This window comes from Bradyrhizobium sp. CCBAU 53351, from assembly GCF_015291745.1.
Taxonomy (GTDB): domain Bacteria; phylum Pseudomonadota; class Alphaproteobacteria; order Rhizobiales; family Xanthobacteraceae; genus Bradyrhizobium.
This window is the reverse complement of the sequence record NZ_CP030059.1, coordinates 3463001-3519290: the sequence shown is the minus strand read 5'-3', so window position 1 is coordinate 3519290 and position 56290 is coordinate 3463001. Positions and strand designations below refer to the sequence as shown.

Here is a 56290-nt window from a genome sequence, read left to right as displayed (position 1 = left end):
CCGCAGGTCCACGCTGGTCTTGGCGCCGATCTGCCCGCCATAGAACGTCGTGATCTGGGCTCCCGGGGTCTGCGTGGCGATGATCTCGGCAAGCGTCTGCGACGGCGCATGCGCGATATCCGCGGCCGTGATGACGGTCGTGGCTGCTCCGATGATGCCGCCGTCACCGGCGACAGCCCCGGAGCCCGGGCCGGATGAGCCGGTGCCATTGCCTGCCGGCGCGACATTCGCGGCTCGCCGCGGCCTCGTCGCCTCACCCTCACCGATCGCCCTGGCCCGCGTGCGGTTCTGATCGTCGGGCTTGCTCACCTCGACCGGCGGCAACTGCTCGGCGACAGCATGCTGGGCGAAGGCCGCGGAGAGACCGAGCGAATGGAGCGAGACGGATGCGAACAGGCCTACGCTGAGGCGCCGGGCAGCAGAAGCGAGACGGGACAATGTTGTAACCTCGGTATGACGTCGGTGGCACGTCACAGCGAACGAGGTTTCACGGCAGAGCAATGGGCTGCTCCGGTGAAGCCAATGTCTGTACTCCCCGACCGACATCCTCGCGTGTGACCACGGCTGACGGCAGGTCTCCTGGCTCGCGGGTCGTTACCTTGCGTCGCCTTCCCAGGACCGAGATTCCCAGTGGCACAGGACGAAAGATTCACCGCTTACAGTTGCGGGGGCAGCCGTGGCGTTGAGACAAATCCCGGCGTTGGGACGCCCCGCACCACATTCCCTTTTGATCTCCATGAGGAGAACCGTCGCGATCATCTACGTGCCGTTCCGCCGGAGAGTCAATCGGCAGTCGGTGTAGCAACTGCGGCTCAAGTCCGCCCTCGCAAACGCTGGGCCTGGGCCCAGGCGGCAGCGACATCGCGAGGCGGAACATCGACGCGCTTGATCGGGGTCAATTCGCCGGAGGCCGAGACGATCGCAGTCTCCTCGCGGCGGCAGCGCGTGCAGACAAAGCGAACCTCATGCGGCGACGCCGACCAGCTCGACCGCTTCACGTTGGCCGCCATCGGCCAGGCATCGCAATGCGAGCACGACACCAGAAATCGGCCGGGATCGAGCATACCCATTCCATCGGACTCCGCGTCCTGCCCGCGTCTCAATGGCTAACCCACGTGAATCGTTCCGGTGCCCCAGCACCGCCGGTTCCGTTAGACCTCGTCGGCGACGGCATTGCGAAGGAGGCCGACCTTGTCGATCTCGACCTCGACGACATCGCCCGCCTTCATCCAGAGCGGCGGGGTGCGCCGCGAGCCGACGCCGCCCGGCGTGCCGGTGGCGATGACGTCGCCGGGCTCGAGCCGGGTGAACTGCGAGCAATATTCGATCTGGCGCGGGATATCGAAGATCATCTGATCGATGGTGGTGTCCTGCACCACCTCGCCGTTGAGCCGGGTCTGCAGCCGCAGCGGCCCGACCTCGCCGACCTCGTCGGGCGTCACCAGGAACGGACCGAAGGCGCCGGTGGCGGGAAAGTTCTTGCCCGGCGTGAACTGATGGGTATGGCGCTGGTAGTCGCGGACGCTGCCCTCGTTGTAGCAGGCATAGCCGGCCACATGGCCGAACGCCTCGGCGCGGGGGATGTAGCGGCCGGCCTTGCCGATCACGACGGCGAGCTCGCCCTCGAAGTCGAGCTGGGTCGAGACCTTCGGGCGGATGATGTCGGTGAGATGCCCGGTCTGGCTGTTGGCGAAGCGGCCGAACACGGTGGGATTCTCGACCTCGGTACGCCCGGTCTCCTTGCGGTGATTCTCATAGTTGAGCCCGATGCAGAGGATCTTGTCGGGGTTCGGGATCACAGGCAGGAAGGCGATGCTGGCCAGCGGATAGCGCTTCGCCCGGGCTGCCGCGGCGGCGACCTCGGACAGAACGCCCGCGGCGATTGCCGATTTGAGATCGGGATAGCGATCGCGCAGCACCGCGCCGAGATCGGCCACGGTGTCGCCCTCCACCAGACCCCATGACGCCGCGCTGTTGATTTCGAAGCTTGCGAATTTCATCCGATGTCCCCCTGCTCAACCGACCCTATCAGGTCGAGATGGCGGGGACGATGGCGGCCGGGGATGGCGCGGTTGCGATCCCTGCAAGGCAGCAGGCGATGCGCTCAGCGCGCGCCCTTGAGGCTGCAGGAGGTCGTGCAGGTGACGGTCGTGCCGCGATCGCATGATTTACAGGCATTGACGCACTGGTTCATGTCGCGGGGGTTGTAGCTGTAGTTCCGCAAGGGACAGACCGGCGTCGAGCCGGTGATGTCCTGCTCCTGGTCGCAGGCCGCCGTCATGAGCGCGATGATGATCACGGCAACGAGGCGCATGGGATTGCCCTGTGAGGCATGGCAAAACGACGTTCACGGCGCACGCTGCATTGCAGCGAACCCCGGCCTTCCCAACACGGGCACCGCCGATCAGCGACGCCCGCATGCCATCAGGATGCGCGCCAAACGTTAAGAACGGATTGCAGCCGGCCTCAGGCCGCCGCCTGAGTTTCCGCCGCCTTGGTCGCGATCGCCTGCCGCATGTCCAGCGCCAGCTGACGGTACTGGTCCGAAAGCTTCAGATAGAACTCGCGCTTGGTGCTGTCGGTGGCGAGCTTGGCGATCAGCTCGCATTCGGCGGTGAGCGTCTCGAACCGTTCCAGCCTGTCCTGAAGTTCTGGCATCGGCGTGTCCCCATCAAACGCCTCAAGGACATCCAACCTAAGCCCGGGAAATAGGTCACGGCGAACATCGTTATCCCGTAGAATGAATTTTTCCGGTGCGGCAGCCTATTTGCTGTCGAGGCGCCAGGCGCCGTCCCATCCCTGGTCCGGCGGGCCCGCCTCGAACTGCGCGATGCGGCCGAGCATCGTGCGCGAGGGGCCGTCGCCGGGGACGGCTTCGAGCGCCGCGCCAAAGGCCGCGCGCGCCGCGTCGAAGCGCCGGGCGCGATAGGCGGCGAGCGCCTCGGCATAGTGTGTGCGCAAGCCAAATTGCGCATCCGTGAGCGCGCCAGCCCTCGCCATCACCTCGAAGATCGCCTGCGGCGCGGTCTGGCCGGCGACTGCCAGGCGATCGATTTCGCGCAGCTCGAGCTGCGATCCGATCGCCTCGGCGGTGGCCTGCGAGATCAGGATGCGGGTGCCGTAGACCTTGTTGACGGCTTCCAGCCGCGAGGCCAGGTTCACGGCATCGCCCATCACCGTGAAGCTCATCATCAGCTCCGAGCCGATGCTGCCGGTCAGCACCTCACCGGTGGCGATGCCGATCCGCAAATCGCACGGCGCGGGCATGGCGCGAATGCCGAGCAGGTCCGGCAGCTGGCGCTGCAGCGCGGGCACCTGGTCGGCCATCTCGATGGCCGCGGTGCCGGCAAGCAGCGCCTGCTCGCCCTCCTCGATGAAGGGCGGGCCCCAATAGGACATGATGGCGTCGCCGATATATTTGTCGATGACGCCGCGATTGCTTCGGATGGGCGCGGACATCACCGTGAAATAGTGGTTCATCACCCTGACGAGGCCGCGCGGCGTCATGCCTTCGCTCATCGAGGTGAAGCCGCTCATGTCGCAGAACATGATGGTCATGACCCGGCGCTCGCCGTCGATCGCGACCTCCGGCCGGTCGATCAGCCCCTGCACCACCTTGGGATCGATGTAGCGGCCAAAGGTCTCGCGGATCCGCTCGTTGTGGCGGAGCTGCTCGGTCATGCGGTTGAAGGCCGCGGCGAGCTCGCCGATCTCGTCCTGGGTGGAGACGGTGATGGTCTTGTCGAAGCGGCCGGCCTCGACCTCGCGGGCGCCGGCGAGCAGCAGCCGCACCGGTCGCGTGATGCCGCTGGACACCAGAAGCGCAAAGACCAAGCCGACGATCGCGGCGAGCAAGGTCACGACGCCCGAAACGACGATCGCCTGATGCTGGCGGCTGATCACCTGCGACGTCGAGAAGAACACCTGCGCCAGCATGTCGGCGCGGATCGCGTCGATCTTGCGGTTGAACGCATCGCGCAAGATATCGAGATGCTCCAGCGTGCCGCGGGCCGCGGGCATGTCCTTGGCGTCGACCTGCTTGACCAGTCTGGCATTGCCCTCGTCCAGATCGCGCCGCAGCTCGGCGACGGCACTCTCGATCCGAACGTCGAGCCGCGCCAGCGCGGCATTGTCGGAATAGGTTCTGGGATCGTCGATGATCGCGTTGATGAGCTTGCGCGCGGTCTCGGCCTCCTCCTCGAACTTGCGGTCCAATGCCTGGAAGTCGCGAAGCCGCGCCGCATAGGCCTCCTCGTCCGACGAGGATCCCATTCGGGTCATCACCATCTGCCGCAGCGCAAGCGCCCGCTCCAGAGAACGGATGTTGGCGCGGGCGAGATGGCTGTAGGCGGGGATGTAGCGGTTGGTCAGCTCGTCCAGGAGGACGCCGACCTGGCTCGACATCACCATCGACAGGACCGAGGTGACCAGCATCAGGACGATCAATCCGAGGGCGATGCCGACGATCTTGCGCCGGATCGACTGGTTGAAAATCGGCATAGGTGCAGGGGGCAAAGGGTGAAAGGACGGAACCGGGAACTCAATACACCGGATTTGGTCCAGGGAACACGCGCATCTGCGCATCCATGACGCGGTGAGCCGTCGGCAAGCGGCGCGCGAGCCCAATGCGTTAACAATGGTTAAAGGGACTGTCCCTTCCCAAGTTCCCCGGTTCCAATCCGTATTTTGCCGCATTGTTGCGACAGCGTGAAGGATGCGAAACGATGCCGTGGCATCGTTTGCCGTCGTCTTTGATTCTCAAGCCGCATGTCGTCGCGGACCTTGGTTTGTAATGGTTTCGCAGGGGGACCATGGAATGAACCAGTGCCTACGCTCGCTCGCGTGTGTCGTTGCCGTGGCCGCATTGGCCCTCCTTCCGACCGAGCTCGCGGCGAAGAGCAGTCACAAATCGTCCGCGCCGAAGAAGTCTCATGAGGCCAAAGCCGGCAAGTCGCGTCATGCAGCTAGCGGCAAGGCGCGGCATGTCAAGCAAGCAAATGGCAAGCATGCCGAGGCCAAGCGCAAGTCGAAGAGCAGCGACGAGCCGTCCAGCAAACCGGCGTCGCCGCCGCTGACCGGCGACCTCGCCGCGCTGAAGGACGCAATCGACCTCGCGCGCAAGGGCAAGACCGAGGACGCAAGCGCGGCGCGCGATCGCATTGCCGATCCTGCGGGGCAGAAGCTCGCCGACTGGTTCATGCTGCGCCATTCCGAGAGCACGGCGAATTTCAAGCGCTACGCCGCCTTCCTCGCCGCCAATCCGGACTGGCCGAGCCGCACCCTGCTGCGCCGCCGCGCCGAGGCGCGGCTGTGGCAGGAGAAGAGCGACGCCGCCATCGTGCACACATTCACGATGGACCGTCCGATCAGCGCCAAGGGCAAGTTCGCGCTCGCCCGCGTGCTGCTCGCCGAAGGCGATACCGACCGGGCCACGCGGCTGGTGCGCGAGGCCTGGCGCACGGACGAATTGTCCGAGCGCAGCGAGGAGGATTCCTACGAGGCGTTCCGCGATCTCCTGACTGCGGACGATCATCGCGCCCGCATGGACAGGCGGCTCGGCGCCAAGGACTACGCCGGCGCCCGCCGCGCCGCAAGACGGCTCGGCGAGGATGCGCTCGCAATCGTCAAGGCCTGCGCCGCCGTGACCGGCAAGGCCAGCAAGGCCAAGGATTATCTCGACGACGTGGCGACCGATGCACGCCGCGACCTCGGCTATGTGCTGTGCCGCGCTCAATGGCACCTGCAGAAGGATCGCATCGACGATGCCGCCGAGGTGATCCTGGCCGCTGCACCCGAGACCATGGCGGCGCAGGATACCGATGCCTGGTGGCGCGAGCGCCGCCTGCTCGCGCGCAAGCTGCTCGACCAGGGCAAGGCGAAGACCGCCTACGACGTGGTACGCACTGCGGCTGTGCCGGAGAAGGAGGTCTACCGCGTCGACTACCACTTCATGTGCGGCTGGATCGCGCTGCGCTTCCTCGACGATCCCAGGACGGCGATGGTGCACTTCGCCGCCATCGACGAAGGCTCGGCCAATCCGATCGCGCTATCGCGCGCCCATTACTGGCGTGGCCGCGCCGCCGAGGCGATGGGTGCTGTGGCCGATGCGCGCATGAGCTATCGGGCGGCATCGCGCTATCCGACCGCCTATTACGGCCAGCTGGCCCGTGCAAAGCTCGGCCTCGACCGCATCGAGCTGCGTCCGCCCTCGCCCGTCCTGGCCGCCGCCGATACGCCGCCCACGGACGAGCGCGTGCGTGCCGCCGACATGCTCTACGGCATCGGCGAGCGCGACATGGTGTTCTACTATGCCGAAGACTTTGCCAAGGAGAGCACCGACGTCACCGCGCTGGAATCGCTCGGCGAGCTCGCCGGACGGCGCAGCGATGCGCGCGTCATGCTGGAGGTCGGCAAGACGGCGCTGGCGCGCGGGCTCGCGCTCGACCATTACGCGTTTCCGACCATCGGCATCCCTGAGCACCGGCAGGTCGCGCCTGCGATCGAGACCAGCGTGATCTATTCGGTGGCGCGCACCGAAAGCTCGTTCGACCAGCGCGACAAGTCGGCCGCCAACGCGGTCGGGCTGATGCAGGTGACGCCGGAAGCGGGACGCGATACCGCCAAGCGTTTCGGCCTGACCTATGACTGGGACAAGATGGTCTCCGATCCCGTCTACAACACGCAGATGGGCGCGGCCGAGCTCAGCGCGCTGTTGTCGGAATATCGCGGCAACCAGATCATGACCTTCGCCGGCTACAATGCCGGCCGTGGCCGGGTGCGCGAATGGGTGCAGGCCCGCGGCGACCCCAGGGATCCCAATGTCGATCCGGTCGACTGGGTCGAGCGCATCCCGCTGTCGGAGACGCGCAACTACGTCCAGCGCGTGATCGAGAACGTGCAGGTCTACCGCGCAAGGTTCGAGGACAGCGGCATGATCGCCGCGAAATCCGAGCAGCGCGTCACGACGCACGAAGTGAGCGCGGAACCAACGGCATCGGCCGCAGCCCCATCGCCCTAGCCTCGCGACCGCCGGGGCTGGACGCGGCGCGAAGCTGGACGCGGGAACTGCGGCCGACGGATCTGCGCGGCCGGCATCGTGAGGCTAGCCGTCACCTCCTTCCAGGGTTCGAAGGTTGTGCACGCGCAGATATGCCTCAGCCAATGAGCGCGAGAGCGCGCCCATCTGCATCATCCAGCTCCAGCTCGTGATGGCCGTCAGCACCGCGACCGTCTCGATCGCGCTGCGGTAAGGCCACAGCACGTCCATGGCCGTCTGCTGGCGGTAGCAATCGTAGCCGCAATACCGCTCTTGCCTGGACACCTGCCGGACGTAACTCGAACCCAGCGGCCGGGCGCATGCGCTGCAGGCCGCGCCGTGGCGGGGATGTTCCTGATTGACGAGCATGAATCTCAATGCCGTGTCCTCGCCTCTTTCCTGCCCGTCTGCTCAGGACGCCGCGCGCGTACGCTCCTGGATCACCGGCGCCGCTTCCTGGTGAATTGCGTAGCACTCGTAGCCGCAGTAGCGCAGCAGCGTCCTGGCATCGCGCAGATAGCCACCGTCGATCTCCTCGCAGCACCACAGACACGACGTCTTGCGGAACGGGGTTCTGCCGTTCACCAATATGAATCTCACGTGGCACCTCCCAGCGCGAAGCAGTAGACCGTATCGACCAGAGAGGCGGCCGGCGGGGGCGCGCAGATATGGTTGCGGCCGTCGGGATTGTCCCTGTTGCGCTCGACCTTCTGGGACGGGATCAGGATGTATTTCCCGTCTTCCCGGCGCCGGGCGTAGATCTTGCCTTCGACGTAGCGTATCTCGGTCGGGTAGCAATCCGCATTGTTGCAGCAGCTCAGAACCGGATTGTCCGGCATGCGCCAGTTCGAATAGAACTTCTCGTGCAGCGCTTGATCCTGAGGCGGATGGTGACGATGCGATCCATCCCGTCCAGCGTCCTCGGCCTTCAAGCCCGTTGCCAGCGGAAGCGGCAGCGTGATCGCCAACAGGAGCTTGCAGCCTCGGTTCAACTCACAGCCTCCGGACGAGAAAATGAACCTGACGGGTTAGGTGCGGCGGCCGATCCTCATGCCACCTGACATTGGAACAGCCAGCGGCGGTCGCGTTCGCGACGTGCCCTGAACCGGTCGAGGCATTTCCGCGAGCAGAGCGGCGTCCGCCAGGAGTAGTATCGGATCAAGCCAAACTTCCCGGCACAGAGGGCGCAGCTTTTGGACTCGAGACGGCGCTCGGAGTCATCGGGGCTATCGCACATGATCCTCTCCTCTTGACCTCTGGGGTCCTGGCCTCCTCCTGCGCAAAAGGCAGGAGGCGCCACGGTCGTCACGGAAAATGCGGCTTCTCAATCGCGACCGCCAAATCATGCGGCAAGTCGGGGCAACGGACGCAGAGCCTGGTTCTTCGGGTGCAACACGCCGAGCTTTTCGGCAATTTGTGCTCCGCAATCGACTTCTCTCGATTGGCCGCAAGACTAGGCTCCTTGCAACGCACCGCTCAATTGTACGGAGGTAAATTCACGCTAGAACTAGGGTTGTGCGAGCTATACGTAGGTTTGTGCCGTGGTTTTGCGGACTTCCGCTCACCTGCGCAACGTGACGGCGTAATGTGCGCAGGCTGCACGGCAATCGGGAGTTTTGCCGACAATCCGACTTTGGTCGGAGGCAATTGCCCCTGTAATGGCAAAGTGCTCTACTCACCTTGGACGCCAGCGAGCCGGGGCAATTGCGATGATGCCTGGCCAGATCACGAAAATCGGGAGTTCGGCCGCACAATTCCTGCTCGGCGGCCTTGCGGCGCTTCGATCATTCGGCAACGGCGAGAAGGACGGCCCCGCCGTCGTAGACGCCTCGCGGCAGAATACCGACCTGCGTGATGCCGTGAAGCAATGGCGCGAGGTGTTCGAGCACAATCCCGTCATGTACTTCATGGTCGATCCCGCCGGAACGGTGCTCAACGTCAATACGTTCGGCGCCGCCCAGCTGGGCTACACGACGGACGAACTGATCGGCCAATCCGTACTGAACGTCTTCTTCGAGGAAGACCGCGAGTTCGTACGTCAATGCGTCGCCTTGTGCCTGACGACCGTGGACCAGTCGCATACCTGGGAGATTCGCAAGTTCCGGAAGGACGGGTCGGTGCTTTGGGTCCGGGAAAACGCCAAGGTGATGCTGCGCGGCGACGGCACGCCGATCCTGCTGGTCGCCTGCGAGAACATCACCCAGCGCAAGGAAGCGGAGGATGCGCTGCGGCAGAGCGAGGCCTATCTCGCCCAGGCCCAGGAACTGAGTCACACCGGCAGCTTCGGCTTGAACTTTGCGACCGGCGAAGCCGTCTGGTCGAGGGAGACCTTCCGCATCTTCCAGTGTGATCCGGCGACCAAGCCGAGCCTGGGCTTCGTCTTCCAGCGCATCCATCCGGAAGATCGCGATACGGTCCGCAGCACCCTCGAACGGGCCTACCGCCTGGCGGAGGATTTCGACCACCAATATCGCCTGCTGATGCCCGACGGGTCGGTCAAATATCTGCATTCCGTGGCGCGCGCGGTTCGACATCCATCCGGGCGCATCGAGTTCGTCGGGGCGGTGACCGACGTCACGATGGCCAAGGAAGCCGAACAGCGGCTGCGGCGCAGCGAAGCCTATTTGACCGAAGCCCAGCGCCTCAGCCAAACCAGCAGCTGGGCCTGGGACGTTCATCGCCAGGAGTTCGCCTACCGATCGGCTGAGCTCTACCGCCTGTTCGGGTTTGAGCCGGACCAGACCGATATTCCGGCCAAGGCTTTTCAGCAACGTATCCTGCCGGAGGACTTTCGGCGGATTATCGAGGTCGAGCGTGAAGCGGTTCGGCAGAAGCAGCCCTTCCAGGTCGACTTCCGGATCGCGCGCCCCGACGGTGCGATCAGGCGCATCCACAGCGAGGGCCATCCCGTGATGGGCAGCGACGGCGAGGTGATGGAAATCATCGGTACGCACGTGGACGTCACCGAGCAAATCGCGGCGAAAGATGCGCTGCACAAGGCATTCGACGAGCTCAAGGCATCCGAGCAGCGATTCCGCGACTACGCCGAGACCGCATCGGACTGGTTCTGGGAGACCGGGCCGGACCACCGCATCACCAGGATATCGGAACATGCCGACAGCTCCAGCGCTCCGCCGACGGGCGTGATCGGCCTGCCCCGCTGGGACATTCCACCCGATGCCGAGCTCGAGCCGGAGAAATGGGAGCAGCATCGCGCGGCGCTCGATGCCCACGTTCCGTTCCGCGATCTGATCTACCGCAGCAAGGATCGCAACGGATCTCCCATCTACGTGCGCACCAGCGGCAAGCCATTTCACGACGCGAATGGCAATTTTCTCGGCTATCGCGGCGTCAGCAGCGACATCACGGCGGCGATCCGCGTCGAGCAGGCGGAAGAGGCGCTGCGCAAGGCACAAGGCGAGCTCGCCCACGTCACGCGCGTCACGACGCTCGGCGAACTCACCACCTCGATCGCCCACGAAATCACCCAGCCGCTTGCCGCGGTGATCTCCAACGCGGACGCCTGCATCGCCTGGCTCGACCGCGAACCGGCCGATCTGAAAGCCGCGCGCCGTTCCGCCGAATGGATTGTCGAGGACGCCAATCGCGCGAGCGAGGTGATCCGCCGGATCAGGGCGCTTGCGAAGAAGACCGAAATCGAAGTCGTTGCACTCGACATCAACCAGGTCGTCAGGGAGGCGGTGGCGCTCGTTCGGCGCGAGCTCGCGACCCATGGGGTGTCGGTGCGCATGGAGCTGGCGTCCGACCTGCCTCAGGTTTGCGGCGACCGGATCCAGCTCCAGCAGGTGCTGATCAACCTCGTGATGAACGGCATCGAGGCCATGCAAGCCAATGTCGATCGTCCGCGCGAACTCGCGATCCGCTCGTGTCGTGCTGATGACGACGACTGCCTGCTCCTCACCGTGACGGACCGCGGTGTCGGTCTCGGCAAAGACGTCAAGGAGCGCATCTTCAGCCCCTTCTTCACGACGAAATCCGGCGGTCTGGGCATGGGACTCTCGATCTGCCGATCGATCATCGAGGCTCACGCAGGCCGGCTTTCCGCCTTTCAGAACGAGGGACGCGGTGCGACATTCCAGATCGCCCTGCCCTTGTTGCACAAGGACACGTCGTGACCGACCATGCCAAGCAGGACGGCCCGAGCGCCGGCGATCCGATCGTACTGATCGTGGATGATGATCCGTCGATGCGACGTGCGCTCACCAATCTCTTTCAATCCGTCGGTCTCAAGGTCGAAGCCTTCAGCTCGGCGGCGGAGATCATGGAAGCCAAACCGCCCGCGGTCCCCAGTTGCCTCGTGCTCGACATCCGCCTGCCGGGCTCGAGCGGCCTCGACCTCCAGGCGGACCTCGCCAAGGCCAATATTCACACGCCCATCATCTTCATCACCGGTCATGGCGATATCCCCATGACCGTGAGAGCCATGAAAAGCGGCGCCGTCGATTTTCTGACCAAGCCGGTGCGCGACCAGGACATGCTGGATGCGGTGCAGGCGGCGATCGAGAGAGATCGCAAGCGCCGCGATGCGGAGAAGTCGATCTCGGGTATGCGATCCCGTTTCGAGGCGCTGACGGCACGCGAGCGCGACGTCCTGGCCCTGGTTGCATCCGGGCTGATGAACAAGCAGGTCGCCGCCCAGCTTGGATTGGCCGAGATCACCGTGAAAATCTATCGCGGACAGATCATGCGGAAGATGGGGGCGAAGTCGCTCGCCGATCTCGTCAGAATGACGGACGCGCTCGGAATCCCGCGCGACAGGGGTCATTTGCAAACCTAAGTATGCTTTCCAAGCTCGCTCCGGTGGCCCACTTTGCCTCGGGCGGCTGAACCGCGGCAGGCGGCTCGCCGTTCAGGAGCGATCATATTGCCAGCGCCTTCGATCATTTCCGTCATTGACGACGATGCCTCCGTTCGCCTGGCGACGAACAACCTCCTGACGTCGCGCGGATACACGGTCTACACCTTTGGCTCCGCTCATGAATTTCTCCAATCCGCCCACCTGGAGACGACCTCCTGCGTGATCGCGGACGTGCAGATGTCGGTGATGAGCGGCGTCGAGCTGTTGACGCATATGCGCAGTCACGGGCGCATCACGCCCTTCATCTTCATGACGGCTTTTCCGGACGAGGCCGTGCGCGACCGCGCGCAGAAGGCCGGTGCGACCTGCTTTCTCGCCAAGCCGTTCTCAACGCCAACCCTGCTTCAATGCCTGGAGACGGCCCTGTCGGGCCCCGGTGACGCCACGATGTGATGCGGCGCCGGCGAAGCGCTCAATCCGCCTTGTCGGTGGGATCGCCGGCACGACGCTTGGGTGCAGGTGTCACTTCCTCTGGAGCAGACCCATGCCTTGGGGCCGTAGGTCTCCAACGCTTCGGCGCACTGCTTGGCAGGGTTCGCCTTGAACTCGTCGTATCGCTTGTCGCGCCACGCTCCGCCCTGTTCAGAAACGTCGAACGCCTTCAGCACCCCCGGTCCGCCCAGCTTGTGGACTTCGCCATCCCACTTCTTGATATCCAGTATGACACCCGGACACTGCTCCGACGCAATCACGACGTCAGTGTACTCCTGGTGCAACTGCGCAGCGTCGGCAATGCTGGTGCCGGGCGGCGCTGCGTTGGCGGCTGCGGCGATCGAACACAGTGACGCCGCCAACATGGTCTTCAACTTCATCTTACGTCCTCTTCGAGAGGCAGCTGAGCGATATTGGCCTGGCCAACATACCTCTCAATCGACCTTGATGTTCGCGGCCTTGATCATCGGCCACCATTTTGCGATCTCGGCCTTCTGACGGGTGCCGAGCGCTTCGGGCGTGAGCTGATCTTTCGGCGTCATCTCCAGCCCCTGGCTTTCGAGCTGCTTCCTCACGGCGGGATCGTTCAGGGCCTCCACGGCCGCGGCATTGAGCTTGGCCACGATGTCCTTCGGCGTGCCCTTCGGCACCCACATGCCCGACCACAGCGTCATGTTGAAGCCTTTCAGGCCCGCCTCCTCCGCGGTCGGAATCTCCGGTGCCGAGGACAGGCGCTTGTCGTCGGTGATCGCATAGGCGCGGATGGTGCCGGCGCGCACCTGATTGATGGAGTTGGAGGTCTGGTCGACGATGATGTCGATCTGGCCGGCGATGAGATCGTTCAGGGCGGGCGCCGTGCCGCGATACGGCACGTATTGCAGCTTGATGCCGGAGACGCTCTCCAAATAGACGCCGGCGATGTGGCTGCCAGAGCCGGCACCCGCGGTGCCCGCCGTCGGCGGCGACGGCCGCGACTTCAGCCACTCCAGAAGCTCTTTCAGAGACGTCGCGGGCACCGCATTCTTGCTGACGACGATCATCGGATTGCTCGGCAGCAGCACCACCGGCTCGAGATCGGCGACCAGATCGTATTTGAGCTTGTAGACCGCGCCGTTGGCGACGTGGGTGCCGAGATGGCCGAACGAGATGGTGTATCCGTCCGGCGGCGATTGCACGGCGCGGCCGACGCCGATCGAGCCGCCCGCGCCGGTGACGTTCTCGACCACGACGGCCTGGCCAAGCGAGGTGCGCATCCGCTCGGCCAGCACGCGGGCCATCGCATCCGACGGGCCGCCCGCCGCGAACGGCACGATGATGGTGATGGGACGGGTGGGATAGTCATCGGCGCGCGCGGCGCCTGAAACAGCGAGAACAGCAAACAGCGCAGCCCAGACGGCCTTTGTCATTGTCTTCTCCCCAACGATGTCGTTATTGTTTTTGCTCTTCCCGCGTACGGGAAGAGAGATCTTTCGCAGCGTATTGCCGCGCTAGAATTGGGTGTAGTCGATCGGCTTGTGCCGGTCGAGCGTGCGGTCGACCTTCGGCAGCGGGTATTTCAGGCCGGTGGCGCAGTTGAACAGCATGACGCGGTCACCCTTCGAGACGCGGCCGTCGGCAAGACTCTCCTTGTAGGCGGCGTAGGTGGCGGCGCCCTCCGGACACAGCAGCAGCCCCTCCTCGCGCGCGACCTCGTTCAGCGCCGCCGAGATCTTGTCGTCGTCGACCGCGATGGCAAAGCCCTTGCTCTCGCGCACCGCACGCAGGATGAGGAAATCGCCGATCGCCTGCGGCACGCGTATGCCCGAGGCGATGGTGTGGGCATCCTCCCAGCGCGTCGCATGCTCGGTGCCGGCCTCGTAAGCCCGCACCATCGGCGCGCAGCCCGAGGCCTGCACCGCGACCATGCGTGGGCGCTTCGAGCCGATGAAGCCGATCTTCTCCAGCTCGTCGAACGCCTTCCACATGCCGATCAGGCCGGTGCCGCCGCCGGTCGGATAGAAGATCACGTCGGGCACGTCCCAGCCGAGCTGCTCGGCGAGCTCGAGGCCCATCGTCTTCTTGCCTTCGATGCGGTACGGCTCCTTCAGCGTCGAGGTGTCGAACCAGCCGACTTTCGCCTTGCCCTCGCCGACGATCTTGCCGCAATCGTCGATATAGCCGTTGACGCGGTAGACGGTCGCGCCCTGCAGCTCGATCTCGCTGACATTCACTTCGGGCGTATCGGCCGGGCAGAAGATCGTGGTTTTGATACCGCAGCTCGTCGCATAGGCGGCCAGCGCCGCACCGGCATTGCCGTTGGTCGGCATCGCCATGTGCTTGATGCCGAGCGCCTTGCCCATCGACACTGCCATCACGAGACCGCGCGCCTTGAACGAGCCGGTCGGCAGCCGTCCCTCGTCCTTGACGATGATCTCGCCGCCGCCGAGCTTCGCAGCCAGCTTGGGCAACCGGATCAGCGGCGTCGTCACTTCGCCCAGCGAGACGATATCCTTGCATTTGCGCACGGGCAGCAGCTCGCGGTAACGCCACATGTCAGCTGGGCGCTGGGCGAGCGCATCCTTGGTCAGCGCCTTCTTCACACCGGCGAGGTCGTAGCGCACCAGCAGCGGCTTGCCGGCCTTGGAGAGGTTGTGGACCTGATCGGCGGCGTAATGGTCGCCCTCCATCGCGCATTCCAGATGGGTGACGAAGGTCGGGCGTTCGATGGTGAGATTGTCGTTGTCGTGCATGGCTAGCTTCTTTCTTCTTCCTTGTTTCGCCAGTTTCCTGCGGCCGTCATTGCCGGGCTTGACCCGGCAGTCCATCATTTGAAGAGCGCTTCGCTTGTCATGCGCGGGTCAGGCCCGCACATGACAAGCGGGAAAGCGATTAGATGTTCAACACCCGTCCATACGCATCCAGCACGGCTTCCTTCATCATCTCCGACAGCGTCGGATGCGGGAAGACCGTGTGCATCAGCTCTTCTTCCGTGGTCTCCAGGTTCATGGCGACGACGTAGCCCTGGATCAGCTCGGTGACCTCCGCGCCGACCATGTGGGCGCCGAGCAGCTGGCCGGTCTTCTTGTCGAAAATCACCTTGACCAGGCCCTGGTCCTCGCCGAGCGCGATCGCCTTGCCGTTGCCGACGAAGGGGAAGCGGCCGACGCGGATCTCGCGGCCGCTCTCTTTCGCCTTGGCTTCCGTCAGGCCGACGGAGGCGACCTGCGGATGGCAATAGGTGCAGCCCGGGATCATATTCTTGTCCATGGGATGCGGATGCAGGCCCTTGATCGCCTCAACGCAGATCACGCCCTCATGCTCGGCCTTGTGCGCGAGCATCGGCGGTCCGGCGACGTCGCCGATGGCGTAGATGCCGGGGATATTGGTCTTGCCGTAGCCGTCGATGACAATGCAGCCGCGGTCGGTTTTGACGCCGAGCTTTTCGAGGCCGAGATTCTCGATATTGCCGACGACGCCGACCGCCGAGATCACGCGCTCGAACTCTGATGTGACAGGCTTGCCCTTGCCGTCGTCGATGGTGGCGACGACGCTGTCGGCCTTCTTCTCCAGCTTCGTGACCTTGGTCGAGGACATGATCTTGATGCCCTGCTTCTCCAGGCGCTTGCGCGCAAGGCCGGCGATCTCGGCATCCTCGACGGGCAGGATCTGCGGCAGTACCTCGACCACCGTGACCTCGGAGCCCATGGTGTGGAAGAACGAGGCGAACTCGATGCCGATCGCGCCCGAGCCGACCACCAGCAGCGACTTCGGCATCCGCTCCGGCACCATCGCCTCGAAATAGGTCCAGATCAGCTTCTTGTCGGGCTCGAGCCCCGGCAGCACGCGCGGCCGTGCACCGGTCGCTACGATGATGTGCTTGGCCTGATAAGCCCCCTCGCCCAGCGTGCCCTTCGGCGCTTCGACGTCGGACTTCTTCACCGTGACCTTGCCGGGCGCGTCGATCGAGGCCGCGCCCCAAATCACGCTGACCTTGTTCTTCTTCATCAGGAAACCGACGCCGTCGTTCAGGCGCTTGGAGACGCCGCGTGAGCGCTGCACCACCGCCTTCGGGTCGAACGAGACCTTCTCAGCCGACAGGCCGTAATCCTTGGCGTGCTGCATGTAATGGTAGATCTCGGCGGAGCGCAGCAGCGCCTTGGTCGGGATGCAGCCCCAGTTAAGGCAGATGCCGCCGAGATAGGATTTCTCGACGATCGCGACCTTGAAGCCGAGCTGGGCGGCGCGGATCGCGGTGACATAGCCGCCGGGACCAGAGCCGATGATGATGATGTCGAAGGATGTATCGGCCATGGCGGCTCCCGTTCAACTCACGTGGACGCACCGCGGGCGCGGCGCCTGAAAATCAAAACCCGGACCAGCCATTCGAGCAGGATCGCGCCGGCCATGATGGCCAGCGCAATCATGACGACCGCCTGGCCGATGCTCCTTGCCAGCTGCTCGCCGGCAAAGAACGCGGAATGCAGAATATCGAGCCCGACTGGATTGAGCGCAAGCGCGGCCGAGAGCAACAGGGAGATCCAGGGCCAGCGCGTTCGCATTCACCCTGCGCCTCCCCGTCAGACCATCATCATCACAGGGTTTTCGATCAGCTGCTTGAACGCGCCGATCAGCTCGGCGCCGAGCGCGCCGTCGATGGCGCGGTGATCGCACGACAAAGTCACGCTCATCATCTGCGCGATCTCGATCTTGCCGCCGCGCACCACAGGCCGCTCCTCGCTGGTTCCGACCGCGAGAATGGTCGCATGCGGCGGGTTGATCACGGCGGTGAAATGGCTGATGCCGTACATGCCGAGGTTGGAGACGGCGGTGGTGCCGCCCTGATATTCCTCGGGCTTCAATTTGCGGGAGCGAGCGCGCGCGGCAAAATCCTTCATCTCGTTCGAGATGGTCGAGAGCGTCTTGGTCTCCGCTTTCCGGATGATCGGCGTGATCAGGCCGCCCGGCATCGCCACGGCGACGCCGACGTCGGAATGGTGGTGCTTGACCATGCCGCTTTCTGTCCAGCTGACGTTGCAGTTCGGGATCTTCTGGAGCGCGACCGCCATCGCCTTGATGACGAAGTCGTTGACCGAGATCTTGTAGAGCGGCTTCTTCTCCTTGTCCTTGGGCGCAGCCGCGTTGATCTCCTCGCGCGCGGCCATCAGCTTGCCGATGTCGCAGTCGATGGTCAGGTAGAAGTGCGGGACGTTCTGGATCGACGCGGTCAGGCGCTGCGCAATGGTGCGGCGCATGCCGTCATGCGGGACGATGTCGTAGGAGCCGGGCTCGAACAGCGACAGGATCTGCTTGTCCGACATGGTGGGCGCGATCGAGGGCGCGCCGGACGGCGCGGCGGCGGGGGCCTTGAGACCCTTGCCGGACTTGGCCTGCTCGACGTCGCGGGCGACCACGCGACCGTGCGGACCGGTGCCGGTGACCATGCCTACATCGATGCCTGCTTCCTTGGCGAGACGTCGCGCCAGCGGAGAGGAGAACACGCGGCCGGCGTGGCCGTTGCTCTGCGCGGCCGGAGCCGCCTGGGGCGCGGGTGCGGCGGCAGGCGGCGGTGCGGCCTTCGGCGCTGCCGGCGCGGGAGCCGCAGCAGCAGCCGGAGCTTCAGCGGGCTTCTCTGCTTTCGGAGGTGCGGCCGAAGCGCTGGGCTTGGCGCTACCGGCCGCCTTCACGTCCTCGCCCTCACCGGCGAGCACCGCGATCACGTCGTTGACCGGGACGTCCTGCGTGCCCTCGGGCACCAGGATCTTGGCGATCGTGCCCTCGTCGATCGCCTCGACCTCCATGGTGGCCTTGTCGGTCTCGATCTCGGCGATGACATCGCCGGATTTGACCTTGTCGCCTTCCTTCTTCAGCCATTTGGCGAGGTTGCCCTTCTCCATCGTCGGCGAGAGAGCGGGCATCAGGATGTTGATGGGCATGCTGACCTCAAGACAAACTTTGCAAAAATTCATCTTCGACAGCCGAAGACGAACAGACCAGGTTTAGTTGCCGATGTCGCCCTGCCACAGGCGCTCATTGGCGGGATTGGAACGCCAATTCTTCATCATGGCGATGGAGCGCTCGTCGGCAAGGTCGATCCAGGGGATGCCGAACTTGTCGAGGATATCCTTGGAGCCCTCGAAGGTGACGGATTCCCCGATCACGACAAGCTTGACCTTGAACAAAGCGAGCGCGCCGGCACACATCGAGCATGGCGACAGCGTGGTGTACATGATCGTGTCGTGGAACGAGATCACACCGGCCTCGCGCAGGCAGCTCATCTCGCCGTGCAGGATCACGTTCTTTTCCTGCACGCGGTTGTTGTGGCCGCGGGCGATGACCTTGCCCTCGCGCGTCAGCACGGCGCCGATCGGCAGGCCGCCCTGCGCGATCGAGGCCTCGGCTTCGCGGATCGCCTCCAGCATGAAATCGAAATGGTGGGCTTCGACTGTCACGGTCAGTGCCCCTTGCCGCGCGGCGTCGTGGTGCCGGTGTCGGTGGGACGCTCGATCTCGGCCTGGAACATCTCCAGGATCCGGCTGAGCGCGTCTTCCTCGGTGTATTCGCTCTCGCGCGCATAGGCGCGCGCGGCGTGGCGGGCGAGATCGACGAGCAGCAGGCCCCACATGTCGGGCTCTTCGAAGGCCCGCTGGAACGCCATCGACAGCCCGCCGTCCAGCACGAACACGCGCAGGATCTCGACCGCGTCGTCGCGGGTCATGACGTCGGGCGGCAGTGGCTGCTCCTTCGGGCCCGCCATGGCCTACCTGTAGCAGACGGCTTTGGCGGCTTCGACGACTTCAGCCGCCGAGGGCAGCGCGAGCTTCTCCAGATTGGCGGCATAAGGCATCGGCACGTCCTTGCCGGAGACGCGCGCGACCGGCGCGTCCAGATAATCGAAGGCGTTCTCCATGATGCGCGCGGCGATCTCGGCGCCGACGCCGCTTTGCGCCCAGCCCTCTTCCACCGTGACGGCACGGCCGGTCTTCTTCACCGAATTGATGATGGTCTCGGTGTCCATGGGGCGCAGCGTGCGCAGGTCGATCACCTCGGCCTCGATGCCCTCCTTGGCGAGCTCGTCGGCGGCCTTCAGCGCATAGGTCATGCCGTTCGACCAGGAGATGATGGTGACGTGGCTGCCGGAGCGCACGATGCGCGCCTTGCCGATCGGAATGATGAAATCGTCGAGCTTCGGCACTTCGCCGGTGTGGCCGTAGAGCACCTCGTTCTCGAGGAAGATCACCGGGTTGGGATCGCGGATCGCGGCCTTGAGCAGGCCCTTGTAGTCAGCCGCCGAGAACGGCGCGACGACCTTGAGGCCGGGGACGTTGGAGTACCAGGCCGAGTAATCCTGGCTGTGCTGGGCGGCGACGCGCGCGGCGGCGCCGTTCGGCCCGCGGAACACGATCGAGCACCCCATCTGGCCGCCGGACATATAGAGCGTCTTGGCCGCGGAGTTGATGATCTGGTCGATCGCCTGCATGGCGAAGTTGAAGGTCATGAACTCGACGATCGGCTTGAGGCCGGTCATCGCGGCGCCGACGCCGACGCCGGCAAAGCCGTGCTCGGTGATCGGGGTGTCGATGACGCGCTTGGCGCCGAACTCCTGGAGCAAGCCTTGGGTGACCTTGTAGGCGCCCTGATATTCGGCGACCTCCTCGCCCATCACGAAGACATCCGCATCGCGGCGCATTTCTTCGGCCATGGCATCGCGCAGCGCTTCGCGGATGGTCTGCGTGATCATCTCGGTGCCCGCGGGCACTTCCGGATCGGGTTCAGCGACGGCCTGCGGCGCCGGCGCAGCCTTGGGCGCAGGCGCTTCGGCCTTTGCGGCAGCAGGCGGCGCAGACTCGGCCGCCTTCGCAGCCGGTGCGGGCGCCTTGGCAAGATCGGCCGCGCTCTCGCCGTCGGCGAGAATGGTCGCGATCGGCGTGTTCACGGCGACGTCGGCAGTCCCCTCGGGGATCAGGATCTTGCCGAGCGTCCCCTCGTCGGTCGCCTCGACCTCCATCGTCGCCTTATCGGTCTCGATCTCGGCGATGACGTCGCCCGATTTGATCGTCTCGCCCTCTTTCTTCAGCCATTTGGCGAGGTTGCCCTTCTCCATCGTGGGCGACAACGCGGGCATCAGCACTTGAATTGGCATATCGACTCCAAGAGAAAGCTTGCGCGCGTTCAGCGGTAAACGTCGGTCCAGAGCTCGGCGGCATCCGGCTCGGGATCATGCTGGGCGAAATCGGCGGACGCATTGACGATGTCGCGCACCTCGGCGTCGATCGCCTTGAGATCGGCCTCGCTGACCTTCGCGGCCAGGAGGCGGTTGCGCACCTGCTCGATCGGGTCCTGATCGTGGCGGACCTTCTCGACCTCCTCGCGTGTGCGATATTTTGCGGGGTCGGACATCGAGTGGCCGCGATAGCGGTAGGTCTGCATCTCCAGGATGTAGGGGCCCTTGCCGGCGCGGCACCAGGCGGCGGCTTCGTCGCCGGCGGCCTTCACGGCGCGGACGTCCATGCCGTCGACCTGCTTGCCGGGGATGTTGAAGGACACGCCGCGCTTGGAGAAATCCTGCTGCGCCGAAGCGCGCGAGACCGAGGTGCCCATGGCGTAGCGGTTGTTCTCGATCACGTAGATCACCGGCAGCTTCCAGAGCTCCGCCATGTTGAAGCTCTCATAGACTTGGCCCTGATTGGCCGCACCGTCGCCAAAATAGGTGACGCTGACATTGTCGTTGCTGCGGTAATGATTGGCGAAGGCGAGACCGGTGCCGAGCGAGACCTGGGCGCCGACGATGCCGTGGCCGCCGTAAAAGTGCTTCTCCTTGCTGAACATGTGCATGGAGCCGCCCTTGCCCTTGGAATAGCCGCCGCGGCGGCCCGTGAGCTCGGCCATGACGCCGTTGGCGTCCATGCCGGTGGCGAGCATGTGGCCGTGATCCCGATAGCCGGTGATGACCTGATCGCCCTGCTTCAGGGCCATCTGCATGCCGACCACCACGGCCTCCTGGCCGATATAGAGATGGCAGAAGCCGCCGATCGCGCCCATGCCGTAGAGCTGGCCGGCCTTTTCTTCGAACCGCCGGATCAGGAGCATGTCGCGGAGCGCCTTGAGCTCCTGCTCCCTGGTGAATTCCGGAGGCGAACCGCCGTCGGTCTTGTCCTGTGGAGTGTTTGCGGCGGCTTTCTTGGGTGCGGCCATAGGAATTCCGGGTCAGAGAAAACTCACGCCCTCTCTAACCCAACTCAAACGCCCTTGGAAAGCACCGCGGCGACATGGCGCGACTTTCATTATGCCGCACTGCAACGTGGTCGAAATATTGGAAAATCTTTGGCGCTGATCGGGCAACAAATCTACGCGCGACGCAGTGCCTGCGGCTTCATGGCCGGATCAAGAACTATGGACCATGCTGGCCCGGTCGTCGGAGCGGACGGCGCCGGACATGGCGCCGCCCTCTCCGGCCATCCGATCAGAAGAAGCCGAGCTTCTTCGGGCTGTAGCTGACCAGGAGATTCTTGGTCTGCTGATAATGATCGAGCATCATCTTGTGGGTCTCGCGACCGACGCCTGACTGCTTGTAGCCGCCGAACGCCGCGTGAGCGGGATAGGCGTGGTAGCAGTTGGTCCAGACCCGGCCGGCCTGGATCGCCCGGCCGAAGCGGTAGCAGCGGTTGGCATCGCGGCTCCAGACGCCGGCCCCGAGGCCGTACAGCGTGTCGTTGGCGATCTCGAGCGCCTCGTCGTCGTTCTTGAAGGTCGTGACCGAGACCACGGGCCCGAAGATCTCCTCCTGGAAGATTCGCATCTTGTTGTGGCCCTCGAACACGGTCGGCTTGACGTAGAAGCCGCCGGCGAGATCGCCGCCGAGCTCGGCACGTCCGCCGCCCGCCAGCAACTTGGCGCCTTCCTGTTTGCCGATGTCGATGTAGGACAGGATCTTCGCCAGCTGCTCGCCCGAGGCCTGCGCGCCGATCATGGTGGTGGCATCGCGCGGATCGCCCTGCTTGATCGCGGCGACGCGCTTCAAGGCCCGCTCCATGAAGCGGTCATAGATGTCGGCGTGAACCAGCGCGCGGCTCGGGCAGGTGCAGACCTCGCCCTGGTTCAGCGCGAACATGACGAAGCCTTCGATCGCCTTGTCGAAGTAGTCGTCGTCCTCGGCTGTGACGTCCTTGAAGAAGATGTTCGGCGACTTGCCGCCGAGCTCCAGCGTCACCGGAATGAGGTTCTGGCTGGCATATTGCATGATCAGCCGGCCCGTCGAGGTCTCGCCGGTGAAGGCGATCTTGGCGATGCGCGGGCTGGAGGCCAGCGGCTTGCCGGCCTCGAGGCCGAAGCCGTTGACGATGTTGAGCACGCCGGGCGGCAGGATGTCGGCGATGATCTCGGCCCAGACCATGATCGAGGCCGGAGTCTGCTCGGCGGGCTTGAGCACCACGCAATTGCCGGCGGCGAGCGCGGGCGCGAGCTTCCAGCAGGCCATCAGCAGCGGGAAGTTCCAGGGGATGATCTGACCGACCACGCCGAGCGGCTCGTGGAAATGATAGGCGATGGTGTCGTGGTCGATCTCGCCGATGGAGCCTTCCTGGGCGCGGACGACGCCGGCGAAGTAGCGGAAGTGATCAATGGCGAGCGGGATGTCGGCGGCGCGGGTCTCACGGATCGGCTTGCCGTTGTCCCAGGTCTCGGCGATGGCGAGACGCTCGAGGTTCTCTTCCATGCGATCGGCGATCTTGTTGAGGATGATCGCGCGTTCCACGACGCTGGTCCGTCCCCAGGCGCCCTTGGCCGCATGCGCCGCATCGAGCGCGGCCTCGATGTCCTGCGCGTCGGAGCGCGCGATCTTGCAGACGACCTGGCCGGTCACCGGCGAGGCATTGTCGAAATATTTGCCGGACTTCGGCGCGACGAACTTGCCGCCGATGAAATTGTCATAGCGTTCGGCAAAGGGAACTTTGGTGACGCTGAGAAATTCGACCTTGTTCATTGATCACTCCCGTTGATTGCTGTTTGCGCAATTCGTCGCGTGGTCGCGACTTGCGCGGACGATGATCCGGGAGGCGATTTCTGTCAGCCCAGGCGGAAGCGATGGCGGAGCCGACCTGTCGCAGTTCTGCGACAGTCGTGGGGCGAGGCAGGGCGAGATTGAGCGCTCGCAGATTCCACGGCGTTGTTGGGAAGATAGCCCGTGACGAAGATAAGCAGGCTCAGTGGTTCAGCTCGAACCGCTTGAGCTTTCTGTGCAGCGTGGCCCGGCTGACGCCGAGAGCCTTGGCGGCCGCCGAGACGTTGCCGCCGGCACGGAGCAACGCCCGTTGCACCACGCCGCGCTGACCGCCGGCAAGATGATCGCGCGCGGTATCGCCGCCGAGCAGATCGGCCGCGGGCACCGGCTGCAAGGCCCGGCCAGGGGCAATTCCGAGCGCCACCCGGGCGGAGCGGGTCGCGCCGATCACGAGGTCGTCCGCATCGACCGCGACAAGGCCTCCGCATTGGCCGTCCGCAGCTTGCGTCAGCACGATGCGGGCATGGGCGAAGGCCCTGCGGAACAGATCGGCTTCGATCCGCTTGGCCGCCTCGCCCGCCGCAAGCGCGATCAGACTGGAAAACGCATCGGTCCGGTCGGCCCGGCAGGAGGAGACGTCGAGCACGCCCGCCAGCGCCGCCACGTGGTCGTAGATCGGAACGGCGGAGCAGCTCAACAGCGTGTTGCGGGCGAAGAAATGCTGGTCGCGGTCGATGGTGAGCGGACGCTGCTCCACAAGGCAGGTGCCGATGCCGTTGGTGCCCTCGTGCTCCTCGCTCCAGAGCGCACCGGTCCACAGGCCCCAGGACTGAAACGTTGCGTCGTCCGCCGGCGTGCCGCGACGATCGACCGGCACGCCCTCGCCGTCGGCAAGCAGCACGCAGCAGCCGCTCGCGCCGACCGCCTGATAGAGCCGGTCCATCGCGCCTTGCGCGGCGGCCAGCAGCGGCGCGATGCGCTCGCGCGCCTGGTGCAGCTCGGCTTCGGTCAGCCGGATCGGCGAGGTGCGGCCGCCGGGATCGAGATGATGCAATCTGGACGAACGGCGCCACGAGGCCACAAGCGCGGATCGTGCCGCCTGGCCTGACGCAATGGCGGCCTCGACACGGGCCGCGTGATGGCGGGGCATTGACCCATTCATCACAGTTTCCTCCGATGACAGACTATGACGTGCCCGCGCCGCCTGTTTGATCTTCGTCAACTTCAGTGAGCGTCGCAGAAGCCATGAGCCCGCCGCCGGGCTGCCGTCAAGGCAACTTGCGGTTCCGAAATTACGACCTTCGAAGGAGGAGCCGGATTTCGGCAGCTTCTTTCGCCGTCGGTTTCGGAGCTTGCGGAAAGCGCTACTTCGCCGGGATCATCCGAACGAGATCGCGCGGATTGACATAGTCGAGCTGGAAACGCGCCCGCTCGTCCAGCATGTCGGGATCGATCCGCTCGGACCGCAACAGCGACACCCGCTGCTCGCTCCTGGCGCGCTCGCGCTTGAGCTGGGCCAGCTCGCTGGTCAGCGCGATGATTTCCTGGTCGAGCTCCTGGCGCGCGTTGAGGCCGTATTTGCCGGTATAGGCGTTGACGCCGAAATAGCCGACGATGGCGGCCGCCATCGCGTAGAGGGCAAGTCCGGTCAGGATCGATTTCAGGCGCGCGCGGGAGACCATCTTGGGAAGATGGGACAAGTTGGTTAAGGGAGTGCTAATTCAGGTTGGCGAGTCATTCCGGGGCGATGCGAAGCATCGCCCCGGAACGACACCACGAGCCTCAGCCCTGGTTCTTCGCCACGTGCGCGGCGAAGGCGTCGATGTACTGCTGCAGCACCGTCTTCAGGGAGTCCTTGGTCAGGTTGCCGTTCGCGTCAAACGCATCGCCGACGGCGTTGAGATAGATTTCCGGCTGCTGCAGCAGCGGACCGGAAATGCCCGGCAGGATGTTCTGCAGGTGCTTGGCCGCGCTGACGCCGCCGAGCGGTCCCGGCGAGTTCGAGATGATGCCGACCGGCTTGCCCAGGAGCGAGCTCTTGCCATAGGGGCGCGAGGCGACGTCGATGGCGTTCTTGAGGACGCCCGGGGTCGAGCGGTTGTATTCGGGGGTGACGAACAGGACGCCGTTCGATTTCTGCAGCTTGTCGCGGAAGGCCAGCCAGTCCGCGGGCGGCGCACCCTCGAGGTCCTGATTGAAGAACGAGATGCCCGCCGGCGTGACCACCTCGAGCTTGAGCGTATCAGGCGCAAGCTTGGCGAGCGCGTTGGCGATCTTCAGCGAAAAGCTCTCCTTGCGCAGGCTGCCGGCGATCGTGACGATGTTGTAGGCCATGAGGTGTCCTTGAAACCGTGAGGGAGAAGTGCCGTCGGCACTTAAGCGATCTGGACCGATGGATGCAAGTGCATGCACCGGCCCGATTTGGAAACGCTGTGTTTCGCGAAAGCAAATGGTTGGGCCGGTAGCCCGGATGGAGCGAAGCGTATTCCGGGCTGCGAACCAAAACAATCAGGCCGCCCTGGGGCGGCCTGACATTCGCGCGGACCTCGAAGTCACTCAGATCGTCGGATTCCACGCCGACGGGATCAGGCGATACTTCGCGCCGTCCTTCTCGACATGGCCGACCGACGGGAACGTGAAGTGGAAGCCGATCACGGTCGCCTTCTCCGCGGCCGCCATGTCGTAGAACTTGTGGCGCGTCTCCTGCGCCAGCGCGGCGTCGGCATCGAACATCACGTGCCAGTCGGGATTGCGCAGGAAGAATTCCGGGATGTTGGTGACGTCGGACTGGATCAGCACCTTCGCATCGCCCGAGGCAACCGCGAACGAGGTGTGGCCCGGCGTGTGGCCCGGGGTTGCGATCGAGGTGATGCCCGGCGCGACCTCCTTGCCCCATTCGTACTTTGTGACCTTGGACTCGAGGCCAGCGAAGGTCTTCTTCACGTTGGCGAAGTAGTTCTTCATCATCGGATTGGACTCGGCCTTGCCGGCGTTCTCCTCGCTGGTCCAGAACTCCCAGTCCTTGCCCGGCACCATGATCTCCGCATTGGAAAATGCGAGCGCGCCGTCAGCGAGGCGGATGCCGTTGGTGTGATCGGGGTGCAGATGCGAGAGCAGAACCACGTCGATGTTCTTCGGATCGACGCCGGCGGCCTGGAGGTTTTGCAGCGTGCGGCCGACCGCGCCCTTGCTCGCCTCGAAATTCGCAATGCCGTTGCCGGTGTCGATCAGGACCAGCTTGGAGCCGGTGTTGACGAGTTGCGGGTTGAACGGCACCGTGACCATGCCCTTCGGCATGTAGGCCGCCTCGCCCGCCGCCAGCGCTTCGTCCTTCGACAGATTGGCGACGAACTTGTCCGGCATCGGGAAGGTGCGCGCACCGTCATTGATCGAGGTGCACTCGAAAGCGCCGACCTTGTAGCGATAGAAGCCCGGCGCCTGCGTCCCGGCTGGCGGCACTGCGGCCTTGGCGGTGGTCGGTCCAAGCCCGGTCGCAGCAGCCGCCCCGAGGGCGGCTGCGCCAGCGAGCAGATGACGGCGATTGAGATCGGTCATGGAAATGTCCCCTTCTGAGCCCTTGCGGTTTTCCGCATTCGATAGCGGCGGAATAATCCGCCGCTGGGCTCAGAAGGCAAGACCTTCTTGCGGTGACCTGCCGTCGCAGATCACGATTATTTATTTGGGTTGATGAGGAATTTTTCGCCGGTGGCGCGTTTGGCGTACACCGCGATGTTGGCGGGATCGAGCACCTCGGTCAGCGACACCACCTTGGTGTAGTGGCTGGCGAAGGTGGTCTTGAGCTCGGACGCGACGCGCTGGCGCAGGCGGCCGATCTCGGCCGGACCGATCTTCTGGAGGAACGGCGTGAGCAGCCAGCCGCCGACGCCCCAGGTCAGGCCGAACGACCGGCTCAATTCGGTCGGCCGATTGTCCAGGCTGCCGTAGATATAGACCTGCTTGTACACGTTGGAGCCGTAGCGGCTGTATTCCTTCGCGGTCTTGTTGGCCGCAACTTCCATGGCGGTCAGGATCTGGCTCGCCAGCTTGCCACCGCCGATCGCGTCGAAGGCAATCGTGGCGCCGGTCTCGACCAGCGCATTGGTGAGATCGTCCGTGAAGCTGGGCGCGCTGGAATCCACGACGTGCTTGGCGCCGATCTTGTGCAGGATGTCGGCCTGCTCCTTGCTCCTGACGATGTTGACGAGCCCGATGCCGTCCTTGATGCAGATCTTGTTGAGCATCTGGCCGAGATTGGACGCCGCCGCGGTGTGCACCAGCGCCTTGTGGTTCTCCCGCCGCATCGTCTCGGTCATGCCGAGCGCGGTCAACGGATTGACGAACCAGGACGCGCCGTCGGCGGCCGTGGTGCCCGCCGGCAGCTCCATGACGTCGCGGACCTTCAGCACGCGGTATTGCGTGTACATCGCGCCGCCGATCATCGACACGGTCTTGCCCATCAGCGCTTTCGCCGCGTCCGACGATCCGGCCCCGATCACCGTGCCGGCGCCCTCGTTGCCGACCGGCAGCGACTGATCGAGCCGGGCTCCCATCATCCGCATCGCCGCCTCCGGCATCGTCGCGGTGATGACCGGCATCTCCTTGGTGCCGGAGGCCTTCGCGGCCGACATGTCGGCCGGCCCGATCAGCAGCCCGAGGTCGGAGGGGTTGATCGGCGTCGCCTCGACGCGAACCACGACCTCGTCGTCGGCCGGCTCCGGCGTGGGGACATTCACGAGGGACAATTCCAGCTCGCCGCTCTTCTTGAGCAGCGAACGCAGTTGCAGTCCGGTCTTGCCGTCGCTCATGTCGATCCTCCCCTGTCCTTGTTCTTCGCGCGGTGACGCTGGCTTATGCCAGCGCCTTCAATGCCGCCTTGCCGCCGTAGAGCGCCTGCTTGCCGAGCTGCTGCTCGATGCGCAGGAGCTGGTTGTATTTGGCGGTGCGATCGGAACGTGCAAGGGAGCCGGTCTTGATTTGACCGCAGTTCGTGGCAACCGCGAGGTCGGCGATGGTGGAATCCTCGGTCTCGCCCGAGCGGTGCGACATCACCGAGGTGTAGCCGGCCTTGTGCGCCATCTCGACGGCGGCGAGCGTCTCGGTCAGCGTGCCGATCTGGTTGACCTTGATCAGGATCGAGTTGGCGCGGCCGGTCTTGATGCCGTCGGCGAGGCGCTTGACGTTGGTGACGAAGAGGTCGTCGCCGACCAGCTGGCACTTCTTGCCGATGAGGTCGGTGAGCTCCTTCCAGCCGTCCATGTCGTCTTCCGACATGCCGTCCTCGATCGTGACGATCGGATAGCGCGAGACGAGGTCGCCGAGGTACTTGGCCTGCTCGGAGATCGAGCGGGTCTTGCCCTCGCCCTCATAGACGTACTTACCGCCCTTGAAGAACTCGGTCGAGGCGCAGTCGAGGCCGAGCACGATGTCGCTTCCCGCCTTGAAGCCGGCCTTGCCGATCGCGTTCATGACAAACTCCAGCGCGGCGTCGGCCGACGGCAGGTTCGGGGCAAATCCGCCCTCGTCGCCGACATTGGTGTTGTGGCCGGCCTTCTTGAGCTCCGACTTCAGCGTGTGGAAGACTTCCGCGCCGTAGCGCAGGCCCTCGGCAAAGGACGAGGCGCCGACGGGGAGGATCATGAATTCCTGGAAGTCGATCGGGTTGTCGGCATGCACGCCGCCATTGATGATGTTCATCATCGGCACCGGCAGCAGTCGCGCCGAGGTGCCGCCGACGTAACGGTAGAGCGGCATGTCGAGCGAGTTCGCGGCCGCCTTGGCGCAGGCGAGCGAGACGCCGAGGATGGCGTTGGCGCCCAGCCGGCTCTTGTTCGCGGTGCCGTCGAGGTCGATCATGATCTGGTCGATCTGGGCCTGCTGCTCGACATCGAGGCCGCTCAAGGCCTCGAAGATCTCGCCGTTGACGGCGCCGACGGCCTTGGTGACGCCCTTGCCGAGATAGCGGGCCTTGTCGCCGTCGCGCAGTTCCACCGCCTCATGGGCACCCGTCGATGCGCCGGAGGGCACGGCAGCGCGGCCGAGCGCGCCATCTTCCAGCACGACATCGACCTCGACGGTGGGATTGCCCCGGCTATCGAGGATTTCGCGGCCGATGATGTCGATAATGGCGGTCATGATGTGCACTTCCGTTCGTTAGGGCTGATCGGTGCCGCGGGTCTTACACGGGCCGCAAGCAAATGTGAACGCTTGGACGGCGGGCTTCGCCTGACGCGCGAAGCGGCCAGGGCTAAGCTTGAACCCGACTGATCTGCGCGTCCAACCTCAATCTCAAGCAGCCGGGGTAACGCCATGAATCGACGCCAGTTTCTTGCATCGAGCGCCGCCCTGTTGGCGGCCCGCCCATCTTTTGCCCAGGAAGGCCCGTTCCGGACAAAATACTTCCCGGTCAGCGCCGGCATCGGCCTGCACGATCTGGCGCCCGCCCCTGACGGTTCGGTCTGGTTCACCGCACAGGGCAAGGGCCTGCTCGGCAGGCTCGATCCCCGGGATGGCGGTTTCAAGACGGTCAGCCTCGGTCAGGGCGCGGCTCCCCATGGCGTGACCATCGGCCCGGATGGCGCGCCCTGGAATACCGAGGGCGGCCAGAACGCGATCGCACGGGTCGATCCTTCCGATCTCAAGGTCACCCTGTTCCGCCTGCCCGAGAAGTTCGCTGCCGCCAATCTCAACACCGGCGTGTTCGACAAGCAAGGCACCTACTGGTTCACCGGCCAGTCCGGCTATTACGGCCGCCTCGCGCCGAGATCGGGCGAGGTGAATGTGTTCAAGGCACCCAAAGGCGTCGGTCCCTACGGCATCACTGTCACTCCGCAAGGCGATGTCTGGTACGCCTCGCTCGCCGGCAGCCATATCGCCAAGATCGATCTGGCGACGGGCAGCGCCAGCGTTGTCGAGCCGCCGACGCCGGACCAGGGCTCGCGGCGGGTATGGTCGGATTCGAAGAGCCGGATCTGGGTCAGCGAGTGGAATAGTGGCCACGTCTCGGTGCACGATCCCGCCGATGCGTCGTGGAAGACGTGGAAGCTCCCCGGCAATCGTCCCCGCCCCTACGCGGTCTATGTCGACGACAAGGACAAGGTCTGGCTGACCGACTTCTCCGCGAACGCCATCGTGCGCTTCGGTCCTGCGACAGAGACGTTCAACGTGTTCGCCAGCGACAAGGCCAATGCCAATGTGCGCCAGCTCGACGGCCGGCCGGGCGAGCTCTGGGGCTGCGAGTCCGGCAACGACCGGATCGTCATGATCCAGACCATCGCGAGCGGTTGACGACAGCGGCATTTGCGTCCATCCCGGCATCGAAACAGGATGTGACGACACAATGGCCAAGACATCGGCGAAGACATCGGCGAAGAAATCCCTACAGCTCGGCCGCGCGGTCGAGTGGCCGCACACACCGGAAGACGCCCAGCTCGACCGCGTGCCCAATCCGCAAGCCGGCACCGATTATCTCGTCCGCTTCACCGTGCCGGAATTCACCTCGCTCTGCCCGGTCACGGGCCAGCCGGATTTCGCGCATCTGATGATCGACTATGCGCCCGGCCCGTGGCTGCTGGAGTCGAAATCGCTAAAACTCTACATCGCGAGCTTCCGCAACCATGGCGCCTTCCACGAGGACTGCACCGTGATGATCGGCAAGCGCATCGCCAGCGAGATCAAACCGAAATGGCTGCGCATCGGCGGCTATTGGTATCCGCGCGGCGGCATTCCGATCGACGTGTTCTGGCAGACCGGCCGCGTGCCCAAGGGCCTGTGGGTGCCGGAGCAAGGCGTCGCGCCCTATCGCGGACGAGGCTGAGAACAACGCGAACAGACGCGCGTGGATATGCTCACACGCGACGCGCTACTTGGTCACGGATGACCTTTCCCAGGGACGTTTGCCGTTGGCATCTCTGTCCCATGGACGCGTGGTCGGCGCGTTCTTTTCCTCGGCAGCAGCTTTCGCGCGGTCGGCTTGCACCTGCTCGCGATCGGTCACGGGCGGCTTGGGCTGTGCTTCAGACGCCTGCGCGGCGACCGGAGCCAAGGCATGCAGCATGGCGAGCAGCGCGGCGATTACAAACTTTGTCATTCCCGGCTGTAGCACGCTGAAGGTCAGTCCGTCCGATTTAGTTGCAGGGTTCCCGAGCGACTTTCGTCAGACCCGCGCATCAGACGGCGCACGCTGCTTGAGCAACCGGGCACAGACGACGCCCAGCACCACCATGACCGCGGCGCTGGCAAACAGGGTCGGCATCTTGCCGGCATGCTGGAGCCCGAAGCCGTAGGCGAGCGGTCCGACGGTCTGCCCCATGAAGAAGAAGAACGAATGCAGCGACAGCGCGGTGGCGCGCGCTTCGACCGAGAGCTCGCTGGCGAAGACCTGCAGACAGCCGTGGGCGATGTAGAAGCCCCATCCCATCACGATGAGATTCAGCGCCTGCACTTCCCAGCGCGGGCCGAAGGCGACGGCAATGAGCTGCGAGGCCACCAGCGTCATGCCCGCGATCATCATGCCCTTGACGCCGAGCCAGGGCAGCAGGCGCGACACCGTCAGCGTGTAGAACAGGCCGCCGACCGCAAAGCCCGCGATGACCATGCCGGCGATCGAGAGCGAGGTCTGGCCGAGCTCGAACAGGAACGAGGCGATGTAGGGAAACAGGCCGAGCACGCAGCAGCCTTCGATGAACACCGCCGAATAGCAGACATAGGCGTTCGGATTGGTGAAGATGGTGCGATAGCCGGCCTTCAGTGCCGACAGGCTCGTCTTCGGCGGATGCTGGACCTTGGCGCCGCGAAAGCCGGCGGCGACCGCGATCGAGGCCACGATGACGAGCGCGCCGAGCACTGCGAGCACGCCGCGCCAGCCGAGCAGATCGCCGATCAGGCCGGAGGCCGAGGCGCCGAGCAGATTGCCCGTCATGGCGCCGGCCAGCGTGCGGCTGATCGCGACCTGGCGTTTCTCGGGCCCGACCAGATCGCTGGTGAGGCTGAGCGCCACCGGAAACACGCCGCCCGAGCCGATGCCGGCGAGGATGCGGGTCGCGAACAGAACCGAGAATGAGGACGAGAGCGCGCCCAGGATGTTGGCGAGGCCGAGCAGCGCGAGGCAGCCGATCATCAACCGCGTCTTGCCGAACAGATCAGCGGCAGCGCCGACGATGGGCTGGATGATCGAGAAGGTGAAGGCGAACACCGCGGCAAAGCCGGCGGCCGTCGCGATGCTGACGCCGAAATCCTCGGCGACGTGCGGCAGCACCGGATCGAGCGCGCGCGCCGACAGCGCTGCGGCAAAGCTTGCTCCTGAGATGACGTAGAGCGCCGTCGGCAGACCGTGATCGTGCGGCCGCGCCTCGCTCTTCTGCATCAGCGCGGGTTCTTTGCCAGCGCGTCGAACGCCATCAATCTCGCGATCAATGCCTCGAACTCGTGCAGCGGCACCATGTTGGGCCCGTCGGAGGGGGCGCGATCAGGATCGGGATGGGTCTCGATGAAGACGCCGGCGACGCCGACCGCGACGGCGGCGCGCGCCAGCACCGGCACGAATTCGCGCTCGCCGCCCGACGAAGTCCCCTTCCCGCCCGGCTGCTGCACCGAATGGGTGGCGTCGAAGATCACGGGCGCGCCGGTGGTGCGCGCCAGGATCGGCAGCGCGCGCATGTCGGAGACCAGCGTGTTGTAGCCGAACGACACCCCGCGCTCGGTGACGAGCACGTTGGGATTGTCAGCACTGGTGATCTTGGTGACGACATTCGCCATGTCCCAGGGCGCCAGGAACTGGCCCTTCTTGACGTTGACGACCTTGCCGGTCGCGGCAGCCGCCAGCAGCAGATCGGTCTGCCGGCACAGGAAGGCCGGGATCTGCAGGATGTCCACGGCCTGCGCCACCTCGGCGCATTGCGTGGCCTCGTGCACGTCGGTCAGGACAGGCAGGCCGAGCGAGGAGCGGATCTCGGCGAAGATCGGCAGCGACTGCGACAGGCCGAGCCCGCGCGCCGCCGACGCGCTGGTGCGGTTGGCCTTGTCGAACGAGGTCTTGTAGACGAGGCCGATGTTCAGCCGCGCCGCGATCTCCTTCAGCGCGGAAGCGACCTCCAGCGCGTGCTGACGGCTTTCGAGCTGGCAGGGTCCGGCAATGATCGAGATCGGCAGATCATTGCCGAATTTGACGCTGCCAATGGTGACGACCGGCGCCGCTGAATGCGAAGAGCTCAATGCAAATCCCTCGTTTCGGCGCGACCATAGCCGCGATGAGGGTCGGATCAACCCTATTCGGCCCGGACGGTCAGAATATCAGGGTTGCGCCGGGGGGCCCGGCGCGCCCCCTTGCAGGACCGCGGTTACTTGACCGAGGAGAACGCGGTCGGCATCAGCAGTTGACTAACGATGTTGCCGACGATCTGGCCGTCGGCTTCGCTCTCGGCTCGCGCCTTCATCCAGTCGGGATCGGTCATGAACGCGCCCCACTTCTTCTCGCGCTCGGCGAGCGACTCCCAGGCCAGGAAATAGGTCAGCTCCTGGTTGGATTCACCGATCACGGTCGTGAAGAAGCCGGCCTGCTTGATTCCGTGCTTCTCCCAGATCTTCAGCGTAGCGGTCTCGAACCGCTTCAGCAGCGCCGGCAGGCGGCCGGGCACGCAGCGATAGACGCGCATTTCGTAGATCATTCATGTTCCTCCCTGATCAGGTCCGGCGGTTATAGCGGCCGGGCCCGACGGTGTCTTGAGCCCGCCCGGCCGCCCCATATGGCGCTCTGCGCATGGCTTGAGCTCGAGCCACTGCCGGATCCCGCAATGCTGCCGCAATGATCGGGCCGCTAGAAAGGCTCAGTTGCGGTTCAGGTGCCTGTCAGATGCGGATTTTGCTGGTCGAGGATGAAGCGGAAATGGCCTGCGCGCTAGCATCAGCGCTGAAGCGCTACGACATGGTGGTGGATCATGCCCGGACGCTGGCCGAGGCGGAGGAAGCCATTTCGGCCGACGTCCATGCCGCCGTCCTGCTCGACCGCCAGCTTCCCGACGGCGACGGCCTCGCTTTGATCCCAAAACTCCGCGCGCGCGCCGAGGGTGTGCCGATCATTGTCCTGACTGCGCGCGGCGAACTCGCCGATCGCATCGCCGGACTCGACGGCGGCGCCGACGATTATCTGGCAAAACCGTTTGCAGTCGAGGAGTTGCTGGCGCGGCTGCGCGCCGTGCTGCGGCGGCCGGCGGGGCTCTCTCCCGAAATCATTCATGCCGGCCGGCTTGCCTTCGACCTCAGTCATCGCGAGGCCAGCATCGACGGCACCCCGTTCGAGCTGCCCCGCCGCGAGCTGCTGGTGCTCGAAAAACTGGTCCGCCGCATCGGCCGGACCGTGCTGCGCTCGGCGCTGGAAGAGGCGGTTTACAATTTTGACGACGAGATCCAGTCGAACGCTCTCGACACGCATGTCTCGCGTCTCAGGCGGAAGCTTGCGGACGCCGACGCCGGGATCGAGATCCACGGCATCCGCGGCGTCGGCTATCTCCTGAAGAGGCTGCCATGAGCACGATCAGCCTCCGCGACGATCCTTATTGCCTGCGCTCGCGGCTGAGCTGGCGCCTGCTGTCGCTCCAGGCCGCGATCCTGGTCGCGCTGCTTGCCATCGTCCTCGCCGGGCTTTGCGCCTCCGGCTTCGTGCTCGCCGAGCGCGATGAGGACCGCGTTATCGATGTCGTCCAGCGCGCGCTCACGCGCGAGCCGCAAGGCGGACTGGCGTTGCGGCCGACGGCCGAGCTGCAGCAATTGCGCAGCGAGACGCCCGACCTCTGGTTCCTGGTGCGCGACCGGCAGGGCCGCGTCCTCAGTGAAGGCACCGTGCCGGCGGAATTCGCCGCGATCGGCAACGGCCTCGACCAGATCAGCCAGGCCCGGCTCGGCTGGCAGCTGTTCGAGGACGACCCCCACAAGCCCGCGGCGCGGCTGAAGCGGGTCGACACCGATGCCGGCAATGTGCAGGTTATCACGGCAACGCAAGGGCGGCTGACGGGTGCGAAAGCGCTGGTCATGACCTCGCTCGCGTTTCTCGGCATCGCCCTGCCCGGCCTGCTGCTGATGGGAACGGCGACGTTCATCGCGACGCCGATGATCGTGCGACGCGCGTTCAGGGGCCTCGATTCCGCGGCGAACGAGGCCCGGCGCATCGACATCCACCAGCGCGGCGCGCGGCTTCCGCTGGAGCGCATCCCGCTCGAGGTCGTGCCGCTGGTGACCGCGATCAACGACGCGCTGGCGCGGCTCGACCAGGGCTATGCACGCCACAAGCGCTTCGTCGCCGACGCCGCGCACGAGCTGCGCACGCCCATCGCAATCCTGAACACGCGCCTGGAGTCACTGGCCCCGGGGCCGGACAAGACACGCCTGCTGGAGGATACCGCGCGGCTGGCGACGCTTGCCGAGCAATTGCTCGACATCCAGCGGCTCGACCGCTGCAGCCATCCCTTCGCGCGCATCAACCTCGTCGCGGTCGCACAAAGTGTTGCCGCCGACCTCGCGCCGCTGGCGATCGCGGCCGGCTACGAGCTGGCGCTCGATGCGCCGGCGACACCCGTCGAAACGATCGGCGATGCGGCCGCGCTGGAGCGTGCGCTGACCAATCTCGTGCAGAATGCGATCCAGCACGGCCCGCGCCGCGGCACGATCGGGATTCGCGTCAGCAAGCCCGCGAGCATCGAAGTCACGGATCAAGGCGCCGGTATTCCCGCCGATCAGCGCGAGCAGATCTTCGAGCCGTTCTATCGGCTGACGCCGCTCGATCGCGGTGCCGGCCTCGGTCTCAACATGGTGCGCGAGATCGTCCAGCTGCATGGCGGCCACGTCTCAGTCGCGGACGGAGCAGACGGCGGCGCCTGCTTCCGGATGACGCTGCCGCCGGTCCGGCAGAGCTGATTCAATTGGTATTCGCGTCCGACAGCGCAATGCTGTCGCAATGCGCTCCCGCGACACTGCATGCGCCGCACCTCCATTGAGGTGCAAAGCAAGATCCCGGAGTGCGCATGCCCAACGATTTTCTTTCGTTCTTCCTGTCCTGGATGTCGTCCCCGCGGCGGGTCGGCGCGATCGCACCATCGGGTGCGGCGCTTGCTGATCTCATCACGCGCGAGATCAGTGCAACGACGGGACCGATCCTCGAGCTCGGTCCCGGCACCGGCGCGTTCACCTACAAGCTGCTCAAACGCGGCGTGCGGCCGCAGGACCTCACGCTGATCGAATACGGCTCCGACTTCATGAAAGTCCTGCAGATGCGCTTTCCCGGCTCGCGCGTGCTGTGGATGGACGCAGGCCGACTCGCGACCGAGCGCCTCTATGAGGGCGCCCCCGTCGGTGCGGTCGTGAGCGGCCTGCCGCTGCTGAACATGAGCAGGCGCAAGGTGATCTCGATCCTCAGCGGCGCGTTCAGCTATGTCCGTCCCGGCGGCGCCTTCTACCAGTTCACCTACGGCATGAGCTGCCCGGTGCCGCGGCCGGTGCTCGACCGGCTCGGCCTGCGCGCAAAGCTGGTGGACCGCGCCCTGCTGAACGTGCCGCCCGCCGCGGTCTACAGGCTGACGCGGCGGCCGCAGATGAAGCTGATCACTGGATCGCTTGCGCCCGAACCATCAGCGCGGGTCGCGTTGACGCCGATGCATCATGCGCGCGAGGACTCCGCCGCGCGCTGAGCTGTTAAACCAGCCGGCTCTGCTTCGCCGCCGCCTCGATGAACGAGGCGAACAGCGGATGCGGCTCGAAGGGGCGCGACTTCAGTTCAGGGTGGAACTGGACGCCGATGAACCAAGGGTGATCCTCGTACTCGACGATTTCAGGCAGCACGCCGTCGGGCGACAGGCCTGAGAATTTCAAGCCATGCTGCTCGAGGCGATCCTTGTAGGCTGTGTTGACCTCGTAGCGATGACGGTGACGCTCGGAGATCTCGGTGGCGCCGCCATAGACCTGGGAGACGCGGCTGCCGCGATTGAGCGCGGCGGGATAGGCGCCGAGGCGCATCGTGCCGCCGAGATCGCCGGCTTGCGAGCGCTTCTCGAGCTCGTTGCCGCGCAGCCATTCCGTCATCAGGCCGACCAGGGGCTCCTTGGTCGGGCCGAACTCGGTGGAATTGGCGTCCTCGATGCCGACGAGGTTTCGCGCGGCCTCGATCACCGCCATCTGCATGCCGAAGCAGATGCCGAAATACGGCACGTCGCGCTCGCGCGCGAACTGCGCCGCCTTGATCTTGCCCTCGGCGCCACGCTGGCCGAATCCACCGGGAACGAGGATGCCGTTGACGTGCTCGAGGAACGGCGCGGGATCTTCCTTCTCGAAGATCTCGCTCTCGATCCAGTCGAGATTGACCTTCACCTTGTTGGCGATGCCGCCATGCGAGAGCGCCTCGATCAGCGACTTATACGCATCCTTCATGCCGGTATATTTGCCGACGATCGCGATGGTGACGTTGCCCTCGGGATTGCGCACGCGCTCGTTGATCTGTTGCCAGCTGCGCAGCTCCGGCGGAATCCGCGAGCCGATGCCGAAGGCGGCGAGCACTTCGTCGTCGAGACCTGCATTGTGATAGGCCTCAGGCACCGCGTAGATGTTGTCGACGTCGCGCGCCTCGATCACGGCACTTTCGCGCACGTTACAGAACAGGCCGAGCTTACGGCGCTCCTCCTTCGGGATCTCGCGGTCGGTACGGCAGAGCAGGATATCAGGCTGAATGCCGATCGAACGCAATTCCTTCACCGAATGCTGCGTCGGCTTGGTCTTCAACTCGCCTGCGCTCGGGATAAAGGGCAGCAGCGTCAGATGGATGTAGACGGCGTGATCGCGCGGCAGCTCGTTCTTGAGCTGGCGGATCGCCTCGAAGAACGGCAGGCCCTCGATGTCACCGACGGTGCCGCCGATCTCGACGAGGACGAAATCGTAGTCGTCATTGCCATCGAGGACGAATTCCTTGATGGCGTTGGTGACGTGCGGAACCACCTGGATGGTCGCACCGAGATAATCGCCGCGGCGCTCCTTGGTGATGATGTCCTGGTAGATGCGTCCCGTGGTGATGTTGTCGGCCTTGGTCGCAGGCCGCCCGGTGAAGCGCTCGTAGTGACCGAGATCGAGATCGGTCTCCGCGCCGTCATCGGTCACGAACACTTCGCCGTGCTGATACGGCGACATCGTTCCAGGATCGAGATTGAGATAGGGGTCGAGCTTGCGGAGGCGGACCTTGTAGCCCCGGGCTTGCAACAGCGCACCGAGTGCCGCTGAAGCCAGACCCTTGCCGAGCGAAGAAACCACGCCGCCGGTGATGAATATGTACCGCGCCATGGGACTTAACCTCTAATCCCTCGAATTCGATTCGCCAAAGCGATTCGTATTCCGCCCCAAAAGATTCTGCGGGCCTGTGGGTGAGCCAAAACTAAGAGTGGTGACAGTGCCTTGATGGGGATTGTTGATGCAGGACGGTAGCTATCGCCCTGCATGGCCCCCCTGCTTTATTGCGAACGCGGCACCTGCGGACCGGTCGGAGCCGGCGCCTGCTGCTGCTCGTCGGCCTTCTTGAGCGAATCCAGGATGCCGCCCGAGGTCGGCGGCGCGATTGGCGAGCCGCCGGCCGGTTGGCCCTGCGACGCCGGCGTGCCGATGATCGACGACGGCGCGCGGCTGTAGCCGGCGTGCCAGGACAGGAACATGCTCGTGAGGAAGAAGCCCGCGGCGAGGATCGCGGTGGTCCGCGTCAACAGGTTCGCGGTGCCCCGGCTCGACATGAAGCCCGCGCCGCCCCCCATGCCGAGGCCGCCGCCTTCCGACTTCTGGAGCAGGACGGCGCCGATCATGACGGCGACGATCATGAGGTGAATGACGATGACAACGGTCTGCATAGTGCCCTTCCGTCACAAGCGGGCGGCGCCTGACGGCGGCCGATCGCGCTTCGCGGGTTTTCCTGAAGTTGCGCGGTGTTACACGATCGGAGGGGGCATTGCCACCCCCGATCGGCTCCGAACCAACGGTTTGAATGAGTTAGGGGCAGCCCTTGGCAATCGCAAGGAAATCGGCCGCCTTCAGGCTGGCGCCGCCGACCAGTGCCCCGTTGACGTTCTTCACGGCCATCAATTCGGCCGCGTTCGAGGGCTTGACCGAGCCGCCGTAGAGAATGCGCATCCGGCTACCCTCGGCCTTGAACTTGGCGGTCAGGAGTTCCCGGATAAACCCATGAATCTGCTCGACATCCTGGGACGTGGGGGTGAGGCCGGTGCCGATCGCCCAGACCGGCTCATAGGCTACGATGAGATTCGCGGCGGTCGAGCCATCGGGAAGCGAGCCAGCGAGCTGCCCGCGCAGAATGTCCAGGGTCTGGCCGGCGTCGCGCTGGCCCTGCGTCTCGCCGATGCAGACGATCGCGGTCGCGCCGGCGCGCCAGGCCGCTTCCGCCTTCTGGCGGATCAGGCCATCGCCCTCGCCATGGTCGGCGCGGCGCTCGGAATGGCCGACAATGATGGCGCCGGCCCCGGCATCCACCAGCATTTCGGCAGAGACATCGCCGGTATGGGCTCCGGAGGCCTTGGGATGGCAATCCTGGGCCCCGACCGCGACCGTCTTACCACGCGCCTTCTCGGCAAAGGCTGCGATCAGGGTGACCGGCGGGCAGACCAGCAGATCGGCTTTTGCGGCCACATCTGCCGCGCCGGTGAGCATGGCGTCGAACTCGGCAGCCTGGGCCTTCAGGCCGTTCATTTTCCAATTGCCGGCGATCAGGGGGCGGATGGCGTCGGTCATGTCAACTTCCAGCAAAATGAGGTTTGCGCATGCGCTAGCAGAGCTGCCGCGGCAGTTCCAGAGACCAGAGGCCTTTAACCGCAGTCTCCAGCGGTCACTGGGCCTGAGGTTGCGGGGGGAAAGCCGCCACTTTATGATGATTGATCAATTTGGTGACGCGCTTTTGCGGAATCTGCATTAAGACGCGCTCCCGTTCCCCTCCTGCTCAGACAAGTTGGACCAAATGCTTCGAGGAATGCGCAAGGCCTCATCAAACTGGCTCGGCAAGACCATTATGGCCGTGGTGATGGGCGTGTTGATCATCAGTTTCGGCATTTGGGGCATCGCCGATATCTTCAAGGGCTTCGGGCAGTCCACGGTGGCCAAGATCGGCCGCACCGAGATTTCGCTGAACGAGTTCCGCCAGATCTATACCGACCGCCTGCAGCAGATCAGCCGCCAGTTCGGCCGTCCGCTGACGCCGGACCAGGCCCGCGCCTTCGGCCTCGACCGCCAGGTGCTGCAGCAGACCATCGCGGAAGCGGCCCTCGACGAGGAGGCGCGCCGGCTCGGGCTTGGTCAGTCCGATGACCAGATCCGCCAAGTCATCATGAACGACCCCAACTTCAAGGGCGTCGGCGGCAATTTCGATGCGAACCGCTTCCAGGCCATGATCCGCAATTTCGGCTATACCGAGCAGCGCTACGTCGCCGAGCAGCGCAAGGTGTCGCTGCGCCGGCAGATCACCGGCACGATCGGGGCCGGCCTCGAGCCGCCGAAGGCCATGATCGACGCGCTGACGCGCTTCCAGAACGAGCAGCGCGCCATTGAATTCGTCAGGCTCGACGCTGCCCAGGCAGGCCAGATCGACGCGCCTTCGCCCGAGGCGCTCGCGGCCTATTTCGAGGATCACAAGGTCCAGTTCCGCGCGCCCGAATATCGCAAGATCTCCTTCGTGGTGGTCTCGCCGGAGGAAATCGGAAAATGGAGCGAAGTCTCGGACGAGGACGCCAAGAAGGTGTTCGAGCAGCGCAAGGACCGGCTCGGCACGCCGGAGAAGCGCCAGATCCAGCAGATCGTCTTCCCCAACGCAGCTGAAGCGCAGGCCGCCCGGGAGCGCCTTGTGGGCGGCATGTCGTTCGAGGACCTCGGCAAGGAGCGCGGACTGAGCGCCTCCGACGTCGATCTTGGCCTCGTCACCAAATCCTCGCTGGATGCTGTGGTCGGCGAAGCCGCCTTCGCGCTTCCCGCCGGCGAGATCAGCCAGCCGATCCAGGGCGCGCTCGGCACGTCCATCGTCAAGGTCGACAAGATCGAGCCGGGTGCCGAGGCCGACTATGCGAAGCTTGCCGGCGACATCAAGCGCGAGATCGCGACCGAGCGCGCGCGCGTCAAGGTCAACGATCTCCGCGACAAGATGGAAGACGAGCGTGGCGGCGGCGCCAGCGTGATCGACGCAGCGCAGAAGCTCGGCCTCACCGCCGTAACCATCGATGCCGTCGACCGCTCCGGCCGCGCCCCGGACGGCCAGCAGGTCGCCAACATCCCGCAGGGCCTCGACGTGGTGTCGCAGGCCTTCAACACCGATGTCGGCGTCGACAACGACTCGATCTCGTTCAAGGGCGGCTATGTCTGGTACGACGTGCTCGCCATCACGCCCTCCCGCGACCGCAATCTCGACGAGGTCCGCGACCAGGTCGAGGCGCGCTGGCGCCAGGACCAGATCGCGACCAAGCTCAAGGCCAAGGCGACCGAGATGGTGCAGAAGCTCGAAGCGGGCGGCAAGCTCGCCGATGAAGCCTCCGCCATCGGCGCCAAGGTCGAGACCGCGACCGGCTTCAAGCGCGACGATACGCCCGCCAGCGTGCCTGCAGCGGTCGTCGCCGCCGCCTTCCGCGCCGCCAAGGATGGCGTCGGACAGACGCCGGTGACCGGGGGCACCGAGGTCATCGTCTTCCGCGTCACCGACATCGTCGATCCCGCGGTCGACGTTGCCTCCGACGCGGTCAAGAAGCTGAAGGAGAGCCTCGACCGCGCCCAGACCGAGGAGCAGGTCGCCTCCTACGTCAACAAGCTTGAAACCGACATCGGGACCACCATTAATCAGGCCGCCTTCGCGCAGGTGACCGGCGCGAACCAGCAGTAAGTTGAAAGCACGCGATGGACGACCTGAAATCGATCATTGGAAAAGTGGCGACCGGCGCCAGCCTGTCGCGTGACGAGGCCGCCTCCGCCTTCGACGCCATGATGAGTGGCGAGGCCACGCCCTCGCAAATGGGCGGCCTGTTGATGGCGCTCAGGGTGCGCGGCGAAACCGTGGACGAGATCACCGGCGCGGTGTCGGCGATGCGCTCCAAGATGCTGACCGTGACGGCACCGCCTGATGCCGTCGACATCGTCGGCACCGGCGGCGACGGCTCCGGCTCGGTCAACGTCTCGACCTGCGCCTCCTTCATCGTGTCAGGGGCCGGCGTGCCCGTGGCCAAGCACGGCAACCGCGCCCTGTCGTCGCGCTCGGGCGCCGCCGACGTGCTGGCTTCGCTCGGCGTCAAGATCGACCTCAGGCCCGATCAGGTCGGCCGCTGCGTGCGCGAATGCGGCATCGGCTTCATGTTCGCTCCCGCCCACCATCCCGCCATGAAGAACGTCGGCCCGACCCGGGTCGAGCTTGCGACGCGCACGATCTTCAATCTGCTCGGCCCTCTCTCCAATCCGGCCGGCGTGAAGCGGCAGATGGTCGGCGTATTCTCCCGGCAATGGGTGCAGCCGCTGGCGCAGGTGCTGAAGAACCTCGGCTCCGAATCCGCCTGGGTGGTGCACGGCTCCGATGGTCTCGACGAGATCACCCTCACCGGCCCGACTTTCGTGTCCACGCTGCACAATGGCGAGATCCGGAATTTCGAAGTGACGCCGGAAGATGCCGGCCTGCCGCGTTGCGACGCGGGCGCGCTGAGGGGCGGTGACGCCGATGCCAATGCGATCGCACTGCAAAGCGTGCTCGACGGCAAGCCGAGTGCCTACCGCGATGTCGCCCTGATGAACGCCGCGGCCGCGTTGATCGTCGCCGGCCGCGCCAAGGACCTCAAGGAAGGCGTCGCGATCGGCATGAAGTCGATCGACAGCGGCGCGGCCAACGCGAAGCTGAAGCACCTGATCGCGATCTCGAACGGCTGAGCCTGACATGTCGGACATCCTGACCAAGATCGAAGCCTACAAGCGCGAGGAGATCGCAGCCGCCAAGCGCGCGCAGCCGCTCGCGGCGGTCGAGGCGCAGGCCAAGGCGCAAGGGGCCCCGCGCGGCTTCGTGCGCGCGATCAAGGCCAAGCACGTCCATGGCGACTACGCGCTGATCGCGGAGGTGAAGAAGGCTTCCCCGTCCAAGGGCCTGATCCGCGCGGATTTCGATCCGCCGGCCCTCGGGAAAGCCTATGAGGCAGGCGGCGCGGCTTGTTTGTCGGTGCTGACGGACACGCCCTCGTTCCAGGGCCATCTCGACTTCATGGTGGCGGCGCGCGCGGCAACATCGCTGCCGGTGCTGCGCAAGGATTTCATGTTCGACACCTACCAGGTGGTCGAGGCCCGCGCGCACGGCGCCGATTGCATCCTGATCATCATGGCGGCACTCGATGATGCCACCGCCCGGGATCTCGAAGACGCCGCGATGGCCTACGGCATGGACGTGCTGATCGAGATCCACGACCGCGCCGAGCTCGACCGGGCGCTGAAACTTCGTTCGCCGATGATCGGCGTCAACAACCGCAATCTCCGCACTTTCGAAACCACGCTCGCGACCAGCGAGGCCCTGGCGCCGCTGATTCCTGCGGACCGGCTGATGGTCGGCGAAAGCGGCATCTTCACGCCGGCTGATCTCGCCCGGCTCGAGCGCGTGGGCATGTCGACCTTCCTGGTCGGCGAGAGCCTGATGCGGCAGGCCGACGTGACCGCGGCCACGCGCACGCTGCTCGCGCGCGAAGGCGCAACGCGCGCCACGGGTACGCGCTGACATGGCGCGCAAAAATATGGCGCGCAAGCCGTCCAAGAAGGCCGTCCCCGCCCTTACCCATATCGGCGCCTCCGGCGAGGCCCGCATGGTCGACGTGTCGGACAAGCCGGCGACCGAGCGGCTCGCGGTCGCGGAAGGCCGCGTCATCATGACCAAGGCGACGCTCGATCTCATCGTGTCAGGCAACGCCAAGAAGGGCGACGTGCTGGGCACCGCCCGCATCGCCGGCATCATGGCCGCCAAACGCACCTCGGAGCTGATCCCGCTCTGCCATCCGCTGGCGCTGTCAAAGGTCATCGTCGACATCGAGCCCGACGCAAAGCTGCCGGGCTGTGTGGTACGCGCCAGCGTCAAAGTGACGGGACCGACCGGCGTCGAGATGGAGGCCCTCACCGCGGTGTCCGTCGCCTGCCTCACCATCTACGACATGATCAAGGCGGTCGAGCGCGGCGTGCGTATCGAAGGCATTCACCTCGTCGAGAAGCTCGGCGGCAAATCCGGCCACTACCGCGCCTGATCGCGCGGTCCGGTCTATTTCGCCTCGCGCTGCCGCTCGCGATAGGCGCGCGTCTTCATTCGGTTGCCGCACAGCGTCGACATGCACCAGCGCCGCGTCGACGGTTTCGACCGGTCGAAGAACACCCGGCGGCATTCCTCCGACGCGCACATCTTCAGCCGGTCCAGCGTTCCCACGAGCGCTGCATCATGAAGCTCGATCGCGATGGCCGACAGGCCGGCGAGCGCATCCTCGCGCGCAGCCGACAGCGTTGCGCCACGGCCTGCGCGCGCCTCCACCCGCAACGGAAACGGCGCGAGCGCGTCATTGAGCGCGCCGAGAACGCTTTTGTTCCGGAGCCGCTCGCTCGGCTCACATTGCAGATAGGCACGCAAAGCGCCCCGCAGCTTTAGCGCAAGCTCGAACATCGCGGGCGTGACGCGACCGCCCTCGACGCCGAGGCCGCGTTCCCGCATCCAGTCCGCCAGCTCCTTCGGCCCGCCAAGCTCATCGCTCTCCGGATGTTCAACGCCGAAATGCGTGAAGTGACGAACATCGAGCGTGTTGGCGAAGTCGTAGAGGTTCGCGAGCTCGTCTGGAACCTGGAATTTGCGTGACTCTTTCGACATCGGAACACCCGGAAATAGACACCAGTAAAACAGATTTACCGGTTGACGGCAAGCGACACCAGTATAATGATTATGATGGTGCTTACAGAGTCGCTTGGGGATCGTGTCCCTCTGCGATCTCATCACTGGAGAACCGCGCCGTGACCGACGCCCTGCACTATCTTGAACTCACTGCGCTCGCCGCGCGGCTCGAGGCGCGCGAAATCTCTGCGCTGGAGGTGACGCGCGCGCAACTCGACCGCATCGACGCCATCGACCGCGACCTCGGTAGTTACGTCCACGTGATGGCGGAAACGGCCGTCACGGAAGCGAAAGCCGCGGACGCCGAGATCGCCCAGGGCCGGTATCGAGGCCCGCTGCATGGCGTGCCGATTGCTCTCAAGGATCTGCTCTGGACCAAGGGCATTCCGACGGCAGCGGGCACCACGCTTCATCGCGACTTCCGTCCCGATGAGGACGCAACCGTCGTGCGCCGGCTGAAGGACGCCGGCGCCGTGATCCTCGGCAAGGTGCAACTCACCGAAGGCGCCTATGCCGACCACCATCCGCGGGTGAAGCCGCCGAAGAATCCCTGGAATGCGAGTTACTGGCCGGGTATCTCGTCGAGCGGCTCCGCGGTCGCCACAGCCGCCGGGCTTTGCTACGGCTCGCTCGGCTCCGATACCGGCGGCTCGATCCGCTGGCCCTGCGCCGCCAACGGCTTGACCGGACTGAAGCCGAGCTGGGGCCGCGTCAGCCGCCACGGAGCGTTCGAGCTCGCCGCAACGCTCGACCATATCGGACCGATCGGCCGCAGCGCGGCCGACGCCGGCGCGCTGCTCGGCGCCATCGCCGGACAGGACCCGAACGACCCGACGTCGCTGTTCGATCCGGTGCCCGACTATCTGGCTGCGGCTGCACGGGACATGCGGGGATTGCGGATCGGCGTCGATGCCGCCTGGAACAGCGACGACGTCGACATCACGACACAGCATGTGTTGGCGGACGCCATCGATGCTTTCCGCACGCTTGGCGCCGACATCGTCGATGTCCGATTTCCCGACGTCGTGCAGGCGATCGCCGATTGGACGCCGAATTGTGCGGTGGAAGCCGCGGTCGCGCACGAGGCGACCTATCCTGCCCACCGGGACGAGTATGGTCCGATCCTCGCCTCCGTAATCGAGGCGGGGCGCGCGCTCTCCGCCCTCGACTATCAGAAGATCCTGCTGCGCCGGCTGGCGTTTCGCGGCCGGGTGACCGCGCTGTTCGAGACCATCGACCTCCTGCTGACCCCGGTGCAGCCATTCCCGCCACTGACGCTCGCCATGATTCAGACACTCGGCGAGCAGCCGGACCTGATCGCAAAGCTGCAGCGCTACACCTGCCCGTTCGACATGACCGGCCATCCCACGATCACGCTGCCAGGTGGTGCGTCGGCGGACGGACTGCCCATCGCGTTCCAGTTGGTCGCCGCCCGTCTCGACGAAGCCACGCTCGTGCGTGCCGGCGCCGCGTTCCAGCGGGCGACGTCCTGGCACCGCCGCCGTCCTTCCCTCATTTCGCGGAGGCCGCAATGACCATTCAATCCACGATCGCCCGGCAAGGCATTTTCCATGGCTGGTTCGTCGTCGCGGCAGCCTTTGCCGTCACGTTCGTCGGCTTCGGCTCCGCCTACACGTTCAGCGCGTTTCTGGAGCCGCTCCAGCGCGACTTCGGCGCCTCGCGCGGTTCGATCTCGCTGGTGTTTTCGATTGCGGGCTTTCTGTATTTCGCGCTCGGACTCGTCAGCGGCCCCCTCGCCGACCGGCTCGGTTCGCGTTCGCTGGCCGTCGCCGGCATGATCCTGGTCGCGGTCGGACTTGCGGCCGCGAGCGCTGCACGCTCCCTGGTCGAGGTCTATCTCGCCTATGGGCTCGGCATCGGCCTCGGCGTCGGTTGCGCCTATGTTCCGGCCATCGGCGCGGTACAACGCTGGTTTGTGAGGCGCCGCGGCTTTGCCTCCGGGCTCGCGGTGAGCGGCATCGGGATCGGCACGCTTGCGATGCCGCCGCTCGCCTCATTGCTGATCGCATCGATGGGTTGGCGCGGCGCCTATATGGTGCTGGGCGCGATCGTGCTGGTGCTGGGTGGCGGGATGTCCCTGCTCATAGAGAACGATCCGAAGGACCGTGGCCTCGGACCCGATGGCGATCCGCCCCGCGATGCCGCGGCTGCAAACAACGCCGGCGGCGCATCGGTGCGCGAGGCCGTCCGGTCGACGCGATTCGCCGGCCTCTATGTGTCGTGCCTGGTTTGCTCGTTCGGCGCCTTCATCCCGTTCGTCCATCTCGTGCCTTACGCACGCGACCACGGGGTCGCGGCGTCCTCCGCGGTGCTGCTGCTCGGCGTGATCGGCGCCGGCAGCACCGCGGGCCGCTTCTTTCTCGGCGCGCTGGCCGACCGGATGGGCCGGGACCGCTCGCTGATCATGGTCCTGATCGGAATGGCGTTCGCGATGGTGATCTGGGCGATTGCCGCTGACGTCTGGACCCTCGCCGCTTTTGCCTTCGTCTATGGCGCGTTCTACGGCGGATGGGTCGCGGTGCTGCCCTCTGTGGTCATGGACTATTTCGGCGGACGCAACGTCAGTGGAATCATCGGCATCCTCTACACCAGCGTGGCGTTCGGCACGCTTGTCGGTCCGAGTGCGGCCGGTTTCGCCTACGACGTCAACCACAGCTACGTGTTGCCGATCCTGGTCAGCGCCGCCGCCAACGTCATCGCGGCGCTGGTCGTGGCGGCGATACTGGCGCGCAATGGCCCTCCGCGGATCAGCGCAATGAAGCGCTGATGGCGGTGAACTTGGCGTTGAGCTTGGTGCCCAGGCCATTCACGACGGTGATGATCGCAAGCGCGATGCCGGCGGCGATCAGCCCGTATTCGATCGCGGTCGCACCACGCTCGTCGGCAATGAAGCTCTTCACAATGTTCGTCATGATCGCGTCCCTCTCTGTTGTCGGTGGCTGACGAATTCGCAAATCACGTGCCAATACGCTTTCGAGCCCTGCCAACACGTTAGATGGTTAAGCCCTGGTTGATCGCGGCGCGGCCGGCAGGAACTGACCGGCATTGCGGATGCGGGCGGCAATTCCTGCCCGGTCCTCGCGCCCAGCGCATCGATTGCTTTTATGCGCGGCCGTTCACATCGCATTAACCGAGCTTCCTAACTTCGCCTCCATACCGTTCCCGTAAACCCACGGATGCTTTCGGGGCCAAGAATTGACCCCGACGTGTGCACGGCAATGACCCAGCATGATGACGAGATTCGGCAGTCGCCTCTTTGACCAGGCCTTCGTGCGAAGCGGACCGATCCGCTGGCTGGTGGTGGGCGGCACGCTGCTGATCGCGGCCATCGCCGTAGGCTCCGTCCTGATGGCGCAGAATTTCCGCGAACGGGCGCTGCGCAACGCGGGCCGCGAGCTGGAAAATACCGTGCTGCTGCTCGCCCATCATTTCGATCAGCAATTGCAGGATTTTGCGGTCATCCAGCGAGACTTCGTCGATCACGCGCGTACGATCGGCATTGCCAGCGTTGCAGACTTCCGCACGCGCCTCTCTGGTCAGGGCGTCCACCAGATGCTGCGCTCGAAGATCGATGCACTGCCCTATATCGGCGGCGTCAACATCATTGATGCCGACGGCAATCTGATCAATTCGTCGACGGCGTGGCCGGTCCCAAAGGTCAACATGGCCGACCGCGCCTATTTTCGCACTTTCAAGTACGACCCCAATTCGCCTGAAGTCCTGATCGAGCCGCTGCACAGCCGCATCTCGGGTGCCTGGACCGTCCTGATCGTGCGCAAGATCGTCGGGCCCAACGGCGAGTTCCTGGGTGTCGTCGGACGCGGCATCGAGCCCGCCAACTTCGAGAAGTTCTTCGCCACCGTCGCGCTCGGCGAAAGCGCGACGATCTCGATGCTGCATCGGGACGGCACGCTGCTCGCCCGTTATCCGCACTCGGGCGAATTGATGGGACGAAACTTCAAGACCGGTTCGTTCGAACAACAGAGGGTTTTCGGGCTTGACCACTTCGCCGGCCGTTTCACCAGCCCGATCGACGGCGAAGACCGGCTGATTTCCTCGCGCGCACTGCCCCATTTCCCGATCCTGATGATGGCGACCACGACGCGTGCGGCGGCCCTGAGCGACTGGCGCGAGCAGATCGGCATGCTGATCTCGGTCGCCGCCGCCTCCGCGCTCGCCATCGCAGGCGTGCTGATCGCGGTCGTGCGCAAGCTGCTGGAGCAACACCGCGCCTCGCGCCAGCGGCTGACGCTGGAGAAGCAGCGGCTCGACCGCGCCGTCAACAACATGACGCAGGGTCTCTTGCTGTTCGACGCCGAGCGGCGGCTGGTGGTCTGCAACCAGCGCTACATCGAAATGTACGGATTGTCGGCCGAGATCGTGAAGCCCGGCTGCAGTTTCCACGACATCATCGCCCATCGCAAGGCAACCGGCTCGTTCACGGGCGACGTCGACCGCTATGTCGCGCGCGTGCTGAAGGGCATCCACGCACGCAACTCCATGGTGGTCGACACCTCCGATGGCCGCTCGATCCACATCCTCAACGAGCCGCTGGCGGACGGCGGCTGGGTGGCGACCCATGAGGACATCACCGAGCGCCGCCGCATCGAGGAACGCATCACCCACCTCGCCCATTACGACGCGCTGACCGATCTGCCCAACCGCACAATGTTCCACGAGCATCTGCGCGAGGAGCTCGCCGCCGTCGGCAACGGCGAAGAGATCGCGGTGCATTACATCGACATCGACGAATTCAAGGGCGTCAACGACGCGCTCGGCCACCTCGTCGGCGACGATCTGTTGAAATCGGTTGCCACGAGCCTGCGTCGCTGTGCGGGCCCGGCGGATTTCGTCGCGCGGCTCGGCGGCGATGAATTCGCCATCGTCCAGAGCGCAGTGACGTCGCGTGATCAGGTCGATGAGCTGGTCGCACGCGTGTTCGCGGCCATCCGCGCGCCGTTCGACTGCATGGGGCATCATCTCACCACCGACGCCAGCATCGGCATCGCACTCGCGCCGGAGCACGGCACGGCGCTCGACCAGATCCTCAAGAACGCGGACATGGCGATGTACGCCGCCAAGTCGGCCGGACGCCGTACCTATCGCTTCTTCGAGCCGGAGATGGATGCCAAGGTGCGCGAGCGCCGCCTGCTCGAGAGCGACCTTCGCCATGCCATCGCCGAAGGGGGTCTCGAAGTCTACTACCAGCCCTGCCTCAGCCTGAAGGATGATCGCATCACCGGCTGCGAGGCCCTGGTGCGCTGGCGCCATCCCGAGCGCGGCATGGTTTCGCCGGCGGAGTTCATCCCGATCGCCGAAGACACAGGCCTGATCAACGAGATCGGCGAATGGGTGCTGGCGACCGCCTGCCGGGACGCTGCGAACTGGCCCGACGACATCCGCCTCGCGGTCAACGTCTCTCCGGTGCAATTCAAGAGCGGCACGCTGGCGCTGAAGATCATGGCGGCGCTCGCTGCTTCGAACCTGCCGGCAAGCCGTCTGGAACTCGAGATCACCGAGGCGGTGCTGATCCGCGACGACGATGCCGCGCTCACGATCCTGCACCAGCTCCGTGCCATCGGCGTGCGCATCGCGCTCGACGATTTCGGCACCGGCTACTCCTCGCTGAGCTATCTGCACCGCTTCCCGTTCGACAAGATCAAGATCGACCGCTGCTTCGTCGACGACATCGCCGGTCCCGACGGCTCCGCCAGCATCGTCCAGGCCGTCGTCAACCTGGCGGCGGCGCGCCGCATGACCACCACGGCCGAGGGCGTCGAGACCGAGGAGCAGCAGCGCCTGCTGCGTGCGCTCGGTTGCTCGGAAATGCAGGGCTATCTGTTCAGCGCCGCCAAGCCCGCCGACAAGGTGCTGGAGCTGTTCGCGCTGCATCGCAGCCGGCTCGCCCAGCGCGAAGGCAACGGCGGCCGCCGCCGCGAGGCGGGTTAAAATTCGTCCGTCCCGTCAGGCTTGACGATCACGACCGGCCAAAGTATTCCCCGACATGCAGCTGCCGAGACGGCGCTGCCGTAGGCGTTACCGTCATCCAACGCGTCCTTTGTCGAGAGGATCCCAGCAGGGAGTTCTCGATTCACGAGACGCCACGGTCATGCCATCACTTTTCCTGTCAGCGGATGCTCACCCGTTCAAGACGCTTAGGCAGGCGCGCAAGCGCCGTGCTGCCGGCCGTCTTGCCGGATCGCTCGCCATGAGGATTCGCGAGGTTGCCGTGGCCTTTCCCAACCGAAAGGCGACCCCATGAAGATGACTGGCAATACGATCCTCGTCACCGGCGGCACCAGCGGCATCGGCCGCGCGCTGGCCGAGGCTTTTCACGATCGCGGCAATCGCGTCATCGTCACCGGCCGGCGGCCGGCCCTGCTCGAGCAAATCGCGGCCGAGCGGCCTGGCGTGATCGGCCTGCCGCTCGACCTTGACGATCCCGCGTCGCTGTCGCGCTTGTCGGCCGATATTCAGGCAGGCTTTCCCGGGCTCAACGTTCTGATCGCCAATGCCGGCATCTCGCGGCCGGAGGACCTGGCGGCGGAAGGCTGGGATGCCTCGGATGCGGAAGCCATCGTCGAGACCAACATTCTCGGCGTGCTGCGCGCTACGGCGGCGTTCCTGCCGATCCTGAAGAGGCAACCGGACGCGACGATCATCGCGACCAGCTCGAACCTCGCTTTCGTGCCGCGTGCCGATTTCCCGACCTACTGCGCCAGCAAGGCGTTCCTGCACTCCTGGCTGCAGTCGCTGCGGCACCAGCTCCGCAGGATTCCCGTCGAGGTGCTGGAGCTCGCGCCGCCTTATGTGCAGACCGGGCTGACCGGCGCGCAGCAGGCCTGCGACGCGCGCGCCATGCCGCTGGCCGCTTACATCGCGGAGGTCATGCAATTGCTGGAGCTCCGGCTTCACCCCCGCGACGAGGTGCTGGTGGAGCGTGACCGCGCCCGCCGCTGGGCCGAGCGCGATGGCCGCTACGAGGCGACCTTTGCGGCCATGAATCTAAGCTGAGGCGACGTTCCAGACGAATTCGGCCGGACGCGGCTATCCGCTTCCGGGCGATCCGTAGACTGGGAGTCGCAGAATTTAGTTCGGCACCGCGCCTTTCGAGGCAGGCTTGGCCGCAACCGCGTTCGCGGTGACGCCGTGCAGGAAGTCGTAAGCCGCATGCAAGGCCTTGTCGTCTTCCTCCTTGGGCGGCACGTAGGACTGTGACCCCGTCTGCTCGCCACCCTCGCCCGCCGACAGATGCCCGCGCATCTGGGACTCCGCCATGGTGTCCATGCGGCCCTTCAGCTCCGGCGGCACGTCCTGCAGGATCTCGATGTCGGGCGCGATGCCCTGGGCCTGGATCGAGCGGCCCGACGGCGTGTAGTAGCGCGCAGTGGTCAGCGCCAGTGCGCCATTGCCGGCGCCGAGCGGAATGATCGTCTGCACCGAACCCTTGCCGAACGAGCGCGTGCCGATGATCGTCGCGCGCTTGTGGTCGTGCAACGCGCCGGCGACGATCTCCGAGGCCGAGGCCGAGCCGCCATTGACGAGCACCACCAGCGGCTTGCCCTTGGTGAGATCGCCGCCATGCGCGGTGAAGCGCTGGGTCTCCTCCGGGTTGCGGCCGCGGGTCGAAACGACCTCGCCGCGCTGCAGGAAGGCGCTCGACACCGACACGGCCTGGTCGAGCAGACCGCCCGGATTGTTGCGCAGGTCCACCACGTAACCGACGAGCTTCTCCTGCGCGACGTCCTTGGTGATCGAGGCGATCGCCTTCTTCAGGCCGTCGGTGGTCTGCTCGTTGAACGAGGTGATGCGGACATAGCCGATGTCGCCGTTCTCGACATGGAAGCGCACCGGGCGCACATGAATGATCTCGCGCTTGATCGCGACGTCGAGCGGCGCGTCGGCGCCCTTGCGCACGATGGTGAGCTTGGTCTGGGTATCGACCGGGCCCTTCATCTTGTTGACCGCCTGCTCGAGCGTCATGCCCTGCACGGCCTCGCCGTCGATCTTGCTGATGAGGTCGCCGGACATCAGGCCGGCCTTCGAGGCGGGCGTATCGTCGATCGGCGAGACGACCTTGACGAGGCCGTCCTCCATCGTGACCTCGATGCCGAGGCCGCCGAACTCACCGGAGGTGGTCTCCTGCATCTCGGTCCAGGCCTTCGCGTTCATGTAGCGCGAATGCGGATCGAGCGAGGTCACCATGCCGGTGATCGCGCCTTCAACCAGCTTGGCATTGTCGGGCTTCTCGACATAGCTCGCCTTCACGCGCTCGAACACTTCGCCGAACAGGTTGAGCTGGGAATAGGCATCATTCGCGTTTGCTGCCGCCCGCGCCGCCCATACGCCGCCGTGCGGGCTGGCTACCAGAAGGGTGAGACACGCTCCGGTGAGCGTGCCCAGAGGGAACAGCAGGGATTTCCGCATGGATGGGCTGGCCTTTTCGCTGGGCGGTTCGCTTTAAGCTTGTCTCTCGAGACTTGTCTTTCGGGACTTGTCTTTCAAGACTTGGGAGGCGCCATGCAATTGGCGATCCAGTCTGCTTCTCACAATACCATTCTGGTTTCTTCAAGGCCGGGATGCCACGCCGACGGGTGCACCGCAGAAATCGCTTCGCCCGGACCTAAACTTTTGGCAACGTTGCAGGACTGGCCAGCCCGCAAGGGGAATCATCGGCCGGTCCACGCCCTGCTGCTATGCGATTTTAGGATAGTTTTGGAGGCCTGGACGGGTTAGGCGATGACATAAGGCTTCAAATTCTCGGGAGGATAACAATGAACGAAGCACCCCGCATCCGGCCGGAACGGAACGTCGAGCTCGGCGCCAGCAACGAGCCGTTCCAGAATCTGCACGAATTCATCCGGAAAGCGCGGGCCAACCTCAACCAGAACGCCTGGGACTACATCGTCGGCGCCGCCGAGACCGAAACCACGATGCGCCGCAACCGCATGGCGCTGGACGAGATCGCCTTCCGCCCGCGCGTGCTGCGCGACGTCCGCAAGGTCGACGGCGCGGTTCAGCAATTTGGCCGCAAGATGCGCCTTCCGGTGGTGCTGGCGCCCGTCGGCGCGCTCGAAATCTTCGATCCGGACGGCGCGGCGAGCGTCGCGCGCGGTGCCGGCACCTTCGGTGCGGCGCACATGCTGAGCTCGGTGTCCGAGCCGGGCCTGGAGAAGACCGCCGAGATGGCGCCCGATGCGCTCCGGCTCTACCAGCTCTATGTCCGCGGCGACGATTCCTTCGTCGCGGATGTCGTCAGCCGAAGCGAGAAGAACGGCTATGCCGCCTTCTGCCTGACCGTCGACACCGCCCATTACAGCCGTCGCGAACGTGACATCGCCAAGCGCTACGTTCGCGAGAGTCGCCTGCGCGCCACCGGCGGCGATTTCCAGAAGGGCCTGGAGTGGCGGACCGTGAAGATGATCAAGGACAAGTTCAAGATCCCGCTGATCCTGAAGGGCATCGCCACCGCCGAGGACGCGCTGATCGCGGTCGATCACGGCGTCGAATGGATCTACGTCTCCAATCACGGCGGCCGCCAGCTCGACCATGGCCGCGGTGCCATGCATGTGCTGCCCGAAATCGTCGAGGCCGTGAAGGGCCGCGCCAAGATCATGGTCGACGGCGGCATCTGTCGCGGCACCGACATCGTCAAGGCGATCGCGGCAGGGGCAGATCTCGTCGGCATCGGCCGGCTGCAATGCTGGGCGCTGGCGGCGGCCGGCGAAGCCGGCATCACGCGGATGCTGGAGCTGCTCGAAGACGAGGTGCTGCGCTGCCTCGGCCTGCTCGGCGCCACGTCGTTTGCCGAGGTCGACAAATCCTGCCTGCATCCGGCGACCGCCACCAACGCGCCGAGCGTGTTCAGCGCGTTTCCGCTGTTCGACCACGAACCTTATCGGTACTGAGTAAGAGGATTGCAGGTGACATCGCTCTCTCCCGGCAGCGCGGATGCGCTTCTGTTCGATCTCGGGCGCGTGGTGCTCGACATCGACTTTTCCAAGGCGATCGCTTGCTGGGCGGGACATGCCGGCTGCCAGCCCGAAAGCATCGTCGCGCGCTATGTGCGCGACGAGGCCTACCGGCTGCACGAGATGGGCAAGATCAGCGACGAGGATTATTTCGCCTCGCTACGCGCTTCGCTGGGGATCGGCATTTCGGATGCCCAGTTCCTGGAGGGCTGGAACGCGATCTTCGCCGGCGAGATGCCTGATATCGCCGAGTTGTTGCCGCGGGCGGCGAAACAGATGCCGCTCTACGCCTTCTCCAACACCAACCGGCCGCATGTCGATTATTTCTCGAAGGAATATGCCGATCTGCTCGGCCATTTCCGCGAGCTGTACCTGTCATCGAGCATCGGCCTGCGCAAACCGGATGCGGAGGCTTTCGACCATGTCGTCGCCGCGATCGGCGTTCCCGCCGAGCGCATCGTGTTCTTCGACGACCTCGCTGAGAACATCGAAGGCGCGCGAGCCCGCGGCCTGACGGCCGTGCATGTGACCTCGCCGCGCGACGTCGGGAAGGCCTTGAAAGCATTGGGCATCTGACGCCAGCCGCGAGTGCCACCCGGCCTCCCGGCAGCGACATCTTCCGGAACTAAATCTGCTGGAATTTTGGAACCTGATCACTTTGTGCATTTTTATACAGAGTTCCGGGAACGGAATACCGCCCTTCGGACTCTTGAGTCCGTTGGGACTTCTACATCGGACTGATCGACGTGCTGGGCAAAACCTATCTCACCAAGCAAGCCTCTCTCCTGCTTGAATTCGCAAGAAACACCTCGGATTCTGACCTTTCCGCCAAGCTGATCAGCAAGGCCGCCGACCTGAAATCGCAGGCCGATCCGCTCCCCGACAAGGATCAAGGGCCCAAAGCGCCCGACGTCGCATTTGAGATCAGTCCGGACGATCCGGCGGCACGGTGACCGTATCGGTGTTGGCGCTCGTGATTCTCGTCCTTCAAGGCGCGCTGTCTCGGCTTCCTGATCATGCCCTGACGAACTTGCACTCCTCCACCACGGAGATCACGCAGGATAGATCATCCCGCGCGCTGCTTTGCCTC

Annotated in this window: 56 protein-coding genes and 1 riboswitch (1 of these 57 only partly in view); of the genes, 20 read left to right on the top strand and 36 right to left on the bottom strand. The window is 65.1% G+C overall.

What is annotated here, in order from left to right; translation table 11 throughout:
* The 6 genes from XH83_RS16465 to XH83_RS16440 all read right to left on the bottom strand — a co-directional run.
* On the bottom strand, positions 1-438 hold the 5' end (the start) of the coding sequence (locus XH83_RS16465) for a TonB-dependent receptor (RefSeq protein ID WP_194407968.1). Its footprint begins 1800 nt before the window's first position; the window shows 438 of its 2238 coding nt (coding positions 1-438); it begins with the start codon at positions 436-438; the stop codon falls past the left edge of the window.
* A gap of 113 nt (positions 439-551) precedes the next feature.
* Positions 552-766, bottom strand: a riboswitch (cobalamin riboswitch).
* Positions 767-812: 46 nt separating this feature from the next.
* Positions 813-1070 carry a hypothetical protein gene (locus XH83_RS16460; protein WP_194407967.1) on the bottom strand — a complete coding sequence of 86 codons (258 nt, stop codon included), beginning with the start codon at positions 1068-1070 and terminating at the stop codon, positions 813-815.
* A gap of 81 nt (positions 1071-1151) precedes the next feature.
* Positions 1152-2000, bottom strand: coding sequence for a fumarylacetoacetate hydrolase family protein (locus tag XH83_RS16455; protein WP_194407966.1), 849 nt, complete (start codon positions 1998-2000; stop codon positions 1152-1154).
* Positions 2001-2104: 104 nt separating this feature from the next.
* The gene (locus XH83_RS16450) at positions 2105-2314 is read right to left on the bottom strand and encodes a hypothetical protein (protein WP_194407965.1); all 210 of its coding nucleotides are present in this window, start codon (positions 2312-2314) and stop codon (positions 2105-2107) included.
* 152 nt (positions 2315-2466) lie between these two features.
* Complete coding sequence (locus XH83_RS16445; RefSeq protein ID WP_194407964.1) at positions 2467-2658, bottom strand: hypothetical protein; 192 nt, start codon at positions 2656-2658, stop codon at positions 2467-2469.
* A gap of 105 nt (positions 2659-2763) precedes the next feature.
* Positions 2764-4500: an adenylate/guanylate cyclase domain-containing protein gene (locus XH83_RS16440; protein WP_194407963.1), complete on the bottom strand. Its 1737-nt coding sequence runs from the start codon at positions 4498-4500 to the stop codon at positions 2764-2766.
* Positions 4501-4816: 316 nt separating this feature from the next.
* Between XH83_RS16440 and XH83_RS16435 the strand changes: the two genes are divergently transcribed.
* The gene (locus XH83_RS16435; RefSeq protein ID WP_194407962.1) at positions 4817-7018 is read left to right on the top strand and encodes a lytic transglycosylase domain-containing protein; all 2202 of its coding nucleotides are present in this window, start codon (positions 4817-4819) and stop codon (positions 7016-7018) included.
* Between the two features lie 84 nt (positions 7019-7102).
* Here XH83_RS16435 and XH83_RS16430 read toward each other — a convergent pair whose 3' ends face one another.
* The 3 genes from XH83_RS16430 to XH83_RS16420 are packed head-to-tail and all read right to left on the bottom strand — an operon-like array spanning position 7103 to position 8028.
* Positions 7103-7405 carry a hypothetical protein gene (locus tag XH83_RS16430; protein ID WP_246776480.1) on the bottom strand — a complete coding sequence of 101 codons (303 nt, stop codon included), beginning with the start codon at positions 7403-7405 and terminating at the stop codon, positions 7103-7105.
* Positions 7406-7447: 42 nt separating this feature from the next.
* A complete protein-coding gene (locus XH83_RS16425; protein WP_194408517.1) occupies positions 7448-7636 on the bottom strand; it encodes a hypothetical protein in 189 nt (62 codons plus the stop codon).
* On the bottom strand, positions 7633-8028 hold the full coding sequence (locus XH83_RS16420) for a hypothetical protein (RefSeq protein WP_194407960.1): 396 nt from the start codon (positions 8026-8028) through the stop codon (positions 7633-7635). Before XH83_RS16420 ends, XH83_RS16425 begins: the two co-directional genes overlap by 4 nt.
* A 717-nt stretch (positions 8029-8745) precedes the next feature.
* Between XH83_RS16420 and XH83_RS16415 the strand changes: the two genes are divergently transcribed.
* The 3 genes from XH83_RS16415 to XH83_RS16405 all read left to right on the top strand — a co-directional run bounded on the left by XH83_RS16415 (position 8746) and on the right by XH83_RS16405 (position 12308).
* Positions 8746-11172 carry a PAS domain-containing sensor histidine kinase gene (locus XH83_RS16415; protein ID WP_194407959.1) on the top strand — a complete coding sequence of 809 codons (2427 nt, stop codon included), beginning with the start codon at positions 8746-8748 and terminating at the stop codon, positions 11170-11172.
* Positions 11169-11834 (top strand): response regulator transcription factor, encoded by a 666-nt coding sequence (locus XH83_RS16410; RefSeq protein ID WP_194407958.1) that lies wholly within the window; start codon positions 11169-11171, stop codon positions 11832-11834. The genes XH83_RS16415 and XH83_RS16410 overlap by 4 nt, the downstream gene beginning before the upstream one ends.
* A gap of 87 nt (positions 11835-11921) precedes the next feature.
* On the top strand, positions 11922-12308 hold the full coding sequence (locus tag XH83_RS16405) for a response regulator transcription factor (RefSeq protein WP_194407957.1): 387 nt from the start codon (positions 11922-11924) through the stop codon (positions 12306-12308).
* Here the strand turns inward: XH83_RS16405 and XH83_RS16400 are convergent.
* From XH83_RS16400 to eno, 17 genes are all read right to left on the bottom strand, one after another.
* Positions 12260-12727, bottom strand: a complete 468-nt coding sequence (locus XH83_RS16400) for a hypothetical protein (RefSeq protein WP_194407956.1) — start codon at positions 12725-12727, stop codon at positions 12260-12262. The two genes, XH83_RS16405 and XH83_RS16400, sit on opposite strands and share 49 nt — an antisense overlap.
* A 54-nt stretch (positions 12728-12781) precedes the next feature.
* Positions 12782-13753, bottom strand: coding sequence for a tripartite tricarboxylate transporter substrate binding protein BugD (locus XH83_RS16395; protein ID WP_194407955.1), 972 nt, complete (start codon positions 13751-13753; stop codon positions 12782-12784).
* A gap of 81 nt (positions 13754-13834) precedes the next feature.
* Positions 13835-15076 carry a threonine synthase gene (locus XH83_RS16390; RefSeq protein WP_194407954.1) on the bottom strand — a complete coding sequence of 414 codons (1242 nt, stop codon included), beginning with the start codon at positions 15074-15076 and terminating at the stop codon, positions 13835-13837.
* Positions 15077-15215: 139 nt separating this feature from the next.
* Positions 15216-16637 (bottom strand): dihydrolipoyl dehydrogenase, encoded by a 1422-nt coding sequence (lpdA, locus tag XH83_RS16385; protein WP_194407953.1) that lies wholly within the window; start codon positions 16635-16637, stop codon positions 15216-15218.
* 17 nt (positions 16638-16654) lie between these two features.
* Complete coding sequence (locus XH83_RS16380) at positions 16655-16885, bottom strand: hypothetical protein (RefSeq protein ID WP_194407952.1); 231 nt, start codon at positions 16883-16885, stop codon at positions 16655-16657.
* Between the two features lie 18 nt (positions 16886-16903).
* A complete protein-coding gene (locus XH83_RS16375) occupies positions 16904-18259 on the bottom strand; it encodes a pyruvate dehydrogenase complex dihydrolipoamide acetyltransferase (protein ID WP_194407951.1) in 1356 nt (451 codons plus the stop codon).
* A gap of 63 nt (positions 18260-18322) precedes the next feature.
* Positions 18323-18745, bottom strand: coding sequence for a nucleoside deaminase (locus XH83_RS16370; RefSeq protein ID WP_249132476.1), 423 nt, complete (start codon positions 18743-18745; stop codon positions 18323-18325).
* Positions 18746-18777: 32 nt separating this feature from the next.
* Positions 18778-19080, bottom strand: a complete 303-nt coding sequence (locus tag XH83_RS16365; protein ID WP_194407949.1) for a DUF5076 domain-containing protein — start codon at positions 19078-19080, stop codon at positions 18778-18780.
* Positions 19081-19083: 3 nt separating this feature from the next.
* The gene (locus XH83_RS16360) at positions 19084-20466 is read right to left on the bottom strand and encodes a pyruvate dehydrogenase complex E1 component subunit beta (RefSeq protein ID WP_194407948.1); all 1383 of its coding nucleotides are present in this window, start codon (positions 20464-20466) and stop codon (positions 19084-19086) included.
* A gap of 29 nt (positions 20467-20495) precedes the next feature.
* Positions 20496-21518: a pyruvate dehydrogenase (acetyl-transferring) E1 component subunit alpha gene (gene pdhA, locus XH83_RS16355; RefSeq protein ID WP_194407947.1), complete on the bottom strand. Its 1023-nt coding sequence runs from the start codon at positions 21516-21518 to the stop codon at positions 20496-20498.
* A gap of 268 nt (positions 21519-21786) precedes the next feature.
* Positions 21787-23304 (bottom strand): aldehyde dehydrogenase, encoded by a 1518-nt coding sequence (gene adh, locus XH83_RS16350; protein ID WP_194407946.1) that lies wholly within the window; start codon positions 23302-23304, stop codon positions 21787-21789.
* A 220-nt stretch (positions 23305-23524) separates the two neighbouring features.
* Positions 23525-24484 carry a GAF domain-containing protein gene (locus XH83_RS16345; protein ID WP_194407945.1) on the bottom strand — a complete coding sequence of 320 codons (960 nt, stop codon included), beginning with the start codon at positions 24482-24484 and terminating at the stop codon, positions 23525-23527.
* A 202-nt stretch (positions 24485-24686) separates the two neighbouring features.
* Positions 24687-25004 (bottom strand): septum formation initiator family protein, encoded by a 318-nt coding sequence (locus XH83_RS16340; protein ID WP_028141594.1) that lies wholly within the window; start codon positions 25002-25004, stop codon positions 24687-24689.
* A gap of 100 nt (positions 25005-25104) precedes the next feature.
* The gene (locus XH83_RS16335) at positions 25105-25656 is read right to left on the bottom strand and encodes an NADPH-dependent FMN reductase (RefSeq protein WP_194407944.1); all 552 of its coding nucleotides are present in this window, start codon (positions 25654-25656) and stop codon (positions 25105-25107) included.
* Between the two features lie 222 nt (positions 25657-25878).
* On the bottom strand, positions 25879-26877 hold the full coding sequence (locus tag XH83_RS16330; RefSeq protein ID WP_194407943.1) for an MBL fold metallo-hydrolase: 999 nt from the start codon (positions 26875-26877) through the stop codon (positions 25879-25881).
* Between the two features lie 116 nt (positions 26878-26993).
* A complete protein-coding gene (locus XH83_RS16325; protein WP_194407942.1) occupies positions 26994-28127 on the bottom strand; it encodes a zinc-binding dehydrogenase in 1134 nt (377 codons plus the stop codon).
* 43 nt (positions 28128-28170) lie between these two features.
* Positions 28171-29454, bottom strand: coding sequence for a phosphopyruvate hydratase (gene eno / locus XH83_RS16320; RefSeq protein WP_194407941.1), 1284 nt, complete (start codon positions 29452-29454; stop codon positions 28171-28173).
* 174 nt (positions 29455-29628) lie between these two features.
* On the opposite strand from eno, the gene XH83_RS16315 reads away from it, so the two are divergent.
* Positions 29629-30606 carry a lyase gene (locus XH83_RS16315; RefSeq protein ID WP_194407940.1) on the top strand — a complete coding sequence of 326 codons (978 nt, stop codon included), beginning with the start codon at positions 29629-29631 and terminating at the stop codon, positions 30604-30606.
* 52 nt (positions 30607-30658) lie between these two features.
* Complete coding sequence (gene queF, locus XH83_RS16310) at positions 30659-31135, top strand: preQ(1) synthase (RefSeq protein ID WP_194407939.1); 477 nt, start codon at positions 30659-30661, stop codon at positions 31133-31135.
* A gap of 45 nt (positions 31136-31180) precedes the next feature.
* Here the strand turns inward: queF and XH83_RS16305 are convergent, their stop codons facing one another.
* The 4 genes from XH83_RS16305 to XH83_RS16290 form a co-directional block, all read right to left on the bottom strand.
* Complete coding sequence (locus XH83_RS16305; protein ID WP_194407938.1) at positions 31181-31408, bottom strand: hypothetical protein; 228 nt, start codon at positions 31406-31408, stop codon at positions 31181-31183.
* A 66-nt stretch (positions 31409-31474) separates the two neighbouring features.
* The gene (locus tag XH83_RS16300; protein ID WP_194407937.1) at positions 31475-32683 is read right to left on the bottom strand and encodes an MFS transporter; all 1209 of its coding nucleotides are present in this window, start codon (positions 32681-32683) and stop codon (positions 31475-31477) included.
* Complete coding sequence (kdsA, locus tag XH83_RS16295; protein WP_194407936.1) at positions 32683-33531, bottom strand: 3-deoxy-8-phosphooctulonate synthase; 849 nt, start codon at positions 33529-33531, stop codon at positions 32683-32685. Before kdsA ends, XH83_RS16300 begins: the two co-directional genes overlap by 1 nt.
* 125 nt (positions 33532-33656) lie before the next feature.
* On the bottom strand, positions 33657-33983 hold the full coding sequence (locus XH83_RS16290) for an NIPSNAP family protein (protein ID WP_194407935.1): 327 nt from the start codon (positions 33981-33983) through the stop codon (positions 33657-33659).
* Between the two features lie 185 nt (positions 33984-34168).
* On the opposite strand from XH83_RS16290, the gene XH83_RS16285 reads away from it, so the two are divergent.
* The 3 genes from XH83_RS16285 to XH83_RS16275 all read left to right on the top strand — a co-directional run bounded on the left by XH83_RS16285 (position 34169) and on the right by XH83_RS16275 (position 36995).
* Entirely contained in the window at positions 34169-34843 is a 675-nt protein-coding gene (locus XH83_RS16285; RefSeq protein ID WP_194407934.1) for a response regulator transcription factor, read from the top strand.
* Positions 34844-34848: 5 nt separating this feature from the next.
* Positions 34849-36225 (top strand): HAMP domain-containing sensor histidine kinase, encoded by a 1377-nt coding sequence (locus XH83_RS16280; protein ID WP_194408288.1) that lies wholly within the window; start codon positions 34849-34851, stop codon positions 36223-36225.
* Between the two features lie 107 nt (positions 36226-36332).
* Positions 36333-36995 (top strand): class I SAM-dependent methyltransferase, encoded by a 663-nt coding sequence (locus XH83_RS16275; protein WP_194407933.1) that lies wholly within the window; start codon positions 36333-36335, stop codon positions 36993-36995.
* Between the two features lie 4 nt (positions 36996-36999).
* On the opposite strand, the gene XH83_RS16270 is transcribed toward XH83_RS16275, so the two are convergent.
* The 3 genes from XH83_RS16270 to tpiA form a co-directional block, all read right to left on the bottom strand.
* Positions 37000-38631: a CTP synthase gene (locus tag XH83_RS16270; RefSeq protein ID WP_194407932.1), complete on the bottom strand. Its 1632-nt coding sequence runs from the start codon at positions 38629-38631 to the stop codon at positions 37000-37002.
* A gap of 167 nt (positions 38632-38798) precedes the next feature.
* A complete protein-coding gene (gene secG, locus XH83_RS16265; protein WP_028136194.1) occupies positions 38799-39185 on the bottom strand; it encodes a preprotein translocase subunit SecG in 387 nt (128 codons plus the stop codon).
* Between the two features lie 139 nt (positions 39186-39324).
* A complete protein-coding gene (tpiA, locus tag XH83_RS16260) occupies positions 39325-40080 on the bottom strand; it encodes a triose-phosphate isomerase (protein WP_194407931.1) in 756 nt (251 codons plus the stop codon).
* Positions 40081-40303: 223 nt separating this feature from the next.
* Between tpiA and XH83_RS16255 the strand changes: the two genes are divergently transcribed.
* From XH83_RS16255 to moaC, 4 genes are read left to right on the top strand one after another with little or no spacing between them, the layout of a single operon-like run.
* Positions 40304-42205, top strand: a complete 1902-nt coding sequence (locus XH83_RS16255) for a peptidylprolyl isomerase (protein ID WP_194407930.1) — start codon at positions 40304-40306, stop codon at positions 42203-42205.
* A gap of 14 nt (positions 42206-42219) precedes the next feature.
* The gene (trpD, locus tag XH83_RS16250; RefSeq protein ID WP_194407929.1) at positions 42220-43233 is read left to right on the top strand and encodes an anthranilate phosphoribosyltransferase; all 1014 of its coding nucleotides are present in this window, start codon (positions 42220-42222) and stop codon (positions 43231-43233) included.
* Positions 43234-43240: 7 nt separating this feature from the next.
* A complete protein-coding gene (gene trpC, locus XH83_RS16245; protein WP_194407928.1) occupies positions 43241-44062 on the top strand; it encodes an indole-3-glycerol phosphate synthase TrpC in 822 nt (273 codons plus the stop codon).
* A gap of 1 nt (position 44063) precedes the next feature.
* Complete coding sequence (moaC, locus tag XH83_RS16240) at positions 44064-44579, top strand: cyclic pyranopterin monophosphate synthase MoaC (protein ID WP_194407927.1); 516 nt, start codon at positions 44064-44066, stop codon at positions 44577-44579.
* 14 nt (positions 44580-44593) lie between these two features.
* On the opposite strand, the gene XH83_RS16235 is transcribed toward moaC, so the two are convergent.
* Complete coding sequence (locus XH83_RS16235; RefSeq protein ID WP_194407926.1) at positions 44594-45187, bottom strand: CGNR zinc finger domain-containing protein; 594 nt, start codon at positions 45185-45187, stop codon at positions 44594-44596.
* A gap of 140 nt (positions 45188-45327) precedes the next feature.
* Between XH83_RS16235 and XH83_RS16230 the strand changes: the two genes are divergently transcribed.
* Both XH83_RS16230 and XH83_RS16225 read left to right on the top strand, forming a co-directional pair.
* Positions 45328-46743 carry an amidase gene (locus XH83_RS16230; RefSeq protein WP_194407925.1) on the top strand — a complete coding sequence of 472 codons (1416 nt, stop codon included), beginning with the start codon at positions 45328-45330 and terminating at the stop codon, positions 46741-46743.
* A complete protein-coding gene (locus XH83_RS16225) occupies positions 46740-47996 on the top strand; it encodes an MFS transporter (protein ID WP_194407924.1) in 1257 nt (418 codons plus the stop codon). The genes XH83_RS16230 and XH83_RS16225 overlap by 4 nt, the downstream gene beginning before the upstream one ends.
* Here XH83_RS16225 and XH83_RS16220 read toward each other — a convergent pair.
* On the bottom strand, positions 47977-48141 hold the full coding sequence (locus XH83_RS16220) for a Flp family type IVb pilin (RefSeq protein ID WP_194407923.1): 165 nt from the start codon (positions 48139-48141) through the stop codon (positions 47977-47979). The genes XH83_RS16225 and XH83_RS16220 overlap by 20 nt on opposite strands.
* Before the next feature lie 316 nt (positions 48142-48457).
* Between XH83_RS16220 and XH83_RS16215 the strand changes: the two genes are divergently transcribed.
* Together XH83_RS16215 and XH83_RS16210 are read left to right on the top strand one after the other, a co-directional pair.
* Positions 48458-51178, top strand: coding sequence for an EAL domain-containing protein (locus tag XH83_RS16215; RefSeq protein ID WP_194407922.1), 2721 nt, complete (start codon positions 48458-48460; stop codon positions 51176-51178).
* Between the two features lie 309 nt (positions 51179-51487).
* Complete coding sequence (locus XH83_RS16210) at positions 51488-52243, top strand: SDR family oxidoreductase (protein ID WP_194407921.1); 756 nt, start codon at positions 51488-51490, stop codon at positions 52241-52243.
* A gap of 75 nt (positions 52244-52318) precedes the next feature.
* Here XH83_RS16210 and XH83_RS16205 read toward each other — a convergent pair whose 3' ends face one another.
* Positions 52319-53656, bottom strand: coding sequence for a S41 family peptidase (locus tag XH83_RS16205; RefSeq protein WP_194407920.1), 1338 nt, complete (start codon positions 53654-53656; stop codon positions 52319-52321).
* Between the two features lie 347 nt (positions 53657-54003).
* Here XH83_RS16205 and XH83_RS16200 point away from each other — a divergent pair, with 347 nt between their 5' ends.
* The 3 genes from XH83_RS16200 to XH83_RS16190 all read left to right on the top strand — a co-directional run bounded on the left by XH83_RS16200 (position 54004) and on the right by XH83_RS16190 (position 56153).
* A complete protein-coding gene (locus XH83_RS16200) occupies positions 54004-55137 on the top strand; it encodes an alpha-hydroxy acid oxidase (RefSeq protein ID WP_194407919.1) in 1134 nt (377 codons plus the stop codon).
* Positions 55138-55146: 9 nt separating this feature from the next.
* The gene (locus XH83_RS16195; protein ID WP_194407918.1) at positions 55147-55776 is read left to right on the top strand and encodes an HAD family phosphatase; all 630 of its coding nucleotides are present in this window, start codon (positions 55147-55149) and stop codon (positions 55774-55776) included.
* 170 nt (positions 55777-55946) lie between these two features.
* Complete coding sequence (locus XH83_RS16190) at positions 55947-56153, top strand: hypothetical protein (RefSeq protein WP_194407917.1); 207 nt, start codon at positions 55947-55949, stop codon at positions 56151-56153.
* Positions 56154-56290: the final 137 nt, after the last annotated feature.

Bases quoted from the DNA above. Each gene is read 5' to 3' on its own strand.
- XH83_RS16305 (WP_194407938.1), bottom strand. From the start codon at position 31,408: ATGACAAAGTTTGTAATCGCCGCGCTGCTCGCCATGCTGCATGCCTTG.
- secG (WP_028136194.1), bottom strand. From the start codon at position 39,185: ATGCAGACCGTTGTCATCGTCATTCACCTCATGATCGTCGCCGTCATG.
- adh (WP_194407946.1), bottom strand. From the start codon at position 23,304: ATGAACAAGGTCGAATTTCTCAGCGTCACCAAAGTTCCCTTTGCCGAA.
- XH83_RS16370 (WP_249132476.1), bottom strand. From the start codon at position 18,745: ATGCTGGAGGCGATCCGCGAAGCCGAGGCCTCGATCGCGCAGGGCGGC.
- XH83_RS16455 (WP_194407966.1), bottom strand. From the start codon at position 2,000: ATGAAATTCGCAAGCTTCGAAATCAACAGCGCGGCGTCATGGGGTCTG.
- XH83_RS16435 (WP_194407962.1), top strand. From the start codon at position 4,817: ATGAACCAGTGCCTACGCTCGCTCGCGTGTGTCGTTGCCGTGGCCGCA.
- XH83_RS16200 (WP_194407919.1), top strand. From the start codon at position 54,004: ATGAACGAAGCACCCCGCATCCGGCCGGAACGGAACGTCGAGCTCGGC.
- trpC (WP_194407928.1), top strand. From the start codon at position 43,241: ATGTCGGACATCCTGACCAAGATCGAAGCCTACAAGCGCGAGGAGATC.
- XH83_RS16390 (WP_194407954.1), bottom strand. From the start codon at position 15,076: ATGCACGACAACGACAATCTCACCATCGAACGCCCGACCTTCGTCACC.
- XH83_RS16400 (WP_194407956.1), bottom strand. From the start codon at position 12,727: ATGAAGTTGAAGACCATGTTGGCGGCGTCACTGTGTTCGATCGCCGCA.
- XH83_RS16235 (WP_194407926.1), bottom strand. From the start codon at position 45,187: ATGTCGAAAGAGTCACGCAAATTCCAGGTTCCAGACGAGCTCGCGAAC.
- moaC (WP_194407927.1), top strand. From the start codon at position 44,064: ATGGCGCGCAAAAATATGGCGCGCAAGCCGTCCAAGAAGGCCGTCCCC.
- XH83_RS16460 (WP_194407967.1), bottom strand. From the start codon at position 1,070: ATGGGTATGCTCGATCCCGGCCGATTTCTGGTGTCGTGCTCGCATTGC.
- XH83_RS16225 (WP_194407924.1), top strand. From the start codon at position 46,740: ATGACCATTCAATCCACGATCGCCCGGCAAGGCATTTTCCATGGCTGG.
- eno (WP_194407941.1), bottom strand. From the start codon at position 29,454: ATGACCGCCATTATCGACATCATCGGCCGCGAAATCCTCGATAGCCGG.
- XH83_RS16450 (WP_194407965.1), bottom strand. From the start codon at position 2,314: ATGCGCCTCGTTGCCGTGATCATCATCGCGCTCATGACGGCGGCCTGC.
- XH83_RS16340 (WP_028141594.1), bottom strand. From the start codon at position 25,004: ATGGTCTCCCGCGCGCGCCTGAAATCGATCCTGACCGGACTTGCCCTC.
- XH83_RS16430 (WP_246776480.1), bottom strand. From the start codon at position 7,405: ATGCTCGTCAATCAGGAACATCCCCGCCACGGCGCGGCCTGCAGCGCA.
- XH83_RS16440 (WP_194407963.1), bottom strand. From the start codon at position 4,500: ATGCCGATTTTCAACCAGTCGATCCGGCGCAAGATCGTCGGCATCGCC.
- trpD (WP_194407929.1), top strand. From the start codon at position 42,220: ATGGACGACCTGAAATCGATCATTGGAAAAGTGGCGACCGGCGCCAGC.
- queF (WP_194407939.1), top strand. From the start codon at position 30,659: ATGGCCAAGACATCGGCGAAGACATCGGCGAAGAAATCCCTACAGCTC.
- XH83_RS16415 (WP_194407959.1), top strand. From the start codon at position 8,746: ATGATGCCTGGCCAGATCACGAAAATCGGGAGTTCGGCCGCACAATTC.
- XH83_RS16255 (WP_194407930.1), top strand. From the start codon at position 40,304: ATGCTTCGAGGAATGCGCAAGGCCTCATCAAACTGGCTCGGCAAGACC.
- XH83_RS16275 (WP_194407933.1), top strand. From the start codon at position 36,333: ATGCCCAACGATTTTCTTTCGTTCTTCCTGTCCTGGATGTCGTCCCCG.
- XH83_RS16220 (WP_194407923.1), bottom strand. From the start codon at position 48,141: ATGACGAACATTGTGAAGAGCTTCATTGCCGACGAGCGTGGTGCGACC.
- XH83_RS16365 (WP_194407949.1), bottom strand. From the start codon at position 19,080: ATGGCGGGCCCGAAGGAGCAGCCACTGCCGCCCGACGTCATGACCCGC.
- XH83_RS16270 (WP_194407932.1), bottom strand. From the start codon at position 38,631: ATGGCGCGGTACATATTCATCACCGGCGGCGTGGTTTCTTCGCTCGGC.
- tpiA (WP_194407931.1), bottom strand. From the start codon at position 40,080: ATGACCGACGCCATCCGCCCCCTGATCGCCGGCAATTGGAAAATGAAC.
- lpdA (WP_194407953.1), bottom strand. From the start codon at position 16,637: ATGGCCGATACATCCTTCGACATCATCATCATCGGCTCTGGTCCCGGC.
- XH83_RS16215 (WP_194407922.1), top strand. From the start codon at position 48,458: ATGATGACGAGATTCGGCAGTCGCCTCTTTGACCAGGCCTTCGTGCGA.
- XH83_RS16395 (WP_194407955.1), bottom strand. From the start codon at position 13,753: ATGACAAAGGCCGTCTGGGCTGCGCTGTTTGCTGTTCTCGCTGTTTCA.
- XH83_RS16330 (WP_194407943.1), bottom strand. From the start codon at position 26,877: ATGACCGATCTCAATCGCCGTCATCTGCTCGCTGGCGCAGCCGCCCTC.
- XH83_RS16210 (WP_194407921.1), top strand. From the start codon at position 51,488: ATGAAGATGACTGGCAATACGATCCTCGTCACCGGCGGCACCAGCGGC.
- XH83_RS16315 (WP_194407940.1), top strand. From the start codon at position 29,629: ATGAATCGACGCCAGTTTCTTGCATCGAGCGCCGCCCTGTTGGCGGCC.
- XH83_RS16360 (WP_194407948.1), bottom strand. From the start codon at position 20,466: ATGCCAATTCAAGTGCTGATGCCCGCGTTGTCGCCCACGATGGAGAAG.
- XH83_RS16445 (WP_194407964.1), bottom strand. From the start codon at position 2,658: ATGCCAGAACTTCAGGACAGGCTGGAACGGTTCGAGACGCTCACCGCC.
- XH83_RS16380 (WP_194407952.1), bottom strand. From the start codon at position 16,885: ATGCGAACGCGCTGGCCCTGGATCTCCCTGTTGCTCTCGGCCGCGCTT.
- XH83_RS16335 (WP_194407944.1), bottom strand. From the start codon at position 25,656: ATGGCCTACAACATCGTCACGATCGCCGGCAGCCTGCGCAAGGAGAGC.
- XH83_RS16325 (WP_194407942.1), bottom strand. From the start codon at position 28,127: ATGAGCGACGGCAAGACCGGACTGCAACTGCGTTCGCTGCTCAAGAAG.
- XH83_RS16205 (WP_194407920.1), bottom strand. From the start codon at position 53,656: ATGCGGAAATCCCTGCTGTTCCCTCTGGGCACGCTCACCGGAGCGTGT.
- XH83_RS16285 (WP_194407934.1), top strand. From the start codon at position 34,169: ATGCGGATTTTGCTGGTCGAGGATGAAGCGGAAATGGCCTGCGCGCTA.
- XH83_RS16300 (WP_194407937.1), bottom strand. From the start codon at position 32,683: ATGCAGAAGAGCGAGGCGCGGCCGCACGATCACGGTCTGCCGACGGCG.
- XH83_RS16345 (WP_194407945.1), bottom strand. From the start codon at position 24,484: ATGAATGGGTCAATGCCCCGCCATCACGCGGCCCGTGTCGAGGCCGCC.
- XH83_RS16290 (WP_194407935.1), bottom strand. From the start codon at position 33,983: ATGATCTACGAAATGCGCGTCTATCGCTGCGTGCCCGGCCGCCTGCCG.
- XH83_RS16375 (WP_194407951.1), bottom strand. From the start codon at position 18,259: ATGCCCATCAACATCCTGATGCCCGCTCTCTCGCCGACGATGGAGAAG.
- pdhA (WP_194407947.1), bottom strand. From the start codon at position 21,518: ATGGCCGCACCCAAGAAAGCCGCCGCAAACACTCCACAGGACAAGACC.